This window comes from Corynebacterium pseudopelargi, assembly GCF_003814005.1.
Lineage (GTDB): Bacteria > Actinomycetota > Actinomycetes > Mycobacteriales > Mycobacteriaceae > Corynebacterium > Corynebacterium pseudopelargi.
In genome coordinates this window covers 681,605-737,548 of record NZ_CP033898.1, presented here as the reverse complement: position 1 = coordinate 737,548, position 55,944 = coordinate 681,605, and the positions used below count along the sequence as shown (strand labels likewise).

Here is a 55,944-nt window from a genome sequence, read left to right as displayed (position 1 = left end):
AGCAACCCGGCATCTGGATCGGCGGTTTGCGATAACCACTCCATCAGCGTGGGCAGCAGCATGCTTTGGATTTTGGCCTTGCGGCTTGAGCCGGCAGCCAGTTTCTGAAGGTGCTCGAAGGCTCGATCGGGGAATTTGTATCCAAGGGCGCCGAGCTGGAGTTTGGCGGCCTCTGGGGAAAGCTTGATGGTGTCGGCGTCCATCACCGCCACAGAATTGAGCAGCGGACGATAAAACAGCTTGCGGTGCAGATTCTGGATATGCAGGCGCACCTTGCGTAATTGCTCGTCCATCGCGTCGATGGCGCTGCCCTGCTTGGAGCTGCGGAACCCTGCCGAACGCGCAAGCCAACGCAGATTCTTTTGATCTTGGGGCGCGGGAAGGGTGTGGGTGCGCTTGACTTTGTGCAGTTGCAGGCGGTGTTCAAGCAGACGCAAAAACTCATAGGCACGAGTAAGTTCGGCCCCGTCTTCGCGGCCAATATAGCCACCTTCTACCAGTGCCGCTAGGGCATCCACTGTGGCCAGGGTGCGTAGCGATTCGTCGGTGCGGCCGTGTACAAGCTGCAATAACTGCACGGCGAATTCCACATCGCGCAGGCCGCCTTCACCCAATTTCAGCTCGCGGGATTTCAAGGCGGCCGGCACGTTTTCTAATACGCGGCGGCGCATGGATTGCACGTCGTCTACAAAAGAGTCGCGCTGGCTGGCATTCCACACCAGTGGAGAGATGGCATCGGAGTATTGCTGCGCCAGTGGGATATAGCCCGTCATGGGGCGGTGTTTTAGCAGCGCCTGAAACTCCCAGGTATCAGCCCAACGCTTGTAGTAGGCCACATGGGAATCCAGTGTGCGCACAAGCGCGCCGCGTTTGCCCTCGGGGCGCAGTGCCGCATCGACTTCGAAGAAGCTGCGGCACCCAATGCGGATGAATTCACCCGCCAGTTTCGTGGCCGCGGGGCTTGGGGGTTCGGCAACAAAGATCACGTCTACATCGGAGATGTAGTTCAATTCCCTGGCACCACATTTGCCCATGGCAAGAACGGCGAGGTGGGTATCGAGCGGTTCATCACCATAGGTATTGCGCACGGCTACTGCCAGCGCGGCAGTTAAAGCTGCGTCGGCAAGATCGGCCAGCGTTGACGTAACAACGCTAAAGTCCACCTCCGGCTGGCCTTCTCTTCGGGGATCTTCTAGGTAGGTGCCGGCCAAATCGACCGCGGCAATGCGCAGCAAAAGGTTGCGGTAAGTCCGTCTTAGGAGGACTTCTGCTTCTTGGCCACCGATGCCCGCGCAGTAGGTTCCGGCGGTGGAGCATTCTTCAATGGCGGGATCTTCGGTGGCAAATTCCATGCCAATGGAAAGCTCTGCATCTTCTGGTGGCGTTGGCTGAAACTGTGCTGGTTTTGCTTCAACGCTACTGAGCAATTCTACGAACATCCCAGCGCGGTTGGGCATTGGTTTATCCAGCTCACGCCATAGGTGCGGGTGGGCCACGAGGTGATCGCCAAGTACTGAAGATCCACCCAGAAGGGCAAAAAGGCGCACGCGGAACACGAGGTTGCCCCTGATTGCCAGGTCGACTTCTTCGCGTTCCTTGGGCTCAAGGGCCTCCATGAAGCGGATGAGAGAATTTAACGCCAAATCCTCGTTGGCGGTGCCGGCAAGCGCCCACAACAGTGGCAGGGAGGCCTCGTTCCACCAGCCGAGCCACTCGAGGTCTTTGGCGGCATGTTGACCGTGAAAGCCGAGCGCACTCACCGAGGGCAACGGGCCTCGTACTGGTTTGCGAGTATTGGTTGGCTGTTGGCTCATTGCTTTTGCCTCATTTTCCTTCCGTATGGGGCACGGGGCAGGCAGAACTTTGGGGCTTCGGCGCAGTGTGCAGGCCCTATCACTGCTGGCCTATTGCTGCGGGGCTAATAATCCAGGTTGGAGGAAAGCTCCCAAGGGGTGATCTGTTCTTGGTATTCGTGCCATTCGCGCCACTTATTGCGCAGGAAATACTCATAGACGTGCTCGCCTAGGATGTCGGCTACGAACTCCGATTGCTCCATTGCCCTGAGCGCGTGATCGAGGCTGATGGGAAGGTCTTTGTAGCCCATGGCGCGACGTTCACGGCGAGTAAGTTGTGCGATGTCGTCTTCTGCTGGATCGGGAAGTTCATAGCCTTCTTTTACGCCCTTTAAGCCCGCGCCCAGCAGCACGGCAAGCGCCAGGTAGGGGTTGCAGGCACTATCGGGTGAGCGCACCTCCACGCGGCGAGAATCTTCCTTGGTCAGGCGATAGGTTGGCACGCGCACCAGCGCCGAGCGATTCGACACTCCCCAGGTAGCGGCAGTGGGCGCCTCGTTGCCGAAGAGGATGCGCTTATAGGAGTTCGTCCATTGGTTGGTAATGGCCGAGATCTCGTTGGCATGCTCCAAAATGCCTGCAATGAATTGCTTGGCGGTCTTAGACAAGCTGAATTCATCATCCGGGTCATGGAAGGCATTCATGTCGCCTTCAAAAAGCGACATGTGGGTGTGCATGGCCGAGCCTGCATAATTCCTAAACGGTTTAGGCATAAAGGTTGCCGCCACCCCGTTGCGCAGCGCTACCTGCTTCATTACATAACGGAAGGTCATAATCGAATCCGCCATCGTAAGCGCATCGGCATGGCGCAAGTCGATTTCTTGCTGGCCAGGGGCAGTTTCGTGGTGGGAGAATTCCACGGGGATGCCCATGCGTTCGAGTGCCAACATCGCTTCACGACGAAACAGCGGCGCATCATTGCGGCTGGCCTGGTCAAAGTAACCGCCATTATCGGTAGGAATTGGTGGCCTGCCATCGGTGGATAGGCTCTGCACCAAATAAAACTCGATCTCGGGCGAAACACTGCAACTAAAGCCCTCGTCGGCGGCCTTTTGGATCTGGCGCCGAAGCACCTGCCTGGGATCGGAATAGGAAGGCCTGCCATCGGGGTTCATAATGTCGCAGAACATGCGGGCAGATTGCAGGGGTGAATCGTCGTCGTCGAAAGGCAAGAGCTGGAAGGTGGAAGGATCCGGCATGGCAATGGTGTCGGCCTCGGATACACGCGAGAAGCCCTCGATGGCCGAGCCGTCAAAGCCGATGCCCTCTTCAAATGCCGACTCGAGCTCTGCGGGAGCCACGGCCACGGATTTGAGGTAGCCCAAAATATCGGTGAACCAGAGGCGGACAAACTTAATGCCGCGCTCTTCAATGGAACGCAACACAAACTCTTGCTGTGAATTCATGTACTCAAGCGTAGTAAGCAACCCCCGATTCTTCGGTAGAAACAACCACATTTTCTGCCCTGAGCTGGGATGTTCGAATGCATCTTTTCGCCTTCACACCTCAATCGGGGGTCGCTTGGCACACTCATCACCATGAATCGAACACAAGTACTACAAGCTATGGCACTGGGTTGGCGCCCCATCGATATCCACCATGTGCAAGGCCAATGGCCGCCGCGCATCAACAACATCCCAGAAGGCATTGCCCCGGCGATCGCTGTGGCCTGGGCATTTCACAAGCACAACGGCCAGATGGAAACGATCAGCACCCCGCTTGTCGACGCTCCCCTGCTCGCCCCAGCAACGCCCCTGCACCCAAAGCGCACCTCAAGGCTGCTGAAATTGCTCCACCACTGCCACCACAGCAGCACCGCCTTCGAAGCCGCCAGCTACGCTGCGATGTGCCAGAAACTCGCTCGCCTTTGGAATATCGCCCCCGAAGCGCTTGCAATACTGCACAGGCTGAAGCAGCCACCGCCGAGCATCCAGGCACAACGAGTGCTACTCGATGGTCCTTGGGGGCATTTTGATGGCCACATGCTGCGCCATCTTGGCGCACGCGCTGGGGTATTCGTTACCCAATTACATCCAGGTGGCATTTGGTCGCTGCTTGGCCAGGCCTGCGCACTCCAGAGCGTTATGCAGCAGTTTTCCTTTCTCAGACACCACCGCTGGCCTGGGGCCCACAGCCTCGATCCCGCACAGGCCAATAGCTTTTGCGCAGGGCTTTGCGCCACACCTCCCACACCTGCTCACACAAGCGGCATCCAAGGCCTACCGGCTCGATCACCCACCAGTGCCGTAGCTGCGGAGGTGTTAATAAAAATGCAGTTGCTGGATCACCACGATCCTCCTGGGCAGATCCTGCCTGCGTGGCGCACCTTGGGCGCGCGGTGGAGGCGCATGATCCAAACAACGCCACCAATGCTGGTAGAACTGCAAGCATGAGCCCCAAGCGCACCGTTGAACAAGAGATCAAATTCGATGTGGATGCATCACAGCCCGATGCCGAACTCACAGAGATCATGCACGTCAGTGCCATAGGTGATACCACCACCATGGAACTCGACGCTCGCTATTTTGATACCGAGGATCTGCTACTTGCCGCCAATAAGATCACACTGCGCAGAAGAGTCGGCGGCAAAGATGCAGGATGGCACCTGAAAACCACCGGCGAGCACGGCAGAGAAGAACTACAGTGCCCGCTCGGCGATGCCATGGAGGTGCCTCACACGCTGCGAGAAGAAGTCGCCGGCATCATTGGGCAGTCGGCACTCAAAGAGGTGGCAAGGATTCGCAACCGCCGGGTAGAAACATTGCTCATCGGTGCATCAGGCGAGGTAGTAGCCGAATTCTGTGATGATCACGTCACCGCAACTTCTGAGAATCATCAGGATCGCTGGCGGGAATGGGAAGTGGAATTGCGCGAAGGGGCGCTAGAAGCGGCTCAAGGTGAGGAGCTTTTGCAAAGCGCTGCGCGCATGCTCCAAGCCCAAGGCGCGCACAAGGCTGCAAGGGCATCGAAGCTCCAGCGGGCACTGGGCAAGCACTAGCGGCTCAAGCATCCTGGTGGCGTAAAAGAAGGAAAAACCCAGTGCCCTTCGCGTGAGGGCACTGGGTGTGCAAGAAGATAACAACCGGAGGCTAGTCCTCTTCGCCCTCCCAGGCTGCTTCTTGCTCATCGGCTTCTTCGTTGCGCTCATTGGCAATTTCTAAAGCGTGCTGTGCTGCTTCCTTCGACTCATAAGGGCCCATGCGGTCCATGGAGGGAAATTCCTTACCCTGGGCAACCTCACCAGTTTTGAGGTTGTAGTACCACTGATAGTCTGCTTCTGCCATGCCAGGCGTCCTTTCACTGCATTCGCTTGTGACTCGGCATTCCGTATCCGCCTGAGTCACTGATTAGTTCCAACGGTACGCAGGCCTATGCCTATATGTCCATGTGCACATAGCCCCAGCGGCATCTCGGGTACACCTAAGCGCATACTGGCCTGAGCATCACCAGGCGATGAAAACAGGTACTGCCCAAAGTTTTTAGTGGTTGTGCAACACTGCATCACCGACGCACTAGAGTAAAGCTACAACCTGCTTATCAAGGTGTTGTGCCAAACTTATATCTTGCGCATCAACGCCCCACCCGGCGCCGCAAAGCGAACTAGCCACAAAGCGAATAAGCCACGAAGCGAACAAGGAGAACCCATGCCCCTGTGGTCCACGAAGCCAATCGACGTGGAAGCACTTGCCTTAAGCACCCACCGGGAATGGGCCCACGGCCAAGCAATCGTGGCATCTGCTCCAGCCACCTGCCCCCTATTGGGCGAATTGAGCGATCACGCAGGTGGCATGGTGCTCGTAGCGCTTGGCCACCAGCGCCTGGCCGTTGCGCGAAGTGTGCGAGAAGACTCGAAAATCCAGGTGCGCAGCATTCAGCTTGGTGGCAACGGCGAGACGGCCGCAGATAATTACTTCCAGGCCGATTTGCAGCAGCTTCGCAATCAGCAGCCTGCCGGAGATCTCGATCTTGCTCAAAGGGTAGGCATGGTGGTGTTTACGATGATGCACCGGCAGCTCATTAGCCGCGAAACCCCCGGCATGGATATCAGCGTGATCAGCTCCATCCCCCACAACGCCGGACTCGGCGAAGACGAGGCGTTGGATATCGCCATTGCCCTGACGCTGGTGCAAGAACCTGAAGAACATCAACTAGGCCCTGCTCGCACCAAGCTGGCGCAGGTGTGCGCCCAAGCGGCCGCATCGATTTCGCAGCAGGCCCCCAGCCGTGCTCGCTACACCGCCGCGCTACGAGGCCAAGGCCAGGCCCTCAATGTGATGGATTATGCCGATGGCTCCATCACCCAGGTCACTCATACCCAAGATTTTGGCTACCAATTGCTCACTGTGTGCCCGCCGCAGGCATTCCCCCAAGCCGACCAGGCCGCCATGCAGCGCTTTATCGACGATGTCACCACCGCCTTTGCGGCCCCGAGTTTGAGGCTGCTGCCTAATGCTCGTGAGCGCGTTCTGGCGTGGCTGAAAGCGGTGCATCAGGTGCACCCCAAATCCCAGGCCCCGACGGTGGATCAGGCGCAGCGTTGGTTGCGCTACTTGGAGCACGAAATTGATCGCACCATCGCCACCACCAGCGCTATTCGTTCGCGCAGAACTGCCGATATTGTTCCTGCGATGAATGCCTCGAACCAGGAGTATGTACGCCTGCTCGAGGCCCCTGAGGCACTTGAAGCTACTGCCCAATTGTGCCTCCAGCGTGGTGCTGCGGCAGCGCGTTGTTCGGGCGCATCGGTGCTGTGTTTGGTTCCTGACTACAAGGCAGATTCGGTGGCCGAGGCTTTAAGCCAGGATGGTTTTGAGGTGATGCTGATTCAGCGTGGTGAGCAAGCCTCAAGCAATAGCCAATAAGCCCACCTGCGCTGTATCCAATAAGCGCACCTGCGCAGGGAGAGTACGAAGCGCAGCGAATGAGCCGGCCTATAAGCCGGATTCTGTACCCGCCTGCACCAGTTGATGCAGCCAAGGCGGCGATCATCCATCTAGGGCCGCGATTGCTCGCGACCTCAAGCAGCTACCCGCGGACGTTTAGGCGAGCCGCCTTCAATCCGCGCAGGCACACTTCTCACCTCTTACCTGGGTGAAGCTTCGTGCGCCCTCTTGCCTTGCCCCCGGTGGGGTTTACCTGGCCAGCTACGTCGCCGTAGCTGCCGGTGCGCTCTTACCGCACCCTTTCACCCTTACCGCCAGGAACATACCTGGAGGCGGTTTACTTTCTGCTGCACTTGCCCTCGGGTTTCCCCGGGTTGCCGTTAGCAACCACCGTGCTCTTTGGGGTCCGGACTTTCCTCGGCCATGTGCCTAGAACATCAATCGACGCTGGTTCACACAGACGCAATCGCCCAGCCGGCTCATTCGCGCGGCTTTAGTGTACACGCGCAAGGCCTTCTCGCCGCACCCTCTTAGTTGGTGGCTGGCAGATAGGAGGTGTCGTTGACTAAGCGCACACAGGTTGGCCCATCGGCATAGAACTCTGCGATGGATAAAGAAGCAAGGTCTAAGTGCATTTTGTGGAACATCGTCGCCGGGGCACCCAAGGCTTCCCTCAAGATGGCCTTGATGGGCGTGACGTGGCTGACCACCAAGATGGTGCCGGGGCCAAAATCTTCTGCAATACGAGCCCTGGCCTTTTTCACCCTCCGGTACACCTGCGCGAGTGATTCGCCCCCAGGCGGGGCCATGGAGGGATCTTCAAGCCACTGCTGATGCCGCTCGGGATCCGATTCGCGAGCCTCAGCAAACGTCAGCCCATCCCAATCACCAAAGTCCATTTCCTGAAGGGGGTCCATGGTGTGCACCTTCATACCGAGTGCGGCTGCCGCCGCCTGAGCAGTTTGCTGGCAACGCTGCAGTGGCGAGGCCACGATGGCATCGATGCCGCCTCGCGCAGCCAGGTATTGGGCTGCGGCTTCGGCTTGTTGCGTGCCGATGGCAGAAAGTGGTGGGTTGGAGCGCCCGGAGTATCGGCGCTGGGCCGACATTGCTGTTTGGCCGTGGCGTAGCAGCAGCAGGCGTGTGGCTTTGGTGGTGGCACCATTCCACACTGTGGGGCAATTCTTTTGCTCCTCGCCTTGGTCTGGCTTCGTGCTGCTTGTGGTGCTTTGGGTGTGCTCTTTGCTTGGTGGCTCGTAGCCTGCGACGTAGCCGGGTGCGGCACCTTTGGCGATGGCGTCCATGGCTTCGTTGGCTAGTTCATCGGCACGGGAGTTTTCTTTGCGGGGCACCCATTGGTATTCCACCTGCTCGAAGCCGCGCTCGATGGCTTTGCATTCCATGGCGAGCTCGCGCATGTCTGGGTGCTTGATTTTCCAGCGCCCGGACATTTGCTCTACGACGAGCTTGGAGTCCATGCGAACGCTTACTTTGCGTGCGCCTAGGGCGGCGGCTACTTCCAGGCCGTTGAGTAGCCCGCGGTATTCGGCGACATTATTGGTGGCTTTGCCCACCACATAGGCCAAGGTGGCGAGCACTTTTCCGCTTTCTGCGTCGCGAACGACTGTGCCGGCGCCTGCTGGCCCTGGGTTTCCGCGTGAGCCTCCATCGGCTTCGATGAGTAGGTGTGTGCTCATGCAGCGTGTCCTCGGATGAGGAAGCTGCCGCATTCTCCGCATTCCGGCACCTCAGTTTCGGGCGCTTGGCGGATGCGCGAGGCCTCAGCTACCGGCAGCATGATGTGGCAGCCTCCGCAGGATCGCCCATTGAACTTCGCCGCACCGATGCCGTTTTCGTTCCTGCGTTCCTCATAGGCCGCAAGGATATCTTCGGGCAGGGCTTCTTTGAGCTTTTCGACGCGCCCGCGCACATCCTCTTTCGACGTATCCTTCGGCAGGGCGTCTACGGCACGCTGCGCTTTTGCTACCTCTGCCTCAATATCTCGCAACTGCTGCTGATATAAATCGCGATTCGCCCTGAGTGCGTGGACCTCATTGTGTGCTTCTTGCATTTCCGAGGTGAGGTTTTGGATGCGCACCTGCGAGGAGTGCAGATCGTGCTGGAGATCTTTGCGAGTCTCTTCATCGGTGGCGGCGCCGAGCTGGCGGCGGTTATCTTCTAGCCTGCGACGCAGTTTGCGCTCATCATCTTGGATGCGGCGGATTTCTAATTCCATATCGTCAACGGCTAATTGGGCAGAAGCTGCCGCATCGCGAATACGCACCTGCTTGGCGCTTAAACGCTCAAGTTCTTGCTGCTCTTCGCTTTTTACTTCCACCATCGCTACGTCGCCATTGCGCTCCAGGGTGGATAGTTCCAGCAATTTTTCTTGAAGGGGCAGTGCTAGATGCATCGTGATGTTCTTCCTCGCGTATTAGTGGTCTTGGGGGTGTTTGGCAATGGTCCAAGGATCTGTTCGGGTGGCAAGAACCTCGACTTCAACGTCTGGCAGCGCCTGGGCGATCACCTGGGAGGCTTGGCTTGTCCAGGGGTATTCGCTGGCCCAGTGCGCGGTATCGATGATGCACAGGTCAAAGGCTCGCAGGGCCTCATCAACGGGGTGGTGGCGCAGATCGGAGCTTAAGAAGACATCGGCGCCGAGCTTTGCGGCTTCTTCGATAAACCCATCGCCTGCACCTGAGCTCACGGCGATGCATTGCACTTGTCTATCTGGGTCGCCTGCTGCTCGCACGCCCCAGGCGGTGGCTGGGAGCTGGTTGGCGATCATTTGCACATAGTCTTCAAAGCGCATTGGCTGCTCTAGGGTGCCGATCCTGCCGAGGCCACAGGCTTGTTCGATAGGCTCGGTGGGCTGTAGTTGGGTGATGTCGAAGGCTGGCTCCTCATAGGGGTGCGCTTCGCGCAGTGCGTGCATGATCGCGTTTCTGCGCCCGCGCGGTGCGACGAACTCGATGCGCATTTCTTTCAGGGTTTTTAGCTGCTCGCGTGTTCCCCTGGTTGGGTTTGCGTTGGCGCTGGGGAGGAATTGGCCTTGGCCTTCGAAGCTGAAGGCGCACTGGCTATATTCACCGATCTCGCCGGCCCCGGCGCTAAAGATCGCGTCTTTGAGCGCTGCTGCCTGCTCTGCGGGTATTTGCACGCCCCATTTGTCGAGGCCTTGAAGTTTGGGCGCGAGTGGCCGACCTGGGGTGATGCCGCAAAGGGTGGCGAGCTGATCGTTAACACCTGGGCGCGCAGAATCGGCATTGGTGTGCGCTGCGAACAAGGCCACGTTGTTGCGAATGAGCTTGTGAATGATCTTGCCTTTAGGCGTATCGGCAGCAACGCTGGTGACGCCCCTTAGCAGCAGCGGGTGGTGCACCACGAGCATCTGGGCTCCGGCGGCGATGGCTTGATCGGCCACGGTTTCGGTGCAGTCGAGGGCAAAGGCGACCTTTGTTACCGGCGCTTCGGGATCACCGCAGATAAGCCCCACTGCGTCCCATGATTCGGCCAGATGCGGTGGATACGCACGCTCTAAGGCATGGACAACCGAGCTAACGCTATTGGTGGTGCTCACGGTGTGTTCAGTGCTCCAATCTCCTGCATTGCCTGAAGTAGTGCTTGGACATCTTCAGGCGGTTTCACGGCCAAACGCCAGTGGTTTAAGTCTAGACCGGGGAAGGTATCACAACGCCGCACCGCAATACCTCGGCCTAATAAGCGCTGGCGAGTCGCTTCTGCATCAGCACACGGTGGCTTGACAAGCACAAAGGGTGCGCGAGAATCACTTGCCATGACAAAGCCGTGTTGCTCAAGCAGCGATTGCATCTGGGTTCTCCGGGCATCGATGCTGCGCGCAATGGCTGGAAGCTCGTGCACACCTTGGCTAAACACAGCACGCGCGGCCGCAATCTGCAGGGTGCCTACCGGCCAGTGGGCTCGTTGTTGGCGCAGGCGATCAAGCAGGGCGGGATCACCTGCCACGTAGCCAATTCTTAAACCAGCAATGCCCCAGGTTTTGGTCAGGCTTCGCAGGCAGAGGACGTCGTCAAGCTGGGCAGGAATCATCGAATACTGCTCTCCCACCACATCCAAAAAGGCCTCATCTACCACCAGAATGCGCCCCGGTGCCCTCAACGAAGACACATCGTGCAGCACACCAGTGGGGTTGGTGGGATTGCCCACGATCACCATGTCCGCGGCATCGGGGGCCCAAAGCTGATCAAAAGGCGGATCGAGCACCGCGTGAGCGACGCCAGGGCCGAAAATCGCATCAGGTTCACTAAAACCGGGGTGAATCACAAGCGGATGCGCAGGGCTTAAACGCGGCAACATGGCAAAAGCCTCCGCGGCACCCGCGACCAACATGATCCGCTGCGCCGGCACACCGTGATACTGGCCGATCATCGCCTCAACCTCAGCCACACTGGCCGGATCGGGATAATCACGCAACGACGGCACCGCCTGCACAATGGCCTGTTGCAACCACGCCGGTGTGTGCGAAGCCACATTCACAGCAAAATCCACCGAGGCCCCACGAGCATCGGCATCACCATGAATACGAGGATCAAACACTGGGCTGAGTGTAATCGCCGAAAGAAAAAATGTAAGACTAAAAGCCGTGCCTATTTTGCTTATCGACGTAGACGGAACCATCGTGAACTCCTACCCAGGAATACGCGCGAGTTTCATCACCGCGCTTGAAGCCATCGAGCAACCAATTCCTGAAGAAGACAGGCTACGCAAAGTGCCCGGCCCGCAAATCTACGACACACTCCGAGACCTCGGCCTCGACCACGAAACAGCAACCCAAGGCCTCGCCGCCTTCCGCGCCGACTACCGCGAACACGGATGGCACAACGCGACACTGTTTCCCGGATGGGACACACTGCTGCCAAAACTGCGCCAAAACGGCTACACCCTGTGCACCGCCACCAGCAAAAACCAAGAACTTGCCGCACGCACCCTCGAACACCTAGGCGTTGCCCAACACTTCCACTTCATCGGCGGCGCCGACGTCGAAGGAGGCCGCCAAGGCAAACAGGCAGTCATCCAACACGTGCTCGACACCCTCGACGCCGACCCAGCAACCACCCCAACGCTGATGATCGGCGATCGAACCCACGACACCGAAGGCGCAGCACATTTTGCCATCCCCACCATCCTCGTAGGCTGGGGCCATGGCGAACCAGCAGAATGGGACCAAGCCTTTGACTACGCTGGCGATATAACCACCTTGGAGGAAAAAATTCATGGCTTCTTCAACTGAGCAACTATCAGTGGTGTTCGTCTGCACCGGCAATATCTGCCGCTCACCCATGGCAGACGTCATCCTGCAAGACGCCGTCGAGGCCGAAAACCTAGCCGATCACGTCACCGTCAGCTCCTGCGGCACCGGCGGATGGCACATCGGCCAAGGAGCCGACCGGCGCGCCATCCAAGCACTACGCCAAAAAGGCTACGACGGCACCAAACACCGCGCCCAACAAATCGGCCAAGAAGCCGAAGACGCCGACCTACTCATCGCCCTAGACCAAGGACACGAAAAAGCCCTCCAACAACTCGGCTACCCCAAAGAACGCATCCGCCTGCTACGCAGCTTCGACCCACAGGCCGACACCCTCGACGTAGAAGACCCCTACTACGGCGACGCCGAAGACTTCCGCACCGCGCGCGACCAGATCCTCGACGCCACCCCCGGCATCATCACCTGGATCAAGGAGCAGCTCAGTGAGCAGCACTAAACGCTCCGGCTGGAAAGTCTTTCTCACCCCCGGCTGGGTCATCACCACCGTGCTCGTCATCGCCTTTTCCTACCTCGCCTTCACCGTGCTATCACCCTGGCAACTAGGAAAAGACCGCGACATCGTCAACCGCAACGAACACGTCGACGCAGCCTTTGAAGAAGAACCCACCAACTACCAAAACGTCTTCAACACCCAAGGCCACATCACCAACGACCAAGAATGGCGCCGCGTGCGCATCGACGGACACTACCTCCCCGACAAAGAAGTGCTCCTGCGCATGCGCCCCGTAGAATCCGGGCCTTCCTACCAATCGCTCGTGCCATTCCAAATCGATCACGGGCCGGTGGTGTTAGTGAATCGGGGCTTTGAGCCAACCAGCGCCGGGGAGGCGCCCAACATCCCCACTCCCCCTTCAGGAAATGTCACGCTCGTAGCCCATGCCCGCGCCAATGAGCGCACCCCCGATAAAGAGCCCATGCAAGCAGACGGCTACCAGCAGGTCTACGGGATCAACACTGAGCAAATCAGCAAAATCAGCGACACACCTCTTGCTCAGGACTACCTGCAGTTATCCAGTGATGAGCCCGGAGTACTCCAGCCCATCCCCATTCCCAAGCAAGACCGCGGCAACCACTTGTCCTATGGGTTCCAATGGATCGCATTCGGCATCATGGCACCCCTTGGGCTTGGATACTTCGTCTACTCCGAAATACGCGAGCGCAAACGCGTGCGTGAAGAAGAAGCAGCGATGGCGTCGGCAAGCAGCGCAACGAACAACACAGATTCACCAGCGCCAACGCAGCCTCAAGCCACGCAGGTAAGCGAACAAGCCCCCGATGGCCCAGCAGCGCCCCAACGCTCACGCTACGGCACCAAACACCCCGCCGCCGGGCAGCAACGAGGCTTCGACCGACGGCGAGACAACTTCTAAACCCGCCGCCACTACCAGCCGGTCACAACGATCTTTCCCAGTTCGTGGCCGGCTTCCATGCGCTCTTGGGCAGCACTTAAAGTCTGCACGCTAATCGGGCTGAGCTGCTCAGCAATCACAGGGCGGATCTCGCCGCGGGAATACAAACGCGATACCTCATCAAGAATCGCACCTTGAGATTCAAGCGCGACGTCGAAAAGCGACTTCGTAAACATCGACTCCCAATGCCACGCAATCGACTTAGCCTTCAACGGCGCAATCGAATCCGGGCCAACATCAATGCCAACAATGTGGCCGAAGGGGCGGGTGATGGAAGCCAGCACGTCCTCCTGACCCTGGGAATGGGCAGTAAACACCCAATCCACCCCTTCAGGAAAATCAGCGAGCACCTGCTCCAGCAAAGAGTCGCAATGGTTCACCACGAACGTGGCACCCAAGTCGCGCACCAGGCGGGCGCGCGATTCGTCTGAAGCAGTGGCGATCACATCCACCTTGGGGCAACGAAGGCGCAGAAGCTGCAGGGCAGCCAGGCCAACGCCACCGGTGGCGCCGATCATCAGCAGGGTGCCTTGAGAGTCCTCGTTGAGCATGAGGCGCTCAAAAAGGCTTTCCCAGGCGGTGATGAAGGTCAGCGGCAGGGCGGCTGCCTCGGCGAAATTCTCCCCTTCAAGCTTTGCGGCCATGCGCTCGTCGATGGCGAAGCATTCGGCGTTGGTGCCCTGGCGTGAGAGCGTGCCGATGGCGATCACTGCGTCGCCAGGTGCAAAACGGGTGACCTCCTCGCCCACAGCCTCCACGCGGCCGGCGGCGTCGTAGCCCAACACACGAAACCCTTCAGGATCAACAGTTTTGCGCTGCTTGGCGTCGATAGGGTTCACGCCCACAGCCTCAACGCGAATGAGCACATCACGAGGGCCGCACGCAGGCTTTTCCACCTCGCGCTCCACCAACGCATCCGGGCTGGAGATGGGCAAATTTTCTACATATCCAATAGCCTTCATGCACCCGATCGTGCCACACAAGCGCCAACGACGACGGCCGCAGCAGCCGCCACAAGCTGCGCCCGGCGAATCAGACGCACCGCAGCCTTCACATCGTTCGGTCCTGGAGCACGCCCCGTACCCAAAACTGGGCGCATCTCCACACCGTGGGCATATTCGGTGGCGCCGCCGAGTTGCACACCCAAGGCTGCCGCGGCCGTGGCCTCGACAGGGCCGGCGTTGGGGCTGGGGTGTGAGGGGGCGTCGTGCTTCCATGCGTGGAGCGCAGCACCGCCTCTTTTCTTGAAGGAGGCGAGGAGGACGAAGGTGGCTGCGCTAAGGCGCGCGGGAATGAAGGCCAGGGCGTCGTCAAGCTTGGCGCTAGCCCACCCAAAGTTGGCATAGCGCTCATTGCGATACCCCACCATTGCGTCCAGTGTGTTCGCTGCGCGGTGCAGCACCACCGCCGGTGCGCCCACCGCAGACCAGCACAAGGAGGCCACCACGGCATCTGAGACGTTTTCGGCCAGCGACTCCACCGTGGCACGGGCAATGCCGTCGGCGTCCAGGCGCTCCGGGTCGCGCGAGCACAGCCACGGCACCCAGCGGCGCGCAGCCTCCACGTCACCTCGAGATAGATCAGCAGCCACCTTCAAACCCGTGCGCTCCAAGGTGGTGCCACCTAAGCAAAACGCCAACACCGCGGCATTCGTGCTTCGTGGCCATCGACGCCAAAAGAAGGTGGTGGCCGCAACCGGCGGGGTGACCGCAGCTAGCCAGAAGGCGGCGCCGCGCAGCTTTGAGTCAGCCCACATCCTCTCCTTTAAGAAATTGGCATAAGTGCCAAAGATGGCGACGGGGTGGGCGCTGCCGCCGGGGTCGGCGATCAGCCTGTCGAGAAGCACGCCGGGGAGGATATTCGAGCAAGAAAAAAGCAGCCGGTGCAACATTACGTTGTGCACCGGCTGCCTCAATGACATGTGCGCCCTGACGGGCTCGAACCGCCGACCTGCTGGGTGTAAACCAGCTGCTCTCCCAGCTGAGCTAAAGGCGCTAACTTCGCCATAACTTGGCGACTCAGGGAAGTTTAGCCCACCAAGCGCCAAAGACAAAACTTAGTGCTTAACCCCAGCTTGGACTAGGCAAGAGCCCTGCCAATTACCGAGACGTTCGGCCTTGGTTTGCACGAAACCAGCCTGCTGCGCCGCTTCAGAAATTTCGCCGGGTTCGAGGGCACCCGGTTTCCCGGTGCCGGGCGTGAGCAACCAGATTCGGCCGTTGTCGGCGAGGGAACGCTGGGCGTCGACAAGCCCATCGCCGAGATCGCCGTCCTCGCTGCGCCACCAAAGCAACACCAGGTCGCATGCCTCATCGGTGTCCTCTTCAAGTAATTCAGAGCCGATGAAGTCCTCGATGGCTTCGCTTATCGACGAATCGGCGTCCTCGTCCCAGCCGATTTCCTGAACCGTCAGCCCTTCAGAAAGGCCGAGCAGTTGGGCAATCTCTGCCCCAGAATAGTTCTCCTTGGATTCTTTGACGTTCATCGCTAATGAACATTACATGGTCAGCCGTGGTTTTACCGTCTTTCACGAAAGAAACCGCATAAAACTTCCGACCGGGCGAACACGAAGCGCTTTCTCACACGTATTCTGGGAACATATGCGTGTCGACAACCACCCCGTCGTCGACCTGAAAGCTTCACTTATGGAGGTGTGGAATGGCTGATCCCAAGACGGAAAAGCACCCTGAGGACACAAACTTTGCCCTAATCCGCGACGGCGTCGCCTCGTATCTCAACGACGCCGACCCAGAAGAAACCCGCGAATGGCTCGAATCGCTCGACGGATTACTTGAAGAGTCGAGCATCGACCGCGCACGATTCTTGATGCTGCGCCTACTCGAACGCGCATCAGCCAAACGCGTGCCCCTGCCATCGCTCACCTCGACCGACTACGTCAACACCATCCCCACCACGATGGAACCCGACTTCCCCGGCGACGAGGAAATTGAAAAGCGCTACCGCCGCTGGATCCGCTGGAACGCAGCCATCATGGTTCACCGCGCCCAACGACCCGGCATCGGCGTCGGTGGACACATCTCCACCTACGCAGGCGCAGCGCCACTCTATGAAGTCGGCTACAACCACTTCTTCAGAGGAAAAGACCACCCAGGTGGCGGCGACCACATCTTCTTCCAAGGTCACGCCTCCCCCGGCATGTACGCACGCGCCTTCATGGAAGGCCGACTTTCTGAAGACGACCTCGACGGCTTCCGCCAAGAAGTCTCCCGCGAACAAGGCGGACTTCCCAGCTACCCGCACCCCAAGGGCATGCCAGAATTCTGGGAATTCCCCACTGTCTCCATGGGCCTTGGCCCAATGGACGCGATCTACCAGGCCAAGTTCAACCGCTACCTGCACAACCGCGGCATCAAAGACACCTCAGACCAACACGTCTGGGCATTCCTCGGCGACGGCGAAATGGACGAGCCCGAATCCCGCGGCCTCATCCAAATGGCCGCACTGCACAACCTGGACAACCTCACCTTCGTGATCAACTGCAACCTGCAGCGTCTCGACGGCCCAGTTCGCGGCAACACCAAGATCATCCAGGAACTCGAATCCTTCTTCAGGGGCGCAGGCTGGTCCGTGATCAAGGTCGTATGGGGCCGCGAATGGGCCAAACTCTTTGAAGCAGACAAAGAAGGCGCCCTGGTGGACCTCATGAACACCACCAAAGACGGCGACTTCCAAACCTTCAAAGCAAACGACGGCGCCTACGTCCGCGAACACTTCTTCGGCCGCGACCCACGCACCGCCAAACTCGTCGAAGACATGACCGACGAAGAAATCTGGAACCTACGCCGCGGCGGCCACGACTACCGCAAGATCTACGCCGCCTACAAGCGCGCCCTCGAAACCAAGGACCGCCCCACCGTCATCCTTGCCCACACCATCAAGGGCTATGGCCTCGGCCATAACTTCGAAGGCCGCAACGCGACCCACCAGATGAAGAAGCTCACCCTCGAAGACCTCAAGCTCTTCAGGGATAAGCAAGGGGTGCCGATCAGCGACGAAGAGCTGGAAAAGGACCCCTACCTGCCGCCGTACTACCACCCCGGCCAAGACTCGAAGGAGATCAAGTACCTTCAGGAACGTCGCAAAGAGCTCGGTGGCTACCTGCCCGAACGCCGCGAAAGCTACACGCCGCTTGAAGTGCCGCCGCTGGACAAGCTGCGCAGCATCCGCAAGGGCTCCGGCAAGCAGGAAGTCGCCACCACCATGGCCGTTGTCCGCACCTTCAAGGAATTGATGCGCGACAAGGAACTGGGCAAGCGCTTTGTGCCGATCATTCCCGATGAGGCTCGCACCTTCGGCATGGACTCCTGGTTCCCGACCATGGGTATTTACAACCCGCACGGCCAGAACTACGTGCCTGTCGACCACGACCTCATGCTGTCGTACCGCGAATCCAAAGACGGCCAGATCATGCACGAAGGCATCAACGAGGCCGGTTCCACCGCATCGTTTATCGCCGCGGGCACCTCTTATGCCACGCACGGCGAAGCCATGGTGCCGCTGTACATCTTCTACTCGATGTTCGGCTTCCAACGCACCGGCGACTCCTTCTGGGCTGCTGGCGACCAGATGGCACGCGGCTTCATCCTCGGCGCCACCGCCGGTCGCACCACGCTCACCGGTGAAGGTCTGCAGCACATGGACGGCCACTCGCAGATCCTGGCCTCCACCAACCCCGCTGTGGTCTCCTACGACCCCGCCTTCGCCTACGAGCTCGCTCACCTGATCCACGAAGGCATTGACCGCATGTACGGGCCAGGACGTGGCGAAAACGTCATGTACTACCTGACCATCTACAACGAGCCGGTGCACCAGCCTGCAGAACCCGAGGACCTCGACGTCGAAGGCCTGCACAAGGGCATCTACCTCTACGACAAGGCAGCCGACGACGCCAAGCACCAAGTCTCCCTTCTGGCTTCTGGCATCGGCATGCAGCAGGCCCTCAAGGCCAAGGAGCTGCTCGCCGAATACGATGTTGACGCCAACATCTTCTCGGTCACCTCGTGGGTAGAGCTCGCTCGCGAAGGCCGCGAAAAGGAACAAGCCGCGCTGCGCACCGGCGAAAAGCCTGAAGAGGCGTTTGCCACCAAGCAGCTCAAGCAGGGCTCCGGCCCCTACATCGCTGTGTCCGACTTCGCCACCGACCTTCAAGAACAGATACGTCGCTTCGTACCGGGCCGCTACACCTCTTTGGGTGCCGATGGCTTCGGTTTCTCGGACACGCGTCCCGCCGCACGCCGCTTCTTCAACATCGATGCGGAATCGGTGACGGTGGCTGCGCTGAACGCGCTAGTTCTTGAAGGGGAGATTGATCGCGAGGTTGCTGAGCAAGCAGCTAAGAAGTTCAACCTCACCGACCCCACCAAGGCCTAAGCGCTCTTTTAGCGCAGGCCTGCTGCCCGCTCAGAGGTTTCCTCTGGGCGGGTTTTTTCTGCGCTGCGCCTAAGGCGGGGGTGGCTCTTGAAGCTTGAAGAGGTTGTTGGTGTGTAGTTCGTGGTTGAGTACCCAGTTTCTTCCGTTGTATTGGGCGAGGGGGAATTGGTTGTATCTTCGACTGCGGTGTTCGTCGACAAGCTGGCGGCAGGCTTGGCCTGTGACGGGGTCGCGGGTGAGGTGGCCGTAGATGGCTTGTTCGCGGTCGTCGTCGTTGCGGGCGTGGTGGGGTCGGCAGGCGATGACCATGTTGCTGACGTTGGTGTCGCCGCCGTTTTTCCAGGCTTTGATGTGGTGGGCTTCGCTGGTGATTGCGGTGTGGGTGCATTCGGGGTCGGCGCAGATGAGCTGGTCGATGACCATCATCATGCGTTGTTTGTCGTTGGCTGTGCGCCGGGTGCGCCAGAGGTCGACGTGCTGCATCTCCCCTTCAAGATTTGGGGCCCACATTGTGGCGTAGCCGAATTCGGAGAGCAGCGAATCCATGTGTTCGCGCGCCGGCACGATCGCCCCATCGCTGGTGGCCAGCAGCCCATTGCCCATATACGTGCACCCATCCGACGGCACCAGCAGCACAGGCTCTCGAAACACAGAGCTTTTCGACGCCCCCTGCCCGCCCATCACACGAGCCACAAGGGCATCCGCCATCGCTTGCTGACGCGACAGCCCCGCATCTTCTCGCTGCAGCTCACGCGCCGTTTGATCCAGCGCATTGGCCAGCGCCATCGCATCGGAGTCACTCAGGCGCGCCAGCATAAAGCGCATGCCATTGGTATCGGGGTTGCCCGAAATGCGCAGCCAGCGCTGCTCATGGGCGGTGCGTGGGTGGCGCTCGTTAATTTCCTGAAGGCGGAGTTTTGCGTGCGCCTCCACCTCTTCAAAGGATTTGCCAACCGCGTACTCGAAGAGCTCTTTGCGTAAGGGTTCGCGGGCTGCGTTGTCGTTGACGCGGTTGACGGTCTTGTTCATGGTGATGAGCGTGTCGATGCTCATCTGTGCCTCGCGGGCGATGCGGGCGCAGTGCTGCCGGTTGGCGAGCTGTTCTCCCTCCCCTTCAAAGAGATCTCGGCCGACGCGGTGGATTTGGCCGATGCGGCGCGCGGGGATGCCATAGTCTTGGCCGATGGCTTTGCGTGATTCGCGGTTGTTGATGCGCTCATACACCAGGTCGACCAGCGGCATGCCGGTCTTTGCTAAGTAGCGAAGTGCGCGTTCGAGATCCATGGTTCGCACACTAAGGAGGCAAAGGACCTGGGCAAAGCGCTGGGCCGGGATCGGCGCTCAACCTGTGGATAGTGGTGCTTGTGGGCACTGATGTTTCCACAGCTTGAGCAATCTTGGCTGTGGGCTTGCTACTTCTAGCGCGGTGAGCTATTTGCGCCTTTGATTTGTACCAGGGCGTGGTCGAGTGCCTTGTTGATGATCCAGGGTTGTTCGAGGATGATCATGTGCCCGGCATCGGGAATTTCCTGAAGGGGGGCGGTGGGCCACATTTGCTGGATTTTTTCGGCTTGGCTCAGCGGCGTGACCAAGTCCTTCTCCCCCACAATCACCAGCCCTGGCAGGTCACCGAGTGCTGTTTTGGCTTCGGTTTCGGCGTGGTGTTGGAGGTCGTCGAGGAAGCCGACGAGTGTGTTGAGTGGGGTGTCGTTGATCATTTGGGCGTGGAAGTTGATCACGCTGTCGGGTGTGGGGTGGACGAAGACGGTGGCTGCGAGGGTGGGGGCGATGAGTGCTGCGATGTCTTCGCGGAAGGCTTGGACTTGTTTGGGGGCTAGTTCGACGGCGTTGCGGATGTTGTCGACGATCGGTAGGGCGAGGACTTGGGGGAAGCCTTGGCTGGCGAAGGATTCGACGGCGGTGGCGACGAGGATGCAGTTGCGGGTGTTTTGGCGGATTTTCTTGAAGCGGCGTAGGAGGTTGAGGGCGACCATGCCGCCGAGGCTGTGGCCGATGATGATGGTGTCGCCGGTGATGCCTGCGTGTTGGTAGATCTTGGCTATGTCGTCGGCGGCGTTGTCGATGTTGCAGTCTTCGATTGGGTATTCGCCGGTTTCGCCGTGGCCGCGGAGGTCGATGAGTAGGTGGCGTGCGCGGTCGCCGATGTGGGCGACTTGGAGGTGCCAGGATTTTGCGGCGAGGGTGAAGCCGTGGATGTAGACGATGGTGATTTCTGCGTCTTCAGGCCCGTCGAGGTAGTAGTGGATGCCCTCGTGTTCGCGGTGTTCGTTAAAGAAGTTGTTGCGCCGGATCGTGTCGCGTTGGGCGTGTTGGAGGGCGTGGCGGCGCTGTGCGTTGTGGGATCCGTGCAGGAACATGCCAAAAATCCTAGCGCTGCGTATTGTTTTTATTGTTATCACCCAGGGAGGTTGTGTATGGCCACACTTCAAGAACAGCTCGCGGCGCTTGCCCAGGAGCAGTCGGAGGACACTGAGCTGAGTACGCTCGAGCGCGTCGCCAAGCTTGTCGACGCCGCCGATGCGGATGCCGAAGATTCCTTGAAGGGGCTTGGCGTGGACTCATTGGGGCTTATTGCGCTTGTTGTGCGTATTGAGCAGGAGTTCGGTGTGCGCGTTGGTGCGCAGCGGGCTTGCCAGTGGGAAACGTTGGGCTCGGTGGCGCGAGACGTCGAAAAGCTAAGGAAGGATAAGGCATGAGTATTTCCTATCTCACCGATATGGATGGGGTCCTGATTAAGGAAGGGGACATGATCCCCGGTGCGGATAAATTCTTGAAGGGGCTGCAGGATAATGACATCAACTACATGGTGTTGACCAACAACTCCATTCACACCCAGCGCGATCTTTCGGCGCGTTTGCATCGCACGGGTTTGGATATTCCGCCGGAGCGCATTTGGACTTCGGCGAAGGCCACCGTTGATTTCCTGACTAAGCAGGGCAAGCAGGGCACCGCTTATGTGGTTGGTGAGCCCGGTTTGACCACTGAGCTGCATCGTGAGGGCTGGATTTTGACTGATTCCAACCCCGATTTTGTGGTGCTCGGTGAGACGCGCACGTACTCTTTTGAGGCGATTACCACGGCCATTAACTTGATCCTCGATGGCGCTCGTTTTATTGGCACCAATCCTGATGTGACTGGCCCTGCCCCGCAGGGTGTGCTGCCGGCGACGGGTTCGGTTGCTGCGCTGATTACTGCGGCTACTGGCCAAAAGCCCTATTACATTGGCAAGCCGAATCCTGTGATGATGCGTTCCGCGCTGAATCACATTGGGGCGCACTCTGAGCACACCGTGATGATTGGCGACCGCATGGACACCGACGTCAGGTGCGGTTTGGAGGCCGGTATGCGCACGGTGTTGGTGCGTTCGGGTATCTCTGATGATCGTGAAATTGAGCGCTACCCCTTCAGGCCAACCAAGGTGGTTGATTCGGTGGCTGAGCTTGCCGATTCGATCCTGGATCCCTTCGGCGATGGTGCCTATCAGGACTAGCCGCCCCCTAATCGCCCCGTGCACGCCCTGGTGGACGCCCTAGTGGACGCTCTAGTGCATGGGGCAGGGCTCTAGGCAGCTCAGGCGCTCAATCTTAAAGGTGGCCGTGGGCGGCAGTGTTGCCGCCAGGCATTGTTCGAGCGCCTCAAGCTCGCTGCGTTGGCCGTTGAGCACTTGGCGGCATCGCACCAGGCGATGCCCGGCGCGTTCCCAGCGGGTACACCACGTGGCCGCTAAGGGATCAGTGCCCAGTGGGGCTGGCATCGCTTCGCTTTGCAGCGTGCTTACCAGGTAAGTCTCGACTGCTGGGCGCAGGCTGGATGGGAGGGCGTCGATATGCAAAATCGCGACCTGCTGTTGGGTGTGCACTGCTCGTAGTACTCCAAAGGTATGCGCGGCTCACCTTCATATCCATCAGCCTGGCAGCCTGTGTGGGCGTAGCTGTTTTTTTGAGGACATGACGGTGAGAAGACGAGAGTTCGTCTTCCCCAACGATCACTCGTGCACCTTGGATATGCACGACGATTCTCACTTAACTTCACCCCCACCAACAACCCTCAACGCACACTTCACACCCCCATTTACTCAAGTTAAAGTTGAGCTCGAAACCGGGGGTTCACGCTCAACCCGGTGGCGTTACTTGCCTTCCTGCAGGGACTGCCAAAGCGCATCGTTGGTTTCTTGCCACAGCGGCTTGGCCCAAGCGCCGAAGTCGCGATCGCTTAACATCACCGCCGCTCGGCGTTGCTTCGGCGCCAGCCACAAAAACGTCCCCGATTGCCCGAAGTGGCCAACCGTATCCTGAGGCATCTCCGCTCCCGTCCAGTGCGGAGATTTTTCGCCCTTGATTTCAAAACCCAAACCCCAGGGGCAGGGCTTTTGCATGCCATAGCCAGGCACTACCCCGTCAAGGGTGGGAAATTGCACCTCAAAGGCCTGCTCCAAGGTGCTTGGGTGTAAAAGCTGAGGATCGATCAGCTCATGGGCAAAGCGCAACATATCGCTAAGGGTGGAGCGCGCCTCATGGCCGGGCGAACCCCACAACACCGTCGCATCCATGCCCAAAGGCACAAACACCGCCTCATGGAGGTACTCGGCAAACGTCATCTGTGTTTCCTGCTCAAGTTGCTGCGCCAGCAGCTCAAAGCCATAGGAGGAATACACGCGGCGCTGCTCTGCAGGGCGGGTGGCGTCATCGCTGCGGAAACCCACCCCGGATGCATGGGCAAGCAAGTGCCTCACGGTGGCAGGCCCACAGGGGCTATCGAGGGTGAAGACCTCTTCTTCGCAGGCCAGCAAGAAGCCATAGGTGGCCAATAATTTGGTCACGCTGGCTAATTCAAATTCCCGGTCTGTATCACCGAGGGTGTATTCCTTACCTTCGGTGATCACTCCGGCAGCAAGATGCTCAACAGGAAACGCTTCAAAGGGTGCAAGCAGGCTCATAGCTTGCCAGTCTAGGCGCCGGGTGAGATCCGCACAGCCACCAGTGATGGGCAATGTGCCCACCGGCTTAAGCGTCGCGGCCTTCGCGGTAGCCCTTGCGCTCAGAGCGCTTAATTAGGGCGTTGAGTTGGCGTGGCGTCATCGAAATTTTCTGAAGATCCGAAGGGCGGAACAAAATCCAATGCTTCCAATACGCCAAAATGGCAAGCCCCGCCCCGGCCATGGCCGCAAGCAACATGCCAAGGGTGATCAAATCGAACTGCGCAAACACCACCATGGTCACAGCAGCCACCAGCGCTGGCACCGCATACAGTGGCCCGCCACCGAAAATGCTGGGCACTTGGCCTGTGACAACGTCGCGAATCATCCCACCGCCAACGGCAGTCAGCACACCGAGCAACACCGCCGATGTCAGCGGCATGGAAAAGGTCAAGGCTTTGACCGCACCGGTAACCGCCCACACGCCCAGGATCACTGCATCGGCATGGACCTTAAACAGCTCCCAGCGCTTGCCGTCGAAATGGAATAAAAGCGCCAAGATGGCACCGACGATGGCCAGCAATAAGTAATTGGAATTCGCAATGGCAGCAGCGGTCCCGCGATCCATCAGCACGTCCCTGAGCATGCCGCCACCGAGGGCGGAGAACAGGGCAAGGAAAATAAATCCCACCAGGTCGAAATCGCGCTGACGTGCGATGGTTCCGCCGATAATGCCATTGAGCACCACGCCGATAAGATCGAGCGTCTCATACAGCGTGAGCACGTGGGGATCTACATTGTGCATTCCGCGTAGCTTAGCTCACCTATTGGGCATCAATGGCATCGAGGCGGACCTCTTTTGTACCCGGGTCGTACACCACATTCATGGCCAAAGGAATCTGGTGGGAAGCGCTTTCGAGGATGTGCATGAAATACCCGGCGGTATTGGGAATCGCGATCACATCGCCGACACTCACGCCGTGTTCAAAGCGCATCTTCCTGCGCACAATCACCTCATCTTCAATGCAATACGCACCCACCAAAAAGGCTTCGAGGCCACTATTGGCCCGCGTTGGTGCACAGGGCACCAGGATGGGGTCGAGCAAAATATCATCGCTGGTGGTGCGGCACTGGGTGCGGTTCATCTCAAGGCCTACCAAATCCAAGCCATCACTGCGCTGTTTAATGAAGGCCACCTTAGCCAGAATCACTCCGCCGCCATCGAGCAGGCTGCGGCCAGGCTCGGCATGCAGGCGCAAGCCACGCGAGCGGAACGCTTCAGCGGTTTGCCCATAGCCGGGAACGTCGGCGTCGAGAAGCTCGGAGAGCCACTGGCCGCGCACCGGACGTTGGAAGAAGGGGTAGACGTTAGCCAGCGGGTCATGTTTCCAGGTGAAATCGGGTGTGCCCAGACGTTCGCGCAGTTCGCGCCACTGTTTGGGGTGATCCAAATAGCTCATCGGGATACCGCCGCCGATGTCAATGAATTCCGGCTGGCCGGGCGCGGCGTCGATCACCTCAAAGGCGTAGGCAAGGGCTTTTCTGCGATCGGCCTCCGCATAGCCATGCAGGTGCAGGTGCACACCGGCGATGCGCACGTTGGAGGCGAAGCCGCGCTGCATTTCTTCGATCCACAATGAGGCGCGCTCGCCGAAACGGGTGGGCATAAGCACCTCGGGTTCAGGTGCGATGCGTGGTGCGATGCGCACGGGGGTGTTGTTGGCCAGTGCTTCGATCCGCCTGGCTTCTTCGCGCGAATCAGCAGAGATACACACGCCATGGTCGATGGCCAGGCGCAGGAGCCGGTCGGGTTTGACTGCAGCCGATAAGATGATGCGCTCACCTGGCACACCTCGGGCGAGCACCTGGGATAATTCGCGTTCGCTGGCCACATCCACTCCGTGGCCGTGGTCGCGGGCAGCATCAACAAAGGCCAGTGCCTTATTGGCTTTGCGGGCGAAAAACACACGAACATCCACGCCGTGGGCCTTGCCAGCTTCGACGAGCTCGGCGGCATTGCGCTCAAGCACATCGGGGTAGACCACATTGGTGGGTGAGTCGTAGGTATCGACGATCTCCTGGACCTTCTGGGGTGAAGAAAGCAAGCTCAGCATCCAGGGCTCAAGCCGGGCCTCGAGTGGCACGGTGGCACACATATTGCGCTCAAAGGCCCTGCCGGCCACCGCCTGCGCCCAATTGCGGATCTCCGGGTGCAGATCACGATTCAAGGTGTCGTGGCCAAGCACCACCGAGGCGGCATCGCGGCCGATCACTGCCACCGTTGGATCAAGCAGCGACTGCCCCGCGCGCCCTAATTGCAATTGCTTGGTCTGCTCATCCACACCAAGCACATCCAGGCTTATAAGCTGCGCTACCAGCGAAGCAGGATGCACCCCAGGTGGTGCAATCACCGCATCAATATCTGCCTCATCGCATGTGCGACGCTCCGGGGCAGAAACGATCCCGGCATCGCACAGTGCCAGCACGCGCGTGGCAGTAATAGGCGGCGGCCCAAAAGCCACCCGCTCCAAAGTGCGCGCCAAGGCATCAAAGCCCTCGATGGGCTTGGAGTAGCTCACCCTGGCAATCAGCGCTGCATAAAGCGTGCGCCAGGCATGCCCCACAGCCCAAGCCGGCGAGGGCTCCTTCAAGCCGAGCGCTACCTGGCAGGAGTCTCGCAATGCCGCTACTGCATCGCCGTGATCATCACGGCCTTCAAGTACAGCGTCGATGGCGGCATCGTCAGGGTGTGCAAGCAGGCTGGCTGCGGCGCGGCGAAGGATCGCTTTGATCGTGTCGATATCGCGCGCAGCAGCAATCTCCCCTTCAAGAAATTCCTGATCTGGCAGCACCCGTGCGGCAAGCGCGCTATCGGGTGCGGGTTTGACCTCCATGAAACGCCCGGAGCGGCTTAAGGGGATGATGGCGGAGGGTTCTTTTCCTGAAGGGTGGTATTCAAGTAAGCCCTCGCCTTCAAAGCGACCGCCGCGGCCTTCGCTCAATTCCAGGCAGACATCGATAAAGGTCAGCGCCGCGCCGCGCACACGCACCGGCTGATTGGCGGGAATGCTCTCGAGTGAGTCGAAGTATGGGTGCAGTGCTTGGCGTAATTCGCCGGCCCAATGATGTTGATGGCCGGTGGTGAGCAGGACTTCGTCGAAAAGCTCTCCTTCGATTTGCCATTGCTCGCCGCGCTCAATGGTGCCAACCTGCTTTTTGCTGTGGCGCACGCGCAGTTGTGGGGGCAGATTGGCAAGGAGATGCTCGAAGGAGGCGGCGAGGAATTGGCCAACTTTTCGACGCGGCGGGAACGCCTCCTTAGTGTCCAGGTATTCGGCAGCGTTGCCAAGGTTGGTGCGCACAATGGAGGAAGGAGCGTTGAGCCGCCAGTGGGCGGATTGCTCTTCGCGATACACCCAACCTGCACCTGGGGTGCCGGGTTCGAAAACGGTGACCTCGATGCTGGCGTTAAGGTCGGTCTCAGCTACCACCTGTGCCAGTTCTTCTAGGGCGAATAGGGCGCGCGGGCCGCCGCCGATGATGGCTAGTTTCATGCCAGTGCCTCCTGGATTCGGGCTTCAACCTCGGCTGGGGAGGTATGCAGATGTTCTTGGACCCATGCGTCGTTGTAGATGGTGTCCATGTAGTTTGAGCCAGCATCATGCAAGAGCAGCACGACGTCTTGGTCTTGTTGGAATTGCTTCGCGTAGCGCATGGCCGCGGCGAGCACCGCGCCACCGGATGCGCCGGGAATGAGCCCTTCGGTACGAGCAAGCACGCGCGCTGCCACCACGGCATCGATATCGACGATGCGCGAGACCGCAAAGGGGCGCACATGGGCAGAAAGCTCCGGCACTACCCCAGCGCCGTAGCCTGGCAATAATCGGTTGGCGCGCACGCCTCCAAATAGCACTGAGCCTTCGGCATCCACACCAACTGCTCGCGTTGCAGCAGCACTGGCTTCGATGTGTCGCAGGCATCCGCCGATGGTGCCGGTGGTGCTCATTGCCACAAAGAGCCAATCGGGTGCGCGGCCAACTTGCGCTTCGATTTCTGCCATGGTGCGGGCATGCGCACGGAAGGCGGCCTGGTTGGAGTATTGATCGAGGTTGATTGAACCCGGCAGTTGATCGAGGAGCTCAGCGACCTTTTTCCTACGCGCAGCGAGCCAGTCGCCGGTATCTGGATCAGGTTCTTTGACCAATTCCACCTTGGCGCCGAGGGCTCGCATGGATGCGACGGTGGCGGCGTTGGTGCGCTGGTCTACAACGCAACGAAACTCCCAACCCCGCAGCATGGCCTGGCGTGCAAGAGCCATGCCGAGGTTGCCGGAGCTGGATTCTACAAGCGTGACGGGTTTGTCCGGATCGATCACGCCTTGGTCGAGGGCTTCTTCTACCAGCGCAAAAGCTGTGCGATCTTTGGCCGATCCCCCGGGATTGTATTGTTCGAGTTTTGCCCACACCCGCACACCTGGCGCGAGGCCATCAAAGATGCTGCGCTCTAAACGCGAGCAGCGCAGCAACGGGGTTGCGCCGATGGCTTCGTTTAAGGAGTTCAAAGGCGCTGGAGCGTGGGTGGATGGTGATTGCGGTGCAGGTTGGCACATGGCTTCTAAGTGTAGTCCTACACAAGAAAAACATATAAGCAATTGGCAATGCTCTAAGGCCTTACTGCCCCACACCTGTATTCAGGAAATACAAGAACACCCCAGATGAAATCTGGGGTGTTCTTTGCTGCTCCGCCAACTGGGCTCGAACCAGTGACCCTTCGATTAACAGTCGAATGCTCTGCCAACTGAGCTATGGCGGAATGTGCTTGCGCAACGGAATAGAACTATATAGCGCCGCGTTTTTTCTGGCAAATCACCTGCTCATCACCCTGTTTGAACCCAATTCTTGAATGCAGAAGAAGCACTCTATAATGCCCTGTGGGGCTATAGCTCAGTCGGTTAGAGCCGCGGACTCATAATCCGCTGGTCGCGGGTTCGAGCCCCGCTGGCCCCACATCCACCCCGCCATCATCGGCCACATCCTGGGTTGCTCTCAGCAGCATTCGCAGCGCAATGTGCAGCGAAATTCCCAGCGCAATGTGCAGCGCAATGTGCAGCGCAAGCCCCTGATGGCGGGGTGTTCGTTTCGCTATCGGCTATCCCCACACCACGTGCCCACGCCAATCCGGTGGAGTATGAAGCAATCAACCCATCAGGTGATGACTTGCCGCTTGCCACGGAGAACACTCAAGGAAGTGAACACTCCCACCCACTCCGATTCCCAGCACCAAGGCCCAGAGCATCCCAATAAATGGTGGATGCTGCTGGTGCTTGCTTTCGGCCTCGCCCTGATCGTGCTCGATGGCACCATCGTGGGCGTTTCCCTGCCCACGATTATCGATGCGCTACACATGGACATCACCAGCGCACAGTGGGTCAATAGCCTCTACAACATTATTTTCGCCGCCCTGCTGCTGACCTGCGGGCGTTTAGGCGATCGCATTGGCCGCCGCACAACATTCGTGATCGGTTTGGTGTTATTCGGTTTCGGCTCGGCGCTGGCGGGTATGGCCGGAAGCACGGCAGCGCTGTTAGGTGCGCGCGCCCTTCAAGGAATTGGCGGGGCTTTCATCCTGCCTTCGACCCTATCGACGGTCAATGCCGTCTTCCGTGGCAAGGACCGCGCCGCCGCCTTCGGGGTGTGGGGTGCGGTGATGTCGGGTGCGGCTGCCCTTGGGCCATTGGCCGGTGGTTTTATTACCCAGCACTTTGGGTGGAAGTGGATCTTTTTAGTCAACGTCCCCCTATGCGCCCTCGTACTGCTTGGCGCGATCTTCCTGGTGCCCAATACCGCAGGTGATCGCGATGGCAAGGGCTTTGACCTTCCAGGCTTAGTACTCTCCGTCATCGGTTTTGCCACCTTGGTCTTCGGCGTGATTGAAGGCCCGAAGCTGGGTTGGCTTCGCCCGCTTGACGACGTCCACCTGGGCTTATTCACACTCAGCGCACCGGGGATCTCTCTTGCCCTTTGTTCGCTGCTCATCGCGGCCGTTACCTTAAGCGCATTCGTGTGGGTGGAAAAGCGCCGCGCAGCAGCACAGCAGCCCGTGTTGCTGGATGTGTCGATGTTTAGCATCGCCACCTTTAGCTGGGGCAATATCGCCGCAATGATGGTGGCCGTAGGCGAATTCGGCTTGGTGTTTGTGCTGCCCTTGTTCTTGCAATCCGCCATGGGATTAAGCGTGATGGACACCGGCCTCGTTCTTGCCGCCATGGCCCTTGGCGCATTCCTCTCCGGTGCGATGGCTCGGCATATTGCCGCACGCATCGGCGCTTCTGGCACCGTGCTTGTAGGCCTTGGCCTTGAAGTATTCGGCACCTTGCAGCTTGCGGCAGAAGAGGGCAGAAACCAGCCCATTTGGCTGATTTGCGTCGCCTTGATCATCTATGGCATCGGCCTTGGCCTGGCCTCTGCCCAATTAACCAGCGTGGTGCTTGGCGATATCCCAGCCAAGGTCTCCGGCCAAGGTTCTGCCACCCAATCGGCGGTGCGCCAAATCGGCAGCGCCCTGGGTGCTGCACTGATGGGCTCAGTACTTTCGGTGAGCTTGAGCCATTATCTTGCTCAGGTGCAAGGTCCTGCAGCATCCATGACCGAAGCCGTGAAAGAAAGCGCCGGCAGCGCGCTGATTCAGATGCGGGCAAGCAACACGCCGCCAGAAATTCTCGACCCCCTCATCACCTCCTTTGCCCAGGCCACCAAGGTCAGTCTCTTTGCAGCAGTGGTCTTCCTCGCCCTTGGGTTAGTGGCCGCACTGGTGCTGCGCCGCTACGCCAAGCAGGACGCTGAAGCCTAAAAGAGGCGTGTGGAGTGAGCACGGGTGGCGTCGACAAGCTCACTACGTGCAAGAAAATGCATACGGCCGGCGCAATTGGGTAAGGTGTGGGCAGTTAGCAGCAGAAGAAAGGGAGCCAATGATCCAATTTGTGGTTGGAGCCGCAGCAGGATACGTCTTTGGCACAAAAGCCGGGCGCAAACGCTATGACCAGATTAAAAAGGCCACCAATGCCGCAGTGAAATCGCCGGTGACCAAAAAGGCCGTGCAGGTCACGCGCAAGACGATCGCCAACAAGCTCGACCCACAGCCGCGGATGAAGGAAGTAAAGAATCTGCGCACCGTCGATGGCTCGCAGGTGCTCGAACCAGATCACGATTAGCGTGGCTGCACCCAACTGCTACAAATTGCCCGTTTCGGGTCATTCAAAGGGTGCATTCTGGCCTTAGATGGCACCCAGCTCACGTAAACTGGTACACCGAATCCTTGGAATAAGACTCTCACCGAAAGGTACCGAAGCCTCATGCGCGAACCGAAGCGTTCTACCGCCATCGCCGCCACCGCCGTCATCGCGGGTATCGCCCTGGCCGCCTGCTCCCCTCCCAACGAAAAGGACTCCGACCTCAAGGTTGAGACCGCCTCCGAGGTGCAGCTGACCAAGACCAACGAATCCTCCGCCGAAGAGTCCACCTCTTCCGAGCCCACCACCTTGGTCACCACCGTCACCCTCAAGCCCTCCAAGACCACCGGCTTGAAAAACGGCGAAGAAATCATCGTTGACCTCGCCGGCCTGAACCCCGACCAGGGCTACTACACCGCTATCTGTGCTTCCGAGAACATCGCCGATGGCCAGCAGCCTGCCTGCACCGGCGACAAGGGCGATAGCGCCGTACAGCCGCACGTGAAAAACGGTGCGGACGTAGAGATCTCCCCCTCCGGCACCGCCGTTGTTCCGCTGACGGTTGCTGAAAGCGGCGAAGAGGTCGACTGCACCAAGCGCGACTGCGTGGTCAAGGTCTTCTCCGACGAGGACAACGACTACTTCCCCCTCGCCGAAGTTCCGGTCTTTGTCGAGGCTCGCTAATTACGCACCAATAAACAACGCCGCCCCCAACATCACGGGGCGGCGTTGTCGCATTTTCAGGGCTTGCCCATAGCGGGCACCGCTGGCTTGGGATTTAACGAAACACCCTATCGATCAGCTCGCGGCGGGCTTCTTCCAACGCCACCAGATCTGCGAACATCGCCCGATACTCCTCCGGTTTTTCTGAAGGGCGCATGCGTTGAAGCTGGCCTTTTAACACCGCAATCTGATTGCCCACCAACTGCTCCTGCAGCCTGGTCAAGGTGCGATCAACATGGGCATTGAGCTCTTCTACATCCCCATCGAGCGCCTCAACAGCCAGCTCAGAGATCAAGGCTTTGCCCACAATATCGTGCATCTGATCATTCACAGCACCGATCCAGGTAGGCCCTGGTTGGTGCTCGGCTGCGCCTCCCGCTGCTGCGATGGCGCGGCGCACGGCGGCATAGGCCTCGTTATCAAAGGCATCTTCAGGCAAACCATCAAAGTAGTCGCTTGCTACTCGAGGTTCTTGAAGGGCGATCTTGAGCGCTTCGCGCTGCGGCCACAGGCGCGGGTCGCGGCGATTGGGCAACACCAGCATGGACTCATTGCGTGTCGGCGCGTTTTGGCTGCTATCAAAGCGCTGTGCGCGTGGGCGCTGCGGCTTTTTCGGTCGGCGTTCTTCTTGGCGCACCTTCTGCATTACTTCTGCAGGATCGGGCCACCCGACCCAGCCTGCGAGCCTGCGGGCGTATTCGGATTTCAAAGCCTGGTCACGGATGCCCGCCACCACCGGCACCGCGCGGTTGAGTGCCTGCACACGCCCCTCGGCGCTATCGAGATCGAAACCATCGATGAGCGCCTGGATAATGAACTCGTACATGGGGATGCGCCGGGCCACCAGGTCACGGACTGCGGCATCACCTTTTTCAAGGCGGAGATCACAAGGATCCATCCCTTCAGGAGCCACAGCCACATAGGACTGGCCGGTAAATTCTTGGCCGCCCTCATAGGCGCGCATCGCCGCTTTTTGGCCTGCCTCATCACCGTCGAAGGTGTAGACCAGGGATCCGACGAAGTAGGAGTCGTCGAGGAGATAGCGCCGCAGCACCTGCAGGTGTTCCTCGCCAAAGGCAGTGCCGCAGGAAGCCACCGCAGTTTTCACCCCGGCAGCATGCATGGCCATCACATCGGTATAGCCTTCCACCACCACCGCCTGGTGGCTTGAGGCAATGGCCTTTTTGGCTTGATCCAGGCCGAAAAGCACCTTCGATTTCTTATACAACAACGTTTCGGGCGTATTCATGTATTTGCCCAGGTTGTCGTCATCAAAGAGCTTGCGTGCACCAAAGCCAATCACATCACCGGAAACATTTTTAATTGGCCACAATAACCGGCGGTGGAAGCGATCGATCGGGCCTCGCCTACCAATGGTGGAAAGGCCTGCGGCTTCGAGTTCTTTGACGCTAAACCCCTGCTTGAGCAGGTGCTTGGTCATGGTGTCCCAGCCGTCTGGGGCATAACCGCACTCGAAGGTGTAGATGTGCTCTTTGGAAAAACCGCGTTTGAGCAGGAAATCGCGGGCGGTTTTCGCCTCCGGGGTTTCGAGTTGTTCTCGGTAGAACTTATGGGCGGCGCGGTTTGCGTCGATAAGCCTCTTGCGCGTACCCGGCTCCTCGCGGCGTGCCCCTGTGGAACCACCTTGGTAATTGATGCGGTAGCCGATCTTTTCCGCGCACGCCTCCACGGCCTCTGGGAAGGTGAGGTGCTCCATTTCCATGAGAAAGTTGAACACATCACCGCCTTTATCCGAAGAAAAGCAGTGGTAGTAGCCGTGCGCCGGGCGCACATGAAACGAGGGCGTCTTTTCGTCTTTAAACGGACTTAAGCCCTTCAGAGAATCGGCGCCGGCGGGCTTTAATTCCACATATTCACCCACGATCTCCTCGATCGGGGTGCGCTCACGAATCGCTTGGATATCGCTTTGCGGAATCAGTCCTTTGGCCATAGCTCACATCGTAGCGGGCGTGGCAAACGACGAAGGTTTTGAGCTTTGCTTCTACCCCACTACCGGGCTTTCTGCGCAGCCCACAGTCGACCGGCGCGGTATTAGTGCAGGGCACCTGCTTCTTGGCCAAGGTGTTCCGAGAACTCCGGATCGAGGTTGTGGATGAAGCGGATCAGATAGTCCAAGTATCCGATATGGTCGATTTTCCGCTTCCCCACCCACCTTGAATAGCCAAGGTCATTGGCGTGGGGCAGGTTTGGATGAACTGCGCCAAACCCTTGGCCTGATTGAGGTAGCCCAGTGCATCATCAAATGCGGGTAAGTCATTTTGGGCTTCGAAATTGACTCGTTCGTTGTGGAAGCGTCGTGCCATAGACAAAACCGTATATCTTCCCCTTTAAGAAAATGGTGCAAATGCCCAACGACGGGGCAATCACCGCAGGCTTTTACCCCTAGATGAGCATGGTGGTAGATCACCACCTTCGCGCCTAGGCTGGCGCACATGACCTATCCAGATGTGTACAAAGCCGCCGAAGATCGCTATGAAAACGCGAAGTTTCGGCGCAGCGGCCAAACGGGCCTGAAACTACCCGAGATCACCCTGGGCCTGTGGCATAACTTTGGTAACGACCGCCCCCTGAACACGCAGCGCGAGATCCTTCGTGCTGCTTTTGATGCAGGCGTCACGCACTTTGACCTAGCCAATAACTACGGCCCGCCACCTGGCTCTGCCGAGGAAAACTTTGGGCGGATCTTCGCCCAAGACTTCAAGCCTCACCGCGAGGAGCTCTTGATTAGCTCCAAAGCCGGTTGGCGCATGCAGGATGGGCCCTATGGCTTTGGTGGTTCGCGCAAATACATTGTGGGAAGCTGCGATGCCTCGCTCAAGCGCATGGGCTTGGATTACGTGGATATCTTCTACCACCACCGCCCGGACCCGGAAACACCGATTGAAGAAACGATATCGGCCCTGGACTTCCTGGTGCGTTCCGGCCGCGCGCTCTATGTGGGCGTTAGCTCCTACTCCCCCGAGCTAACAAGGCGTGCCCAGAAGATCGCACGTGAGCTGGGCACCCCGCTGACGATTCACCAGCCCAGCTACTCCATGTTTAATCGCTGGATTGAAGATTCACTCTTGGAAACCTGCGCCGAAGAAGGCATGGGCGTGATCGCCTTTTCTGCCCTGGCCCAAGGCCTGCTTAGCAACCGCTACCTCGACGGTGTGCCTGAGCATTCTCGTTTAGGCGAGCACAAAATGAGCGAGGACTTCCTCAACGAGGACACGCTGAAGGCTATTCGCGAGCTGCACAGCATTGCCGAGCAACGTGGCCAGACCTTGGCGCAAATGGCGATTGCTTGGGTGCTGCGTCGCCCGGAGGTGACCTCCGCGCTTATCGGTGCGTCTTCGGTGGAACAACTGCACCAAAATATCGCAGCTCTGGATGCGGCTCCGTTTAGCCAGGAAGAGCTGAACAAGATCGATCAGTGGGCAACTGATCGCGGCATTAATCAGTGGCAGGGCGCTACTGAGTCGGTATAGGCAAGTGCCCTTCCGGTGGAGCCGGAAGGGCACTTAATAGCGCTTTCGAAGGTTAGCTTTCCTTGGTGTAGAGCTTCAGATTATCGATCTGAGCTTCGCCTTCGTAGTAGTTAAGGTGCGGAATCCCAATCACAAAGTTATCCGGGTAAGCACTATCTTCTGGCCACATCTCCTTCTCGAAGCTTCCGTGTGGTCCTTCGAAGGTCAGGGTCTGGTTAGAAGAGCCGTCGTACTCGTCGGCAGTTTGGTTGTAGTGCCAGATTGTGTGACCGTCATCGGACTTGAAAGGACGCTCGTTTCGAATCGTCGTTTCGCCAATGTACTTGAAGTTTCCCTTCATTTCGGTCACATAACCGTTCGCATTCCGTTCAATCGCGAAGGTGTAAGTCTCACCGGGCATCAACTCAGGTTGAACTTCAGCAGTGGCCACAATTGTAGCGTTCTCGTCGTCACCAATTTTGAGTCCGCAGGGTGTAGGCATAACAAATTCGTTGTATGCGAACGCCGGGTCACGGAACGACTCTCCATCAAAGAAAATCTGATTCACGCCGTTAGCCGAGGAGTCAGTGTAGTCAATGAGTTCCTTGGATTCCGGATTACAGACTTTGTAGGATTTTGCCCAGTCGGCGTCAACGGAATACGAATCCATACCGACTTTGCGGTGTGAGTGGATGAAAATGTTGTTGTGAGGAGCCGGCTTAGCGTAGTCAACCACCGACAGGAAATAGTATCCGTTCTCCTTGGTGGTATCACCCCAGGGGTCGGCACAAGGGTCAACCTTGTCTGAACCGCCTTGGCTGTAGTCTCCCTTGCGCACCCAAGGGAAATTCGTCTTACATTCACCAGGCTCGAAGCCATTGTATTTTCCGTCGTAGTTCCAGGAACCGTCACGCTTCCCGCCGAAATCGAGCGTTTTGAGCTCATATTCGATTCGATACTCGCTCGGCAAGGGATCTGAGGCCGTGAGCATCGCGGCGGTGTCGTTCGAAGGTACCGAAATTAGGCCGTTTCCGTCTTCCACCGAGATATTCGGTTCCGAATCAGGCTTGCCGTCTTTATCTCTATCTTGAGCAGCCAACTCGACGGTCAACCACCCATCGTCACCGACTTCGACCCTTTTACGCATGATGTTCATCGAATCAAGCGCACGCTGGAAATCGTCTCCTCCCAGTACCTGGTAGTACTGGCCATCATCGGAAAACTCATCTACGTACCAAGGTGAGTCTTTTCCGAGTGGATCAATTTCCCAATCTGCAGACTCCACGCCCAACGGAGACTCAAAGTTTTCCTCGCGAACCATTACCCACTTGCTCTCGGAATCCGAGGTAGATTCCGAACTACTAGCTACCGCATCGGTCTGAGAGGCATTGTTTTGCTCCGCACTACATGCTTGGAGCAACGGCATTGCCGCCAAAGACAACACTCCAAAGCTGGCCACCAGTCCCGGGTGCCAAGTTTTTCTAATTCGCATCTTGCAATTCTCCTTTTGACGACCCGAGACATTTGGTGGCCAACGGTGCACTCTGTTCATCGGCCGGCGGGCCAGCTTCATCGGGTCGGTTTAAGCTGAGCCCGCTTGTTCCCCATAGGCTGAATACGAACCCCTCCGACTAATTCAGGTAGAAAATGCGATCCTTATTTTCTTCCATATGCTTAGCGTTCCACTCAGCGCCGCCATCGAGGTTGGCAGCAAGGAATACCGGAGGAGTTTCACCCCGTTCAATTAGCTTTTCGATGATTCCAGCAGACAGTGAATGGAGGATTGCCGTTGACGTAACGCCCGAAGCGGGAGTGAATTTTTGCGGTACCCCTTCAAGCGATAAAACAGCGTCTCCGGCATCGACCTGGTTGTCCAGGAGAATATCTGCATGATCTTTCAGCTTTGAGCCATCTGGTACACGCGATGTCACAGCGTCGGTGTACTTCGAAGAAGTCAAACCAACTACCAGAACACCGTGCTCTCTTGCCTCACGAGCCAACTCCACCGGGACGGCATTTCGACCCGAAACCGATACGCAAATCAAGACGTCACCCTCTTTGAGTGGCGAGTTATCGAATAGGACCTTGCCGTAACCCGGCATCTGTTCCATCTGGGAGCCAAGGGTGGTGGGACGAGTCGTGAGAGCTTCAATGCCTGGGCCGTACAACGGATTCACAAGCATCAGCCCACCGGCACGATAGACGATATCTTGCACTGGGAGAGACGAATGCGATGCACCGAAGGCGAAGATTCGTCCTCCTTTGGAGACGAGTTCTGCGATCTGCTCTGCAGCATCCTCGATCTTTTCAATTTGTTCTTCTGAAATCTTCTCGAGCAAGTCGATGATTTCCTTGTAGTAGGTCTTCAATAGTTGAGACATCTTTCTTCCTTTCAGATTGAACTGCGAATGACGCTGGTTAATGGGTACTCATCACCCAATGCAGGGTTTTGATTAGACGAACCCAAACAGCTGGGCAAGACCGTGAATGATGATTCCTGGCACGATCACGTCAGGAACAGTGAAGCCGAGGTTTTCTGCACCCAACCCTGCAAGATCGCCGAATACTTCCGCCTGGAATGCGAAGGAAATGATGATCCAACCGAGGAAGCCCCAGAGGAAACCACCAATCCAAGCCGCGAGCCGGCCACCGGTAGAGTTGGCGAAAATCGCGGCGGTACCGGATGCAAAGAAGGCGACGATCATCGACGGAATGGGCACCGGCCAGCCAAGGGCGACGCAGAGAGCCATACCAGCGATCTGGCCAATCAGACCGGAGATAAGACCAACGAGCAGTGCGTTAGGCGCAAAGGCGAAGAGAACTGGTGCGTCCAGTGCCGGCACAGCATTCGGGATGATCTTCTTAGAGATGCCTTCAAAGGCGGGCACAATCTCACCAATCAGCATGCGAACGCCGTAAAGCAGAATTAGCATGCCCGCAGTGAACTGAAGAGCCATGAGTAAGGCGAATACGATCCAATTTTGGCCGTCCGAGATACCTCCGTCGTCGATAGGAGCCTGGAATGCGCCAGCGCCGGAAGTAATCACCGCCAGGGAGGCAGATACAAAGGAGACGATAGTCATGACCAATGTGGTCGATACAGCAACGTCTCTAAAGAAGCCCAGTTTCTCCGGCATCTTGACGTCTTCGGTCGACTTCTCTTTATTGCCAACGACCATGCCGATGTAACCCGCAAGAATATTCAACAGAGTCTGGCCGTGTGCGAAGCCAACGTCGTTACCACCGGTAATTCGGCGCACAAAGGGTTGAGCCAGAGCGGGTGCAATCGTGTAGTAAAAGCCAACTAACACCGATGCAACCGCCACTGTGGCAACGGGTGACCAGCCGAACTGGTAGATCAAAATCGTGAAAGCGCCCGCGTGCACCCAAATCATATGACCGGTCAAGTAGACATAGTGCCAAGGTGTAATTCGGGCGAGTAAAAGGTGAAACAGGTAGCCGAAGAGCATCGTCAAACCGATTTCTGAACCCAGCGTTGCTACGGGGCCGGTTTGAACTGCTGACACTACCGCCTCGTCGAAGGTTACGAATGTCGTCACATCGCCTGAAGGAAATGCCATTTCGAACATTTTCTGGATAGGCGACAAGCCCTCAACGAGAACACCCGTACCACCAGCGATGATTAGGAGCGAAAGCGCAGTTTTCACCGTACCAGTGATTACATCACCAGCAGGTTTCCGCTGTGCTAGTAGTCCGAGCAGTGCGATAAAGCCCACGATCAAGGCGGGAATCTGCACTAACTCGACCATGAAGCCGAGGATTCCGTTCATTGTCTTTTCCGTTTCAGATCATGCCAATCCTGCGAATCGGCGCTGGTACGTTACTTTTGCTGGTATTCCTCGACGGCGGCCATGACCTTCGTCTTGACTTCGTTCTTGTCAACCAGGTTGTCGATTAGCACGACGATTGCCTTTGTCCCCTCGACATTCTTTGCCATCCCTGTAGTCGTAACTACGATGTCCGAGGGCTGTGATTTGAATGAGCCGAGATCAATTGCTTGGACCTTCGCCTCGATGTTTGCGTCTTCCAACATCGAGCGCACTTGGCTGGCCAGCATCATGGAAGTTCCAAGACCCATGCCACAAACAGTTGCGATTTCAATCATGATTACTCTCCTTGAGAAGTTTCGGTTGTTTTTGTTTAGCTGTGATGCGCAAGAAAGACATTCATTAGCGCTTCGTCATCCTCTGCGGCTCGAGCTCGATCCAGCAGAGCCCGATCAGACAGAACCCCAGCAAGTGACTGAATCATCTCGATGTGACCGTGATTGTCACCGGCAGCAAATGAGATCAGAACGTCTACCGGGTCGTTTGCTGGAGAGCCAAACTCGACAGGCGTCTTGAGCGTTACTACCGCCGTTCCCGGTCGTTGGACACCAGCAACTGTCTTCGCGTGAGGCATTGCTACTCCCGGAGTGAGCACCATGTAAGGGCCAAACTCCTTGACGCCTTTGATCATGGCCTCGGCATACTCCGAGCTAGCGATCCCCTGTTCTTGGTAAAGCCTGCCTACGAGACGAATCGCTTCTTCCCAATCGGCGGCTTCACATTGTGCGGCAACAACGTCCGGCACAAACCGCGTTCTTTCGCTAGGCGATTTAGCCACTTTGCGTTCCTCCCTACTGATTAGGGTTTCAATGATCTTTGCCCAAGAGCCGAGATTCTCGGGTTGTTACGTGTTCCAAGATACGTTCAACAGCTCAGCGTTTCAATAGTTTTAGATCACTTTCGATCATTTTTAATCACACGTCTTAGGAGTGAAGTGGGGCTGACCTGGCGGTTTACGTGCCCTATAGCAAAAAGTATTTTTAGTGTGGTTTATCTCATAGTACGTTCTGACCTGCCCTTTAAGGCATTTGAAAGCATTTTCAACCTGGAGCGCCGCGTGACGCTCCACATATTGCTTGACAATTCACGGCCGTCGGTGTGTGATCGTTATTGATTGGTTTTGATCTTTATCCGGTTTAAACAATCATTTACCGTCAGTAAGCATCGAGAAAGGATCACTGATGAGTTCCACGCTCGGAATCCACATGGAAGAAGAATTACGAAGCCAGCCGGATACCTGGCGGACTGCACTGAAGCTTGACTCTTCTGCACTACCCAAGAAGGGCGAACGTGTCTGCGTGGTCGGCTGTGGCACGAGTTGGTTTATGGCTCAGTCGTACGCCGCTCTCCGAGAACAATCAGGTGAAGGCATTACCGATGCGTTCACCCCTACCGAGTTCAGCACAGAGCGCGAGTATGACACTGCAATCGTGATTACGCGCTCCGGCACCACAAGCGAAATCATCAATTTCCTTAAACAGAACGCCGGCAAACTCCATACAGTGGCACTCCTGGGGGATGTCAATACTCCAGTGGCAGATCTGGCGGATGACGTCATTGACTTGTCGTTCGCAGATGAAAAGTCTGTAGTCCAGACGCGATTCGCAACTACTGCCCTCATGGTTCTCAGGAGCACGATCGCCACCGAAGAAACCTGCCTGAAAGCCTGCGACGAAGCCACAGAGGCACTGAGTGCTTCGCTGGATGATCGATTGATCGATGCGGAGCAGTACAGCTTCCTAGGCCGCGGGTGGGTTCAAGGACTCGCAACTGAAGCAGCGCTTAAGATGCGTGAATCTTGCCAAGCCTGGACCGAGTCGTACAACTCGATGGAGTACCGCCACGGACCTATCGCTATCGCGGCCCCTGGGCGAATCACATGGCAGCTAGGCAGCAGCCCAGACGGCCTCGAGGATCAGGTAAACGAAACCGGCGCTACCTATGTCGAAGGCTCTGCCGATCCCATGGTTGAACTGGTCAAAGTTCACATGGTGGCCCTTGCAACCGCACGCGCTAGAGGATTAGACCCGGATCACCCTCGTAACCTGTCGCGTTCCGTCATTTTGAAGTAACACGACTGAAGGAGGATCGCGATGTCACTCCCCACCGTTTTGACGCTCACCCCGAATCCGGCTCTGGACATCACCGTCACCATTGACGAGTTCCTCCGGGACACCTCGATCCGCATAGACACGGCTTCGAAGCGTCTCGGGGGCAAGGGGATAAACGTAGCCTCAGTAGCTGCACAACAAGGTTTCAAAGCTATTGCTTTAGGGCCACTGGCGGAATCCACATCCACTGACGCCGAAGTGCCGTTTTACAAGGCTTTTACAAATACCGATGCGCCCCTTCGTCACTCCTACGCCATCCACGAGGTGAAGTCGAACCACACCACCATCATCAATGAGAGTGGGCTTCCTCATTCTGAATCGGCTTTCCAACAGCTATTCGAGGACGTTCGGCTAACGCTAGCTCAGGAACGGGGTGGCATTCTAGCGATTTCCGGCTCTCTTCCACCTGGATGCCCCGAAGATTTCTTTAATCAAGTCATAGCGTCAGCGCACCAAGCTGACGTACGTGTGATCGCAGACACTTCGGGGAAGAACCTGCTTAAAGCCTGCAAAGCAGGTGCGGATTTCGTGAAGCCAAACGTTGATGAAATCCGCGAAGCAACCGGGCTTTCGGATCCCGTTTCTGCCGCTGAGCAGCTTATGGGTCTGGGCGCCAAAACCGTGATGGTTTCGATGGGGAAAGACGGTCTCCTTTGGGTCGACCGATCCCATCGAATCAGGGCGAAACTCTCCAAGCAACTAGCAGGTAACCCCACCGGCGCTGGGGATGCGCTAGTCGCGGCACTTGCCTGCTCATTAGCTGAAGGCATTTCGATCAAAGCCACGCTCGAACGATGCGTGTCTTGGTCTGCAGCAGCGGTACTCGAACCTGAAGCCGGCCGAATTAGCGATTCATGGGTCGATTTCACAGATCAGATCACGATCAAGTTCGAAAGCTAACTCACAATAACTTCGACGTTCTGAAAGGAACATTTCATCATGCCACAGGTTGACACCTTCTCACTGGTCCGAGAAGCCGCCTCCAATCGAACCGGAATTGGAGCTTTTAACGTCATCCATCTTGAAACCGCAGAGGCAATCGTGCGAGCGGCCGAGGATTCCGACTTGCCTGTAATCCTTCAGGTCTCCCACAACTGCGTTCGCTACCACGGCAGTCTGGAGCCGATTGGCAGCGCAATGATCGCCCTCGCTCGAGATTCAAAGGCTCGCGTAGCAGTGCACCTCGACCACTGTGAGGACGTTGACTTGGCAAAGGAAGCCATTGATCTCGGCTTCGATTCCGTAATGTTCGACGGTTCAACGCTGCCATACCAGGAAAATGTTGCAGCTACCCGCGAAGTAGTGGACTACGCCCACGCGAAGGGCCGCACCGTGGAAGCCGAATTAGGTGAGATTGGTGGCAAGACTGCGCACACCCCCGGTGTGCGAACCGACCCAAAGGAAGCCTCTGAATTCGTTTCTGCGACGGGTGTAGATGGACTCGCCGTAGCGGTCGGATCTGAACACGCTATGCAAGAAAGAACGGCTAGCTTGGATCTAGAGCTCATCGCCGAATTGCACGACTTGCTCGACGTCCCCCTGGTGCTGCACGGTTCCTCCGGCGTGCCAGACGAAGAGATTGTAAAAGGTATCCGGGCAGGCATGACAAAGATCAATGTTTCAACTCATCTAAACGGTTATTTCACCAGAGCTATTCGCGAATTCCTTGACGCGAATCCCTCAGTGACAGACTCACGTAAGTACATCAAGGCGGGACGCGACGCACTATCGGGTGAGGCTCAAAGGATGCTTCGAGTTTTCGGCGCTAAGGGCCACTAGAGTCTTTAGTTAAGCGTGGCAAAGCTTCATCATTCAAGACCACAGTGAGAAGATGGGCTTAGGCCATAAAATCAGGTCTTGACTAACTAAAACGAATTAAGGGATGAAATGCTAAGAAGTCAACGCCTTTCGAGAATCCTGGAGATGATCCAGTCGGAAGGGGCGGTAACCGTTGACTCACTCGTGGACAGTCTCGGGATCTCGCCCGCAACCGCTCGGCGAGACCTCGACGTTCTCGATAGCGAGGGCCAAGTAAAAAGGACCCGTGGCGGTGCAGAAGCTCTAGGCGATCATCAGCTACCCCAGATTCACAGCAGTAATCACGATGAATTTGGCCAGCATAAGGTAGCAATCGCCAAGCTCTGCACCATGTTTCTCCAGCCTGGCTATGTCATTGGCATGACCGGTGGTTCCACAGTCTCGGAGGTAGCAAACGCTATAGTCGACTGGACTAGGCAGCACTCGGCATTCTCCTCACCTAATTCGACGCCACTGCTAACGATCGTCACCAACGCTATTGACGTTGCATATCGATTAGCGAACCAGGCAAATATCAAGATTGTTGTACTCGGAGGTCAACTCAACCAGACTTCGTTCGAATCCACAGGCCCGTTCGGCATTCACATGCTCGAGCAGCTCTGGTTCGATTTAGCCTTTATCGGTGTGAATGGATTCGATGAGAATGGCCCCGGCACAGTCGATGAGTACGAAGCCGCAACTAACCGCATGATGGTGCACCGCAGCAACAAACCAATCGTGGTTGCGGACTCAGGAAAATTCGGCAAACGCAGTTTCTCCTCGATCGGAGGCCCGTCAACAGTTCGAACTGTGGTCACAGACTCTGATATTACGGAGGCGACTATGGACAAATTGAAACTTGACGGCTACCAAATTCATGTTGCTCGTGTGGATCAACATGATTGATCCACCGTACTAATACCAGTTACAAAAGGGGCTGGGTCAAATGAAACTTAAGAAAATCGTAAATGCCACCCTTCACCGAGGTGACGGAAGCAGACCAACTTCGAACGCCACGGTTATCTTCAACGAGTCTGGCATCATATTCGCAGGCGACACCAGGGAAGCGCCCTCGGCCGAAGACGCAGAGTGCATCGATGCATCAGGCGCTCCGGTCTGCCCCGGCTATATCGATATTCACCACCACGGCGCCGCAGGGCATGCATACGATGACGGTCCCGAAGCAGCACAGGCATCCCTCGCAGCGCATCGCCTCCACGGCACTACCCGATCAGTACTTTCTTTAGTTACAGGGGATATCGACAAAGTCGAGCAAAGAATTCGAGACTTGGTGCCATTAGTGAAGAGTGATCCGCTGATTTTAGGATTGCACCCTGAAGGGCCTTGCCTTCATCCCGATCACAAGGGAGCGCACCCAGAACATCTCCTCCGGGATCCAGAGCCAACTATCGTGGAACGCCTCATTGAGGCGGGTGAAGGAACTGTAAAGCAATTCACTCTCGCCCCTGAACGAACCGGAGGACTAGACAGCTGCGCCCTTCTCGCTAAGCGTGGCGTAGCCGCGGCGGTAGGCCACACCAGCGCCACCTTCGAACAAGCTGAACAGGCATTCGAAACTGGCGCCAGCATTCTGACGCACGCCTTCAACGGCATGAAGGGAATCCACCACCGCGCACCAGGGCCGGTGATTGCTGCTCTAAGGAACGAGAATGTCTGGATCGAAGTGATCAATGACGGCATTCATGTCCATCCTGCTGTAGTTCGATCTCTCTTCCTTGAAGCTTCCGAACGAATAGTCTTAGTCACTGACTCGATGAGCGCTACCTGCAATCCGGATGGCGAGTACATGCTCGGAGATCTGCCCGTGATTGTGACCGGTGGTAAGGCGATGCTCAAAGAAGGAAACTCTCTTGCCGGGTCAACTCTGACGATGGATTACGCGGTATCGAATGCCGTGAAAAACGTGGGGGTCCCACTAGAGGTTGCCATTGCCGCAGCCACCCACCACCCCGCCAAAGCCATAGGTGTGGGCGATGAGTTTGGGCTCATAGAGCCGAACTACCCCGCCGACCTTCTAATTCTGGATCCGGACACATTACTGCCGACGACAATCATTGCCGCCGGCAACAATATTTATGCAGCTTAGGTGTTCTTACTCCACCGTCACAGACTTAGCCAGGTTGCGTGGCTGGTCTACGTCGTAGCCCTTCTCGGTGGCCACGCCGCAGGCGAAGATTTGCAGCGGCACGGTTGCGAGGAGAGGCTGCATCAGGGTGGGCGACTGCGGGATGCGGATGACGTGGTTGGCAAATTGCTCCACGGCATCATCGCCTTCTTCGGCAATGACGATGGTGATGGCACCGCGGGCGCGGATCTCTTGGATATTCGACACCACCTTGGCGTGCAGGGAGTCACGCCCGCGTGGCGAAGGCACAATCACGAACACCGGTTGGCCTTCCTCGATCAGGGCGATCGGGCCGTGCTTGAGTTCGCCGGCGGCAAAGCCTTCTGCGTGCAGGTAGGCAATCTCTTTGAGCTTTAATGCGCCTTCGAGCGCCACAGGGAAGCCGACGTGGCGGCCGAGGAAGAGCACAGACTTGGCATCCACCATATCGCGGGAAAGCTGCTCTACCTGGGCTTTATTATCGATTACATCTTGGACCTTCTCGGGGATCTTCTGCAGCTCGGCAATCACGCTGTGGATTTCATCGGCAAACATATTGCCGCGCAATTGCGCCAGGTACAGCCCCAGCAGGTAGGTGGCCGTGATCTGCGCCAGGAATGCCTTGGTGGAGGCCACCGAGATTTCCGGGCCTGCGTGGGTATAGAGGCAGGCGTCGGCTTCGCGCGGGATGGAGGAGCCATAGGTATTGCAGATGGCGATCACCTTCGCGCCCTGTTCGCGGGCGTGGCGCACGGCCATGAGGGTGTCCATCGTTTCACCTGATTGCGAAAGAGCCACCACCAGGGTTTTCTCATTCACGATCGGGTCGCGATAACGGAATTCGTGCGCCAGCTCCACTTCGGTGGGGATACGGCACCAGTGCTCGATGGCGTAGCGCGCCACCTGGCCTGCATACGCTGCGGTGCCGCAGGCAATCACGATGATCTTATCCACGCTGCGCAGGATCGATTCATCAATATGCAGCTCATCGAGGGTGAGTTTGCCGTTTTCATCAAAACGCCCCATAAGCGTATCGCGAATGGCCGCAGGCTGATCGTGGATCTCTTTTTCCATGAAGGAGTTAAAGCCATCCTTCTTGGCGGCGGCTGCATCCCACTCGATAGTGAACTCTTTGCCCTGCGCAGGCTCGCCGTCGAAGGTGACGATGTCATAGCCCTCGGCGGTGATGGTAACGATCTGGCCGTTATCCATTTCCACTGCTTGCTTGGTGTAATCGATAAAGCCGGATACATCGGAGCCTAAGAACATCTCGCCTTCGCCCACGCCAATCACGAGCGGGGAGTTCAGGCGCGCTGCGACGATGCGATCGGGCGCATCAACGCTAATAGCGAGGATGGTAAAGGCACCTTCGAGGCGCTGGCAGGTCATCTGCATGGCCTTGCTCAGGTTGCCTGCTGCCTCGCCTTCGAGGGTATCGGCCAGCAGCGTTGCGGCGACCTCGGTGTCGGTTTCAGAGATAAAGGTATAGCCCTTGGCTTGCAGCTCGGTGCGCAGCTCCACAAAGTTTTCAATAATGCCGTTGTGCACCACTGCCAGCTTGCCGCCGGCTACCACGTGCGGGTGGGAGTTCACATCGCTGGGTGCGCCGTGGGTGGCCCAGCGCGTATGGCCAATGCCGAGTTGGGAAGCAGGCAGCGGGCTGCGCTCAATTTCTGCTTCGAGCGCTGCTACTTTGCCCGCTTTCTTGCGCGCGGCGATCTGCCCATCGGCATACACTGCCACTCCGGCGGAATCGTAGCCTCGGTATTCGAGTCTGCGTAGGCCTTCTAAAACAACTTCAAGAGCGTCATGCTCCGGCTGTACGCTGGGGTTTCCTACGTACCCGACGATTCCACACATGCTGTAAGGCAGTCCTTTCATTCGGTGTTATTTGGCTTTTCGACGCCACCGTTTTGCCCATCGTACCGCGCCACGGTGCTGAGTCTGTTATCCATTTTCCTGCGGTGTGCCACCGCTGCTTGCTAGGTACAACCTCACGCGCACACTTTTTCATTCCGTATGCGAAAATGAGTGCCATGGCTTCATCTGATGGCGGGAACAAACCTAAGCGCGGCACCCATGTAGCAGCAGCGATCGCCGGTGCAGCTTCCGTGGCGGTGGCGGCATACCTGGGCATCAGCTCGGGCGAGCACGTTGAATCTGAGCACGATGCGACGTCGAAAAGCTCGGATGTATGCCCAGTAGACTCGCTGCCAAAAGAGGCCGATGAGGTGATCGACTCGATCTTAAGCGGCGGGCCTTATGAATATCCCCAAGACGATGGCTCTCACTTTGGCAACTACGAGCGCCTCCTGCCGGAACAATCCAGCAACTACTACCGCGAATACACCGTGGAAACGCCCGGGCTGCACCACCGAGGCGAGCGCAGAATCGTCGTTGGCGGCGGCACAGAAACAGACCCAGATACCTGGTACTACACCGCCGATCACTATGAAAGCTTCTGCGAAATCCCCGACGCAGAAGACTAACTAATCCATAAAGCCCGATAAACCAGCAGCCTGCTTGGCCACACGCTCCAGTCGCGTCTCCGTCATCGACGCCACCTGATCAATCACCACCCGCATACGCTCAGCATCACTTTTAGCCTCGCGCCACCACTGGGCAAACATCGGATCAAGCGAGCCCGGCGCGCCCGCGGCAAAATAATCCACCACCGTGAAAATACGCTCGCGTTGACGATCCTGGCGGGCGATATGGCGCGGCTCATCCATCACATAAAGCACCGCGATGGTCTTAAGCAAGGTCACCTCAGCCAACACCTGCTTGGGCACAATCAAACGCCCATGAATACGGCCAAGCTCTGAAGTATTGTGCTCTAGAGTCGCCGCCACCACAGCACCGACAAAACGGCCCACTAGCTGCGAAGTCATCGCCTTTAAGGTGCTCAAGCCCGCCAAGGAGGCATCAAAATCAGCCGCCTCGGCGATAATTGCCAAGCCACGCAAATGATCGGCAGCCTGCAGCAAATCCTCCGGGCTTCCGCCGAAGGCACGAGCGCCCTTTTCAGCCAAAGAGGCAAGCTCCACCAGATCCCACAACACATTCAGATGCACGCGACCAGCAATGATGCCGTCTTCGACATCATGGACCGAATAGGCAATATCATCAGAAAAATCCATCACCTGCGCCTCCATGCTTGGGGTGGCGTCTTCGTGGCCCTCACGCAGCCAGGTAAGGATCGCTGCGTCCTCGTCATAGCAGCCATACTTCTTATTCACGCTGCCGTCGGCATTGGTTTTCGTGCGCGGATACTTACAGGCCGCATCCAAAGCAGCGCGGGTAAGGTTCAGGCCAAAGGATGTTCCTGAAGGGCTGATCACCTTCGGCTCCAGGCGAGTAAGAATCCTCAACGTTTGAGCATTGCCCTCAAACCCACCGCAGGCCACCGCCGCCTCATTCAAAGCCGTTTCACCATTGTGGCCATAGGGCGGGTGGCCAATATCGTGAGTAAGCCCTGCCATCTCACACAAATCAGGGTTCAGGCCAAGGGCTGCACCAATGCCACGAGCAATCTGGGCCACCTCAAGCGAGTGCGTCAGGCGCGTCCTTGGAGTATCGCCATCGCGCGGTCCTACCACCTGCGTCTTATCAGCTAATCTTCGCAGCGCCGCCGAGTGCAGGACGCGGGCGCGGTCGCGGGAGAAGGCGTCGCGGATTTCTGCCGCCTGAACCAATTGCGCGCCTTTTTCCCCTTCAGGAAAACGGCGGGCGCGGTCGGCTTCGCTGTAGTGGTACAAAGGCTTCCCCTTAGATCTTCTCGCTGGCGTGGCACTGGCCTAAGCAGCACGGTGCCGGCCTCAAGCCTTGTGGGCGCGGGGTGCTCCCATTGGCGTATATTGTGCGCCACTTAGCGATGTTGCTGGGCAAGCCTTGCGGAACGCTGCGCTAAAAATTCATGGCGCGCTTTCCTATTTGGCCTCAAAAACCCTTCGAGGCGCCGCAGCCAAGATTCCACCTGGTAGCTTCTGGCACGCCCCAGCAGGCTCGTCAGTGCAACCACACCAAGCCCTCCGTGTTCGTGGGCAAGGCTGAGCCACCAGGCTTTGGAAGGAAAGCGCGTGGGGCTAAAAGGCGTAGGTGATGCCACGGCGCGGATTCCTTGCTGGCGTGCGATCCACTCACTGCGCAGCGCGTGCATCGGGTCGGTGACGATCAGTACCGGCGCTAAGAGATGTTCTTTGGCATGTTCGAAGGATTCCCACGTATCCGAACCTTCGGATACTACTGTGATTGCTTCTGGATCCACATGGGCTTTGAGCAGGTATTCGCGCCCCACTTCGGCTTCTGAGTAGGCATCGCCTGGCAGCTTCCCGCCCACGGTGATCACCTCCATGGCTCGCCGGGCTCGCCAGAGCCGTTCGGTCCATTGCAGGCGGCCTGCGAACTGCCGTGAAGGCACCCCGTTGTATTGGGCTGTACCTAACACGATCACGCTTTGGTACTTGCTAGATCCAAGCCGCGGGCGCCACATACCGCGGGTGACGATGGCTGCTGTGGGCAAAAGTGAACAGGCCAATGCGATCATCCGAAGCTTCATACCCATAGTGTGCCAGCACTAGCCTGGCGTGCACCAGATCACGTCTGAATTTTTCTTGCCCTGGCGTTGGCTCCATTCCTGCCAGGGCGCTTAGAAGATCATGGTTGTTCGCCCAGAGCAGACCAACAATGGGAGGTCCTTCGCTACGCTTTAAGGCATGCACGAAACTTCGAGGACACGCTATCTTCTTGCGCTACCGGCAATTGCTGCCGCCGGTTTCTTTTTTGCTGGATCCGCCATGATCGGCACCTTGCCCGCGGCTGAAGCACGCACCACCGTGCTTGCAGAGGCTCCACAGGCTTCTACCAGCAGTGTGGTGGATAGCGCCGAGGTGCTCAGCGCGCAGGAAGAACAGGAACTCGATCAGGCCATTGGCACGTTCAATGCACGCACTGGCCTGAATATTTCGGTGATGTACGTCAAAACCTTCGATGGTTATAGCGGCACGCAGTGGGCCGAACAGATTGTGAAGCAAAAAGGCAATAATGCCGCGGTGCTAGCCGTGGCCGTCCAGGATGAAAGCTTTGGCATTGCAGCAGGCCAAAGCTGGCAATCCTCCTGGTTCCCCTCCCTCGAGCAGGCCGCCAAGTCGGAGCTTTCTTCGCGCAATTTCGGCGGTGCCGGCATGGCGTTTGTGCAGCAGGCGCAGCAGCTCGCCGAGGGTGGTGCATCCAGTAACAGCGGCGCGAGTAATTCCGGTGGCTCAGGTGGCGGCAGTGGGCTGCTGTGGCTCGGCCTCGGTGGTGCCGCCGTGGTGGGTGTTGGTGGTGCCGCGAAGGTGATGAGCTCGAAGAAGAAGAAAATCGATACGCAGGCAGCGCTGCAGCGTGGCCGCGAGCTTCCCGGCAATCAGGCTGATGAGCTAAGGAATCAGCCTATCGACGTCCTACAAACGCTTGCCGACGAAGAGCTGGTGAGCACCGATGAATCCATCCGCAAGGGCAAAGAAGAGCTCGATATTGCCGTCGCGGAATTTGGTGCCGAGCGCACCAGGAGCTTTAGGCGCGCCATGAATACCTCCACCACCACGTTGCAGCGGGCGTTTCGCTGGAAGCAGCAGTTGAGCCAAGGCGAGGTCTCCCCTGCCGAGCGCCGCACCCTTTTGGTGCAGATCATTGGTGAATGCCGCAAGGCCGACGAGGCACTGGATAAACAGGCCGCTGATTTTGCAGCCCTTCGCAACCTCTTAATCAATGCCGATGCCCGCCTGCGAGACCTCACAAAACGCTCGGTGGAACTGCAGGCCAGGAAGCAAGAAGCCGCCAGGGTACTTGAGCAACTGAAAAACAAGTACGACAGCGCGGTGCTTGCATCGCTAGAAGATAATATTCCCCTGGCCACCTCCGCTTTAGAGCAGGCAGACACGCTGATTGATGAAGGCCGCAAGGCCATCACGCAGGCAGCAGGCCAACAAGGCGGTGCGGTGGATGCGATTCGTGCTGCCGAAGATGCCCTGAACCAAAGCGAAAAGCAATTGCAGGCCATTGAGCATGCAGATACGAACCTGCAAGTAGCACGCCAGCAGCTTCCTGCGCTGGTGCAAGAAGTTGAAGAGGAATTACAAGAGGCAGCAGCGCTTCGCCAGCAGGCCCAAGAGCAGGCCACGCCAGTAAAGTGGGATGACTTCCAGCAGGCCATCGATCAGGCAGAAGCCGCGCTTTCGCACCATAAGGCTCACCCCCAAGATCCCCTGGGCACCTGGACCATGCTCAGCGAAGCCGACGCGGTACTAGACGAGCAGCTCGATGCACTGCGCCTTTCTAACACCGATCAATCCCGCCTACTGCAGCTAGCCCAGCAGCAATTCGCCGCAGCCGATGCCGCCATCCAGGGCGCTGCAGGGTTTATCCAGGCCCGCGGCCGCGTTGTAGGCCCAGAGGCTCGCGCACGCCTGGCAGAAGCAGAACGCTCCAGGGCTCAGGCCCAGCAAGCCCTACGCGATAATGCCCGCGCCGCGGTGGGCTTAGCGCGCCAGGCCCGCGTGCAGGCCGATGAGGCACAGCAATTGGCAAATGAAGATATGCGGCGCTACCAAAACCGCAATAACCGCGGTGGTGGCGGAGGCGACTTCATCACCGGCATGGTGCTAGGCCAATTGCTTGGCGGCGGCCACGGCGGCTTCGGTGGTGGCTTCGGCGGAGGCGGCGGCTTCGGCGGCGGAGGCTTTTCTGGCGGTGGCAGCTTTGGCGGAGGCGGAGGCTTCTCCGGAGGCGGAAACTTCTAAGCACCACCCAGTCGCTGCCCATGCAGGATGCGGTGATTGCTCCTAGCATGGCAGCATGACTGATCCCCAAAACATTTTGATCATCGGCGGCCACGGCAACGTGGGCTTGCGTATTGCCCCGCTGCTCAACAGCAAAGGCCACAGCGTCACCTCGCTGATCCGCAACCCTGAGCAACGCCCAGCCATTGAGGCCACCGGTGCCACGGCACATATTGCCGATATCCGCGCTTTGAACCCACAGCAGTGGGATGAGCTGCTGGCTCAGTACGACACCGTGATCTGGACGGCGGGTGCTGGCGGTAAAGGCGGGGTGGAAAATACCTATGCAGTTGATCGCGATGCGGCCATCGCTTCAATGCGAGCGGCCGAGCGCCAGCGCACCCGCTACGTCATGGTGAGCTTCTGGGGTGCCACCACCAGGGAGATTCCTCAAGAACACCCCCTGCATCACTACGGTTTGGCTAAGAAGGCCGCCGATGAAGAGCTGTTGGCTAGCGATCTTGACTTTGTCATTTTGGCCCCGACGGCACTGCATGATGGGCCCACTGAAGGCATTGCTGTGGTTGAGGTTGAAGCCACCGCCGAAGCGCCAAAGGCGGATACTTCGCGCGAACTGGTTGCCGAGGTTGCAGCCTTTGAGGCAAGCGCAGCAACACTGCCCAACGCGATTGTGGCGTTCCATGATGGCGATGAGGATGTAAAGCAAGCACTGAGCGCACGCTAAGCGCGCGGTGCCGTTTAAATCATCAAACGTGTTGGGGTATCCACCAATGCGCAGGCATAGGTGATGAAGGCGGCATCGACTGGGTGCAGGGCTGCGTCGAAAAGCTCGATGTCGAGCTCACCGGATACTCGTGCCTGGATGCGGGCAAGCATTGAGCCTTCGGCGTCGAGCAGCTTTCTTGTGCGACGCCACGGGCTTGTGCGTTGGAGGGTGTAGAGGCGGCCATCGCAATTGGCTTCTAGCGTGTGCACGGTCAGGCCGCGTTTGCCCATGGTGTAGACCGCGCCGGAGGTGCTGGTGCCGCGGGCACGGAAGCCTACGATGGTGCCTTGTGAGGATTCGATCAGTAGACGATCTTTGCCAATTTTTAATACCTCGGCCGTGACTGAGGCGATCACGCGGCCGTCGGGATCAAGGAGTTGATCGTCTACCCATCGAAACAACATTTATAAAAACACCAGCACCAAAAATAAGGAGATGAGCACCAAGGAAGCAATGAGCGCAACACTCATCGAGCTCAACTTGGATTCCAGCACCGTGCGCGAAATCAGCGAGAGAAAGACCTGCTCTTGCTCATTCGTCTTGCCTGCTTCAAATTCCGTATAGGAATTGCGCACACCGTTATTGCCGCCGGAGAACTGCCCGAGTTTTTCACCCGAGGCATCCTCGTACACCCAATCCGAGCGCTTCTCGCAAATCGCACGGGCCTTGCGGCCATCAAGGTCGAGCTGGATCTCCTTTGCAGAAGAGAACTTCTTTTCTACGCTCGCCTTGAAGCTGCGCTCGCCCACCTCGGCGGTGATGTTGCGCTGACCTTGGCTTAACTTCCAAGGCGTGCCTTGGACCTCCACCTGGGTAATGCCTTCAAGCTGTGCTGGGAAGGTGGCGATCGGGGTGTCGCCATCGGCAATCAAGGTCACGGTGTGCTGTTTGGAGTCGCGCTGACCCCAGCCGGTGTAATTCCATGCCATGGTTTAGCAACCAATCAGACGCTGGGCAAAGTAGGCCTCAAGCTCGTCGATTTTCACGCGGGTTTGTTCCATGGTGTCGCGATCGCGAACGGTAACGGCCTGATCTTCGAGGGTGTCGAAGTCCACGGTGACGCAATACGGCGTGCCGATTTCATCTTGACGGCGGTAGCGGCGACCAATGGCACCGGAGGTGTCGTAGTCGATATTCCAGTGCTTGCGCAGGGTATCGGCCACAGCCTCTGCAGTTGGGGTGAGGGTGTCTTTCTTCGACAGCGGCAGCACGGCGATCTTGACTGGTGCTAGGCGCGGATCCAGCTTGAGCACCACGCGCTTATCCACCCCACCTTTGGAGTTGGGTGCTTCATCCTCGTGGTAGGCATCCACTAGGAATGCCATGAGCGCACGGGTCAGGCCGAAGGAAGGCTCGATCACCCACGGCACGTAGCGTTCGCCGCTTTGCTGATCAAAGTAGGAAAGATCCTCGCCGGATTCCTTGATGTGGCAGCCCAAGTCGTAGTCGGTGCGGTTGGCCACACCCATGAGCTCGCCCCACTCGGAGCCTTGGAAGCCGAAGCGGTACTCCATGTCGATGGTGCCATTGGAGTAGTGCGCGCGCTCGTCTTCAGGCACGTCGAATTTGCGCATATTGTCTGGGTTAATACCCAGGTCGATGAACCAATCCCAGCAGGCGTCTACCCATTCATCGAACTTGGCGTCGGCTTCTTCGGGAGCAACGAAGTACTCGATTTCCATCTGCTCAAATTCGCGGGTGCGGAAGATGAAGTTGCCTGGGGTGATCTCGTTGCGGAAGGACTTACCTACCTGTGCGATGCCGAATGGGGGCTTCATGCGCGCGGTGGTCATCACGTTTTTGAAGTTCACGAAGATGCCCTGGGCGGTTTCGGGGCGCAGGTAGTGCAGGCCTTGTTCGTTGTCCACGGGGCCGAGGTAGGTCTTCATCAACCCGGAGAACATTTGCGGTTCGGTCCAGTTGCCGGGCTGGCCGGTCTCTGGATCGGGAATATCGGCCAGGCCATTTTCCGGCTTGTGCCCATGCTTTGCCTCATAGGCTTCAATGAGGTGATCGGCGCGGTAGCGCTTGTGGGTGTGCAGTGATTCCACCAGCGGGTCGGTAAAGGTGGCCACGTGGCCGGATGCGTGCCAGACCTGACGCGGCAAGATGATGGAGGAATCCAGGCCTACAACATCGGCGCGCGATTGCACGAAGGTGCGCCACCACTGCTTTTTGATGTTCTCTTTGAGCTCGGTGCCAAGCGGGCCGTAGTCCCATGCCGAGCGGGTGCCGCCGTAGATTTCACCGGAGGGGTACACCAGACCACGGCGCTTGCAGAGGTTCACTACGGTTTCCACCAAGTTGGTGTTTGCGTTCGCGTTGGATGACACGGGCGAGCACGACTCCTTATATAACGTGTTGCTGCGAAAAATTGCTTCGCTACAGTCTAACCCGCCGCCCGCTAGCTTTTCGACGCCCACCGTTGTGGCACGTCAACGCAGTTCATAGTAGGATACGAAATTATCCCTACCGTATCGGCGTCGGGCGTGGTTAGATGGATTAATATCCACTGATACCATAAAGTTTATAGTTCGTTTTTGTCCGATTTGTCGTCCGATTTGTCGAAGGTGGCTCAACTCCGAATGGATAACCAACCCCAGCTCGCGTCGTTCACCTCGCATGCGCTCGACCCGGTAGAACTGCAACAAAATCCCGGGATCCAAAGCGCCGAGCTCCTCGACCAAGCACGCGATTTTAGCCGCACCGCCCAAATCTTTGGTGCGCTCGACTCCCCTATCCGTTTGCGCATCCTGCACCTGCTCCAGCAGCGCGATCACTTCGTACACGAGATCGTCGCCCTGCTCGGTGCTAGCCAGCCTCTGGTGAGCCAGCACCTGCGCGTATTAAAAGAGGCAGGGCTTGTAAGCGCCGAACGCAAGGGGCGTCAGATGACATACCACCTGGTAGATACCAGCGTCACTGAAATCGCAGATATGGCCGAAGCGCTCATTGAACGCCTGGATCGCCGCCTGTTGCAGCGAGTGCATTAGGTGACACTCCATCTCTCGTACACCCCCGTTTTATAACGGGGGTGTTTCATTTTCGGTGATGCGTACCATTTTCCATTGCATTTCCGATAAGCCTGAAGGAAAGCGCTAAAAGTAACGAGAGCGAGAACATCAATGTCCCCTGTAGTAGACCCGAACGTACCCAAGCTTGGCGTGCGCAACACCCGCCAGCGCAGCGCCGTCGTGCAGGTGCTCCAAGATATGGATACCTTCGCCTCCGCCAAGGTCATCCACCGCGAGATCACCGACCGCGACCTCAAAGTGGGACTCACCACCGTCTACCGCACGCTGCAGTCACTC

The 55,944-nt window shown here is 57.9% G+C and carries 53 protein-coding genes, 3 tRNA genes and 1 other RNA gene (2 of these 57 only partly in view); 24 read left to right on the top strand and 33 right to left on the bottom strand.

Annotated elements, in window-relative coordinates; all coding sequences use genetic code 11:
- Window positions 1–1,814: the 5' portion of a bifunctional [glutamine synthetase] adenylyltransferase/[glutamine synthetase]-adenylyl-L-tyrosine phosphorylase gene (locus CPPEL_RS03580; protein ID WP_123959853.1), read on the bottom strand. The gene continues 1,333 nt to the left of window position 1, outside the view; the window shows 1,814 of its 3,147 coding nt (coding positions 1–1,814); the start codon lies at window positions 1,812–1,814; the stop codon falls past the left edge of the window.
- Between the two features lie 104 nt (window positions 1,815–1,918).
- Window positions 1,919–3,259 carry a type I glutamate--ammonia ligase gene (gene glnA / locus CPPEL_RS03575; RefSeq protein WP_123959852.1) on the bottom strand — a complete coding sequence of 447 codons (1,341 nt, stop codon included), beginning with the start codon at window positions 3,257–3,259 and terminating at the stop codon, window positions 1,919–1,921.
- Window positions 3,260–3,391: 132 nt separating this feature from the next.
- Here glnA and CPPEL_RS03570 point away from each other — a divergent pair, with 132 nt between their 5' ends.
- The gene (locus tag CPPEL_RS03570; RefSeq protein WP_123959851.1) at window positions 3,392–4,246 is read left to right on the top strand and encodes a hypothetical protein; all 855 of its coding nucleotides are present in this window, start codon (window positions 3,392–3,394) and stop codon (window positions 4,244–4,246) included.
- Entirely contained in the window at window positions 4,243–4,851 is a 609-nt protein-coding gene (locus tag CPPEL_RS03565) for a CYTH domain-containing protein (RefSeq protein WP_123959850.1), read from the top strand. The genes CPPEL_RS03570 and CPPEL_RS03565 overlap by 4 nt, the downstream gene beginning before the upstream one ends.
- Before the next feature lie 91 nt (window positions 4,852–4,942).
- Here the strand turns inward: CPPEL_RS03565 and CPPEL_RS03560 are convergent, their stop codons facing one another.
- On the bottom strand, window positions 4,943–5,137 hold the full coding sequence (locus tag CPPEL_RS03560) for a hypothetical protein (protein ID WP_123959849.1): 195 nt from the start codon (window positions 5,135–5,137) through the stop codon (window positions 4,943–4,945).
- 360 nt (window positions 5,138–5,497) lie between these two features.
- On the opposite strand from CPPEL_RS03560, the gene CPPEL_RS03555 reads away from it, so the two are divergent.
- The gene (locus CPPEL_RS03555) at window positions 5,498–6,715 is read left to right on the top strand and encodes a hypothetical protein (RefSeq protein ID WP_123959848.1); all 1,218 of its coding nucleotides are present in this window, start codon (window positions 5,498–5,500) and stop codon (window positions 6,713–6,715) included.
- Between the two features lie 56 nt (window positions 6,716–6,771).
- Here the strand turns inward: CPPEL_RS03555 and rnpB are convergent.
- From rnpB to cobC, 5 genes are all read right to left on the bottom strand, one after another.
- An RNA gene (gene rnpB / locus CPPEL_RS03550) (RNase P RNA component class A) lies at window positions 6,772–7,218 on the bottom strand.
- A 48-nt stretch (window positions 7,219–7,266) separates the two neighbouring features.
- A complete protein-coding gene (locus tag CPPEL_RS03545; protein ID WP_123959847.1) occupies window positions 7,267–8,433 on the bottom strand; it encodes a bifunctional RNase H/acid phosphatase in 1,167 nt (388 codons plus the stop codon).
- Window positions 8,430–9,149, bottom strand: coding sequence for a zinc ribbon domain-containing protein (locus tag CPPEL_RS03540; protein ID WP_123959846.1), 720 nt, complete (start codon window positions 9,147–9,149; stop codon window positions 8,430–8,432). The genes CPPEL_RS03545 and CPPEL_RS03540 overlap by 4 nt, the downstream gene beginning before the upstream one ends.
- A gap of 21 nt (window positions 9,150–9,170) precedes the next feature.
- Window positions 9,171–10,316, bottom strand: coding sequence for a Nif3-like dinuclear metal center hexameric protein (locus CPPEL_RS03535; RefSeq protein ID WP_123959845.1), 1,146 nt, complete (start codon window positions 10,314–10,316; stop codon window positions 9,171–9,173).
- The gene (gene cobC / locus CPPEL_RS03530) at window positions 10,313–11,314 is read right to left on the bottom strand and encodes an Rv2231c family histidinol phosphate aminotransferase CobC (protein ID WP_245990497.1); all 1,002 of its coding nucleotides are present in this window, start codon (window positions 11,312–11,314) and stop codon (window positions 10,313–10,315) included. Before cobC ends, CPPEL_RS03535 begins: the two co-directional genes overlap by 4 nt.
- Window positions 11,315–11,360: 46 nt before the next feature.
- Here cobC and CPPEL_RS03525 point away from each other — a divergent pair, with 46 nt between their 5' ends.
- The 3 genes from CPPEL_RS03525 to CPPEL_RS03515 are packed head-to-tail and all read left to right on the top strand — an operon-like array spanning window position 11,361 to window position 13,417.
- Window positions 11,361–12,008, top strand: a complete 648-nt coding sequence (locus tag CPPEL_RS03525; RefSeq protein ID WP_123959843.1) for an HAD-IA family hydrolase — start codon at window positions 11,361–11,363, stop codon at window positions 12,006–12,008.
- Entirely contained in the window at window positions 11,992–12,483 is a 492-nt protein-coding gene (locus CPPEL_RS03520; RefSeq protein ID WP_123959842.1) for a low molecular weight protein-tyrosine-phosphatase, read from the top strand. Before CPPEL_RS03525 ends, CPPEL_RS03520 begins: the two co-directional genes overlap by 17 nt.
- The gene (locus tag CPPEL_RS03515) at window positions 12,470–13,417 is read left to right on the top strand and encodes an SURF1 family cytochrome oxidase biogenesis protein (protein ID WP_123959841.1); all 948 of its coding nucleotides are present in this window, start codon (window positions 12,470–12,472) and stop codon (window positions 13,415–13,417) included. The genes CPPEL_RS03520 and CPPEL_RS03515 overlap by 14 nt, the downstream gene beginning before the upstream one ends.
- A gap of 11 nt (window positions 13,418–13,428) precedes the next feature.
- Here CPPEL_RS03515 and CPPEL_RS03510 read toward each other — a convergent pair whose 3' ends face one another.
- The 4 genes from CPPEL_RS03510 to CPPEL_RS03495 all read right to left on the bottom strand — a co-directional run bounded on the left by CPPEL_RS03510 (window position 13,429) and on the right by CPPEL_RS03495 (window position 15,941).
- Window positions 13,429–14,418 (bottom strand): zinc-binding alcohol dehydrogenase family protein, encoded by a 990-nt coding sequence (locus CPPEL_RS03510; protein WP_123959840.1) that lies wholly within the window; start codon window positions 14,416–14,418, stop codon window positions 13,429–13,431.
- On the bottom strand, window positions 14,415–15,347 hold the full coding sequence (gene cbiB / locus CPPEL_RS03505) for an adenosylcobinamide-phosphate synthase CbiB (RefSeq protein ID WP_123961205.1): 933 nt from the start codon (window positions 15,345–15,347) through the stop codon (window positions 14,415–14,417). Before cbiB ends, CPPEL_RS03510 begins: the two co-directional genes overlap by 4 nt.
- A gap of 31 nt (window positions 15,348–15,378) precedes the next feature.
- Window positions 15,379–15,451, bottom strand: a tRNA-Val gene (locus CPPEL_RS03500).
- A 61-nt stretch (window positions 15,452–15,512) separates the two neighbouring features.
- A complete protein-coding gene (locus CPPEL_RS03495) occupies window positions 15,513–15,941 on the bottom strand; it encodes a DUF3052 domain-containing protein (protein ID WP_123959839.1) in 429 nt (142 codons plus the stop codon).
- Window positions 15,942–16,114: 173 nt separating this feature from the next.
- On the opposite strand from CPPEL_RS03495, the gene aceE reads away from it, so the two are divergent.
- On the top strand, window positions 16,115–18,847 hold the full coding sequence (aceE, locus tag CPPEL_RS03490) for a pyruvate dehydrogenase (acetyl-transferring), homodimeric type (RefSeq protein ID WP_123959838.1): 2,733 nt from the start codon (window positions 16,115–16,117) through the stop codon (window positions 18,845–18,847).
- A 69-nt stretch (window positions 18,848–18,916) separates the two neighbouring features.
- On the opposite strand, the gene CPPEL_RS03485 is transcribed toward aceE, so the two are convergent.
- Both CPPEL_RS03485 and CPPEL_RS03480 read right to left on the bottom strand, forming a co-directional pair.
- Window positions 18,917–20,131 carry an HNH endonuclease signature motif containing protein gene (locus CPPEL_RS03485; RefSeq protein WP_123959837.1) on the bottom strand — a complete coding sequence of 405 codons (1,215 nt, stop codon included), beginning with the start codon at window positions 20,129–20,131 and terminating at the stop codon, window positions 18,917–18,919.
- Window positions 20,132–20,265: 134 nt separating this feature from the next.
- Window positions 20,266–21,225, bottom strand: a complete 960-nt coding sequence (locus CPPEL_RS03480) for an alpha/beta fold hydrolase (protein ID WP_123959836.1) — start codon at window positions 21,223–21,225, stop codon at window positions 20,266–20,268.
- Window positions 21,226–21,282: 57 nt separating this feature from the next.
- Between CPPEL_RS03480 and CPPEL_RS03475 the strand changes: the two genes are divergently transcribed.
- Window positions 21,283–21,564, top strand: a complete 282-nt coding sequence (locus tag CPPEL_RS03475) for an acyl carrier protein (protein ID WP_123959835.1) — start codon at window positions 21,283–21,285, stop codon at window positions 21,562–21,564.
- A complete protein-coding gene (locus CPPEL_RS03470) occupies window positions 21,561–22,358 on the top strand; it encodes an HAD-IIA family hydrolase (protein ID WP_123959834.1) in 798 nt (265 codons plus the stop codon). The genes CPPEL_RS03475 and CPPEL_RS03470 overlap by 4 nt, the downstream gene beginning before the upstream one ends.
- A 51-nt stretch (window positions 22,359–22,409) precedes the next feature.
- On the opposite strand, the gene CPPEL_RS03465 is transcribed toward CPPEL_RS03470, so the two are convergent.
- The 6 genes from CPPEL_RS03465 to CPPEL_RS03440 form a co-directional block, all read right to left on the bottom strand.
- Complete coding sequence (locus tag CPPEL_RS03465; protein ID WP_123959833.1) at window positions 22,410–22,727, bottom strand: hypothetical protein; 318 nt, start codon at window positions 22,725–22,727, stop codon at window positions 22,410–22,412.
- 267 nt (window positions 22,728–22,994) lie between these two features.
- Window positions 22,995–23,804, bottom strand: coding sequence for a serine hydrolase domain-containing protein (locus tag CPPEL_RS03460; RefSeq protein ID WP_123959832.1), 810 nt, complete (start codon window positions 23,802–23,804; stop codon window positions 22,995–22,997).
- 67 nt (window positions 23,805–23,871) lie between these two features.
- A complete protein-coding gene (locus CPPEL_RS03455) occupies window positions 23,872–24,588 on the bottom strand; it encodes a trimeric intracellular cation channel family protein (RefSeq protein ID WP_123959831.1) in 717 nt (238 codons plus the stop codon).
- Between the two features lie 19 nt (window positions 24,589–24,607).
- Window positions 24,608–27,337 carry an FAD/NAD(P)-binding protein gene (locus CPPEL_RS03450; RefSeq protein ID WP_123959830.1) on the bottom strand — a complete coding sequence of 910 codons (2,730 nt, stop codon included), beginning with the start codon at window positions 27,335–27,337 and terminating at the stop codon, window positions 24,608–24,610.
- Window positions 27,334–28,392 (bottom strand): pyridoxal-phosphate dependent enzyme, encoded by a 1,059-nt coding sequence (locus tag CPPEL_RS03445; RefSeq protein ID WP_123959829.1) that lies wholly within the window; start codon window positions 28,390–28,392, stop codon window positions 27,334–27,336. The genes CPPEL_RS03450 and CPPEL_RS03445 overlap by 4 nt, the downstream gene beginning before the upstream one ends.
- Window positions 28,393–28,522: 130 nt before the next feature.
- Window positions 28,523–28,595, bottom strand: a tRNA-Asn gene (locus CPPEL_RS03440).
- Between the two features lie 120 nt (window positions 28,596–28,715).
- Here CPPEL_RS03440 and CPPEL_RS03435 point away from each other — a divergent pair.
- From CPPEL_RS03435 to CPPEL_RS11325, 4 genes are all read left to right on the top strand, one after another.
- Window positions 28,716–28,789, top strand: a tRNA-Ile gene (locus tag CPPEL_RS03435).
- 241 nt (window positions 28,790–29,030) lie between these two features.
- Complete coding sequence (locus CPPEL_RS03430) at window positions 29,031–30,632, top strand: MFS transporter (RefSeq protein ID WP_342767985.1); 1,602 nt, start codon at window positions 29,031–29,033, stop codon at window positions 30,630–30,632.
- A gap of 118 nt (window positions 30,633–30,750) precedes the next feature.
- The gene (locus tag CPPEL_RS03425; RefSeq protein WP_123959828.1) at window positions 30,751–30,993 is read left to right on the top strand and encodes a hypothetical protein; all 243 of its coding nucleotides are present in this window, start codon (window positions 30,751–30,753) and stop codon (window positions 30,991–30,993) included.
- 141 nt (window positions 30,994–31,134) lie between these two features.
- The gene (locus CPPEL_RS11325) at window positions 31,135–31,695 is read left to right on the top strand and encodes a neocarzinostatin apoprotein domain-containing protein (protein WP_123959827.1); all 561 of its coding nucleotides are present in this window, start codon (window positions 31,135–31,137) and stop codon (window positions 31,693–31,695) included.
- Window positions 31,696–31,789: 94 nt separating this feature from the next.
- Here CPPEL_RS11325 and dnaG read toward each other — a convergent pair whose 3' ends face one another.
- Window positions 31,790–33,685 (bottom strand): DNA primase, encoded by a 1,896-nt coding sequence (dnaG, locus tag CPPEL_RS03415; RefSeq protein ID WP_123959826.1) that lies wholly within the window; start codon window positions 33,683–33,685, stop codon window positions 31,790–31,792.
- A 172-nt stretch (window positions 33,686–33,857) separates the two neighbouring features.
- The gene (locus CPPEL_RS11405; protein ID WP_123959825.1) at window positions 33,858–34,058 is read right to left on the bottom strand and encodes a P-loop NTPase fold protein; all 201 of its coding nucleotides are present in this window, start codon (window positions 34,056–34,058) and stop codon (window positions 33,858–33,860) included.
- 129 nt (window positions 34,059–34,187) lie between these two features.
- On the opposite strand from CPPEL_RS11405, the gene CPPEL_RS03405 reads away from it, so the two are divergent.
- Window positions 34,188–35,225, top strand: a complete 1,038-nt coding sequence (locus tag CPPEL_RS03405) for an aldo/keto reductase (protein ID WP_123959824.1) — start codon at window positions 34,188–34,190, stop codon at window positions 35,223–35,225.
- Between the two features lie 52 nt (window positions 35,226–35,277).
- Here CPPEL_RS03405 and CPPEL_RS03400 read toward each other — a convergent pair whose 3' ends face one another.
- The 5 genes from CPPEL_RS03400 to CPPEL_RS03380 all read right to left on the bottom strand — a co-directional run bounded on the left by CPPEL_RS03400 (window position 35,278) and on the right by CPPEL_RS03380 (window position 39,830).
- The gene (locus tag CPPEL_RS03400) at window positions 35,278–36,696 is read right to left on the bottom strand and encodes a hypothetical protein (protein ID WP_123959823.1); all 1,419 of its coding nucleotides are present in this window, start codon (window positions 36,694–36,696) and stop codon (window positions 35,278–35,280) included.
- 139 nt (window positions 36,697–36,835) lie between these two features.
- Entirely contained in the window at window positions 36,836–37,585 is a 750-nt protein-coding gene (locus CPPEL_RS03395; protein ID WP_123959822.1) for a sugar isomerase domain-containing protein, read from the bottom strand.
- A 72-nt stretch (window positions 37,586–37,657) separates the two neighbouring features.
- Entirely contained in the window at window positions 37,658–38,995 is a 1,338-nt protein-coding gene (ulaA, locus tag CPPEL_RS03390) for a PTS ascorbate transporter subunit IIC (RefSeq protein ID WP_123959821.1), read from the bottom strand.
- 50 nt (window positions 38,996–39,045) lie between these two features.
- Complete coding sequence (locus tag CPPEL_RS03385; RefSeq protein WP_123959820.1) at window positions 39,046–39,330, bottom strand: PTS sugar transporter subunit IIB; 285 nt, start codon at window positions 39,328–39,330, stop codon at window positions 39,046–39,048.
- A 35-nt stretch (window positions 39,331–39,365) separates the two neighbouring features.
- Window positions 39,366–39,830 (bottom strand): PTS sugar transporter subunit IIA, encoded by a 465-nt coding sequence (locus CPPEL_RS03380; RefSeq protein WP_164470370.1) that lies wholly within the window; start codon window positions 39,828–39,830, stop codon window positions 39,366–39,368.
- A 403-nt stretch (window positions 39,831–40,233) separates the two neighbouring features.
- Here CPPEL_RS03380 and CPPEL_RS03375 point away from each other — a divergent pair, with 403 nt between their 5' ends.
- From CPPEL_RS03375 to nagA, 5 genes are all read left to right on the top strand, one after another.
- Window positions 40,234–41,124, top strand: a complete 891-nt coding sequence (locus CPPEL_RS03375; protein WP_123959818.1) for an SIS domain-containing protein — start codon at window positions 40,234–40,236, stop codon at window positions 41,122–41,124.
- A 21-nt stretch (window positions 41,125–41,145) separates the two neighbouring features.
- Window positions 41,146–42,063: a 1-phosphofructokinase family hexose kinase gene (locus CPPEL_RS03370; RefSeq protein ID WP_123959817.1), complete on the top strand. Its 918-nt coding sequence runs from the start codon at window positions 41,146–41,148 to the stop codon at window positions 42,061–42,063.
- 39 nt (window positions 42,064–42,102) lie between these two features.
- Window positions 42,103–42,942 (top strand): class II fructose-bisphosphate aldolase, encoded by an 840-nt coding sequence (locus CPPEL_RS03365; protein ID WP_123959816.1) that lies wholly within the window; start codon window positions 42,103–42,105, stop codon window positions 42,940–42,942.
- Window positions 42,943–43,050: 108 nt separating this feature from the next.
- Window positions 43,051–43,866, top strand: coding sequence for a DeoR/GlpR family DNA-binding transcription regulator (locus CPPEL_RS03360; RefSeq protein WP_123959815.1), 816 nt, complete (start codon window positions 43,051–43,053; stop codon window positions 43,864–43,866).
- Between the two features lie 40 nt (window positions 43,867–43,906).
- On the top strand, window positions 43,907–45,067 hold the full coding sequence (nagA, locus tag CPPEL_RS03355; protein ID WP_123959814.1) for an N-acetylglucosamine-6-phosphate deacetylase: 1,161 nt from the start codon (window positions 43,907–43,909) through the stop codon (window positions 45,065–45,067).
- 6 nt (window positions 45,068–45,073) lie between these two features.
- Here nagA and glmS read toward each other — a convergent pair whose 3' ends face one another.
- Complete coding sequence (glmS, locus tag CPPEL_RS03350; protein WP_123959813.1) at window positions 45,074–46,945, bottom strand: glutamine--fructose-6-phosphate transaminase (isomerizing); 1,872 nt, start codon at window positions 46,943–46,945, stop codon at window positions 45,074–45,076.
- A 176-nt stretch (window positions 46,946–47,121) separates the two neighbouring features.
- On the opposite strand from glmS, the gene CPPEL_RS03345 reads away from it, so the two are divergent.
- Window positions 47,122–47,574 carry a guanyl-specific ribonuclease gene (locus CPPEL_RS03345; protein ID WP_245990496.1) on the top strand — a complete coding sequence of 151 codons (453 nt, stop codon included), beginning with the start codon at window positions 47,122–47,124 and terminating at the stop codon, window positions 47,572–47,574.
- Here the strand turns inward: CPPEL_RS03345 and CPPEL_RS03340 are convergent, their stop codons facing one another.
- Together CPPEL_RS03340 and CPPEL_RS03335 are read right to left on the bottom strand one after the other, a co-directional pair.
- Window positions 47,575–48,843, bottom strand: coding sequence for a deoxyguanosinetriphosphate triphosphohydrolase (locus CPPEL_RS03340; protein ID WP_123959811.1), 1,269 nt, complete (start codon window positions 48,841–48,843; stop codon window positions 47,575–47,577).
- Between the two features lie 110 nt (window positions 48,844–48,953).
- The gene (locus tag CPPEL_RS03335) at window positions 48,954–49,643 is read right to left on the bottom strand and encodes a YdcF family protein (RefSeq protein ID WP_245990495.1); all 690 of its coding nucleotides are present in this window, start codon (window positions 49,641–49,643) and stop codon (window positions 48,954–48,956) included.
- A gap of 157 nt (window positions 49,644–49,800) precedes the next feature.
- On the opposite strand from CPPEL_RS03335, the gene CPPEL_RS03330 reads away from it, so the two are divergent.
- A complete protein-coding gene (locus tag CPPEL_RS03330) occupies window positions 49,801–51,867 on the top strand; it encodes a TPM domain-containing protein (protein ID WP_123959809.1) in 2,067 nt (688 codons plus the stop codon).
- Window positions 51,868–51,922: 55 nt separating this feature from the next.
- Complete coding sequence (locus tag CPPEL_RS03325; RefSeq protein ID WP_123959808.1) at window positions 51,923–52,591, top strand: NAD(P)H-binding protein; 669 nt, start codon at window positions 51,923–51,925, stop codon at window positions 52,589–52,591.
- A gap of 14 nt (window positions 52,592–52,605) precedes the next feature.
- Here the strand turns inward: CPPEL_RS03325 and CPPEL_RS03320 are convergent, their stop codons facing one another.
- Genes CPPEL_RS03320 through CPPEL_RS03310 form a run of 3 tightly spaced genes read right to left on the bottom strand, consistent with a single transcriptional unit; the run spans window position 52,606 to window position 54,966 of the window.
- Complete coding sequence (locus CPPEL_RS03320; protein ID WP_123959807.1) at window positions 52,606–53,037, bottom strand: hypothetical protein; 432 nt, start codon at window positions 53,035–53,037, stop codon at window positions 52,606–52,608.
- A complete protein-coding gene (locus CPPEL_RS03315) occupies window positions 53,038–53,562 on the bottom strand; it encodes a hypothetical protein (protein WP_123959806.1) in 525 nt (174 codons plus the stop codon). It lies immediately after the preceding gene.
- A gap of 3 nt (window positions 53,563–53,565) precedes the next feature.
- The gene (locus tag CPPEL_RS03310) at window positions 53,566–54,966 is read right to left on the bottom strand and encodes a glycine--tRNA ligase (protein ID WP_123959805.1); all 1,401 of its coding nucleotides are present in this window, start codon (window positions 54,964–54,966) and stop codon (window positions 53,566–53,568) included.
- 252 nt (window positions 54,967–55,218) lie between these two features.
- Between CPPEL_RS03310 and CPPEL_RS03305 the strand changes: the two genes are divergently transcribed.
- Both CPPEL_RS03305 and CPPEL_RS03300 read left to right on the top strand, forming a co-directional pair.
- Window positions 55,219–55,626 carry an ArsR/SmtB family transcription factor gene (locus tag CPPEL_RS03305; protein WP_123959804.1) on the top strand — a complete coding sequence of 136 codons (408 nt, stop codon included), beginning with the start codon at window positions 55,219–55,221 and terminating at the stop codon, window positions 55,624–55,626.
- Between the two features lie 132 nt (window positions 55,627–55,758).
- On the top strand, window positions 55,759–55,944 hold the 5' portion of the coding sequence (locus CPPEL_RS03300) for a Fur family transcriptional regulator (RefSeq protein ID WP_123959803.1). It continues 243 nt past the right edge of the window; the window shows 186 of its 429 coding nt (coding positions 1–186); the start codon lies at window positions 55,759–55,761; its stop codon lies beyond the right edge, outside the window.

What these genes read in the sequence shown, in the direction of transcription:
- CPPEL_RS03470 (WP_123959834.1), top strand. Translation starts at nt 21,561, where the DNA reads ATGAGTATTTCCTATCTCACCGATATGGATGGGGTCCTGATTAAGGAA.
- CPPEL_RS03460 (WP_123959832.1), bottom strand. Translation starts at nt 23,804, where the DNA reads ATGAGCCTGCTTGCACCCTTTGAAGCGTTTCCTGTTGAGCATCTTGCT.
- CPPEL_RS03560 (WP_123959849.1), bottom strand. Translation starts at nt 5,137, where the DNA reads ATGGCAGAAGCAGACTATCAGTGGTACTACAACCTCAAAACTGGTGAG.
- CPPEL_RS03330 (WP_123959809.1), top strand. Translation starts at nt 49,801, where the DNA reads ATGCACGAAACTTCGAGGACACGCTATCTTCTTGCGCTACCGGCAATT.
- CPPEL_RS03540 (WP_123959846.1), bottom strand. Translation starts at nt 9,149, where the DNA reads ATGCATCTAGCACTGCCCCTTCAAGAAAAATTGCTGGAACTATCCACC.
- aceE (WP_123959838.1), top strand. Translation starts at nt 16,115, where the DNA reads ATGGCTGATCCCAAGACGGAAAAGCACCCTGAGGACACAAACTTTGCC.
- CPPEL_RS03425 (WP_123959828.1), top strand. Translation starts at nt 30,751, where the DNA reads ATGATCCAATTTGTGGTTGGAGCCGCAGCAGGATACGTCTTTGGCACA.
- CPPEL_RS11325 (WP_123959827.1), top strand. Translation starts at nt 31,135, where the DNA reads ATGCGCGAACCGAAGCGTTCTACCGCCATCGCCGCCACCGCCGTCATC.
- CPPEL_RS03360 (WP_123959815.1), top strand. Translation starts at nt 43,051, where the DNA reads ATGCTAAGAAGTCAACGCCTTTCGAGAATCCTGGAGATGATCCAGTCG.
- CPPEL_RS03405 (WP_123959824.1), top strand. Translation starts at nt 34,188, where the DNA reads ATGACCTATCCAGATGTGTACAAAGCCGCCGAAGATCGCTATGAAAAC.
- CPPEL_RS03305 (WP_123959804.1), top strand. Translation starts at nt 55,219, where the DNA reads ATGGATAACCAACCCCAGCTCGCGTCGTTCACCTCGCATGCGCTCGAC.
- CPPEL_RS03335 (WP_245990495.1), bottom strand. Translation starts at nt 49,643, where the DNA reads ATGAAGCTTCGGATGATCGCATTGGCCTGTTCACTTTTGCCCACAGCA.
- CPPEL_RS03475 (WP_123959835.1), top strand. Translation starts at nt 21,283, where the DNA reads ATGGCCACACTTCAAGAACAGCTCGCGGCGCTTGCCCAGGAGCAGTCG.
- CPPEL_RS03395 (WP_123959822.1), bottom strand. Translation starts at nt 37,585, where the DNA reads ATGTCTCAACTATTGAAGACCTACTACAAGGAAATCATCGACTTGCTC.
- CPPEL_RS03565 (WP_123959850.1), top strand. Translation starts at nt 4,243, where the DNA reads ATGAGCCCCAAGCGCACCGTTGAACAAGAGATCAAATTCGATGTGGAT.
- nagA (WP_123959814.1), top strand. Translation starts at nt 43,907, where the DNA reads ATGAAACTTAAGAAAATCGTAAATGCCACCCTTCACCGAGGTGACGGA.
- glnA (WP_123959852.1), bottom strand. Translation starts at nt 3,259, where the DNA reads ATGAATTCACAGCAAGAGTTTGTGTTGCGTTCCATTGAAGAGCGCGGC.
- CPPEL_RS03370 (WP_123959817.1), top strand. Translation starts at nt 41,146, where the DNA reads ATGTCACTCCCCACCGTTTTGACGCTCACCCCGAATCCGGCTCTGGAC.
- CPPEL_RS03385 (WP_123959820.1), bottom strand. Translation starts at nt 39,330, where the DNA reads ATGATTGAAATCGCAACTGTTTGTGGCATGGGTCTTGGAACTTCCATG.
- cbiB (WP_123961205.1), bottom strand. Translation starts at nt 15,347, where the DNA reads ATGTTGCACCGGCTGCTTTTTTCTTGCTCGAATATCCTCCCCGGCGTG.
- CPPEL_RS03445 (WP_123959829.1), bottom strand. Translation starts at nt 28,392, where the DNA reads ATGTGCCAACCTGCACCGCAATCACCATCCACCCACGCTCCAGCGCCT.
- CPPEL_RS03325 (WP_123959808.1), top strand. Translation starts at nt 51,923, where the DNA reads ATGACTGATCCCCAAAACATTTTGATCATCGGCGGCCACGGCAACGTG.
- CPPEL_RS03400 (WP_123959823.1), bottom strand. Translation starts at nt 36,696, where the DNA reads ATGCGAATTAGAAAAACTTGGCACCCGGGACTGGTGGCCAGCTTTGGA.
- CPPEL_RS03485 (WP_123959837.1), bottom strand. Translation starts at nt 20,131, where the DNA reads ATGGATCTCGAACGCGCACTTCGCTACTTAGCAAAGACCGGCATGCCG.
- CPPEL_RS03495 (WP_123959839.1), bottom strand. Translation starts at nt 15,941, where the DNA reads ATGAACGTCAAAGAATCCAAGGAGAACTATTCTGGGGCAGAGATTGCC.
- CPPEL_RS03555 (WP_123959848.1), top strand. Translation starts at nt 5,498, where the DNA reads ATGCCCCTGTGGTCCACGAAGCCAATCGACGTGGAAGCACTTGCCTTA.
- CPPEL_RS03455 (WP_123959831.1), bottom strand. Translation starts at nt 24,588, where the DNA reads ATGCACAATGTAGATCCCCACGTGCTCACGCTGTATGAGACGCTCGAT.
- CPPEL_RS03545 (WP_123959847.1), bottom strand. Translation starts at nt 8,433, where the DNA reads ATGAGCACACACCTACTCATCGAAGCCGATGGAGGCTCACGCGGAAAC.
- glmS (WP_123959813.1), bottom strand. Translation starts at nt 46,945, where the DNA reads ATGTGTGGAATCGTCGGGTACGTAGGAAACCCCAGCGTACAGCCGGAG.
- dnaG (WP_123959826.1), bottom strand. Translation starts at nt 33,685, where the DNA reads ATGGCCAAAGGACTGATTCCGCAAAGCGATATCCAAGCGATTCGTGAG.
- CPPEL_RS03345 (WP_245990496.1), top strand. Translation starts at nt 47,122, where the DNA reads ATGGCTTCATCTGATGGCGGGAACAAACCTAAGCGCGGCACCCATGTA.
- CPPEL_RS03570 (WP_123959851.1), top strand. Translation starts at nt 3,392, where the DNA reads ATGAATCGAACACAAGTACTACAAGCTATGGCACTGGGTTGGCGCCCC.
- CPPEL_RS03480 (WP_123959836.1), bottom strand. Translation starts at nt 21,225, where the DNA reads ATGTTCCTGCACGGATCCCACAACGCACAGCGCCGCCACGCCCTCCAA.
- CPPEL_RS03520 (WP_123959842.1), top strand. Translation starts at nt 11,992, where the DNA reads ATGGCTTCTTCAACTGAGCAACTATCAGTGGTGTTCGTCTGCACCGGC.
- CPPEL_RS03365 (WP_123959816.1), top strand. Translation starts at nt 42,103, where the DNA reads ATGCCACAGGTTGACACCTTCTCACTGGTCCGAGAAGCCGCCTCCAAT.
- CPPEL_RS03450 (WP_123959830.1), bottom strand. Translation starts at nt 27,337, where the DNA reads ATGAAACTAGCCATCATCGGCGGCGGCCCGCGCGCCCTATTCGCCCTA.
- CPPEL_RS03320 (WP_123959807.1), bottom strand. Translation starts at nt 53,037, where the DNA reads ATGTTGTTTCGATGGGTAGACGATCAACTCCTTGATCCCGACGGCCGC.
- CPPEL_RS03375 (WP_123959818.1), top strand. Translation starts at nt 40,234, where the DNA reads ATGAGTTCCACGCTCGGAATCCACATGGAAGAAGAATTACGAAGCCAG.
- CPPEL_RS03315 (WP_123959806.1), bottom strand. Translation starts at nt 53,562, where the DNA reads ATGGCATGGAATTACACCGGCTGGGGTCAGCGCGACTCCAAACAGCAC.
- ulaA (WP_123959821.1), bottom strand. Translation starts at nt 38,995, where the DNA reads ATGAACGGAATCCTCGGCTTCATGGTCGAGTTAGTGCAGATTCCCGCC.
- CPPEL_RS11405 (WP_123959825.1), bottom strand. Translation starts at nt 34,058, where the DNA reads ATGGCACGACGCTTCCACAACGAACGAGTCAATTTCGAAGCCCAAAAT.
- CPPEL_RS03510 (WP_123959840.1), bottom strand. Translation starts at nt 14,418, where the DNA reads ATGAAGGCTATTGGATATGTAGAAAATTTGCCCATCTCCAGCCCGGAT.